Consider the following 56,415-nt stretch of genomic DNA (forward strand, 5'->3'; position numbering starts at 1 on the left):
CTTGTAGCCGACCACCGCCGAGGACATGCACAGCCGCGAGTTGCTGTCGATGTTGTTGGTGCCGACCAGGGCGCGGGCCAACTTGTTGAAGGCGTAGTAGTCCTCGGTCAGCAGCTGGCCGGAGATGTAGAAGGCCACGCTGTCCGGGCCGTGCTCGCGGATGGTCTCGGCGAATACCACGGCGGCATGATCCAGCGCGCTGTCCCAGTCGGTGCGCGCCCGGGCCAGGCCCTTGCCCAGGCGCAGCTCCGGATGGAGCGCGCGGGCGGCGAGGTCGCCGGTCAGGTGCAGGGTCGAGCCCTTGCTGCACAGCCGGCCGTAGTTGGCCGGGTGCTGCGGGTCGCCCTGCACGCCGCTGATGCGCTCGCCGTCGTGCTCGATCAGCACGCCGCAGCCGACGCCGCAATAGCAGCAGGTGGAGGCGGTGGTCTGGGTCGGCCGGGTCATGGCTGTCGCTCCGTGTCGTTCGGGGTCGTAGGCTGGACAATGCTGTGCTTGTCCAGCGGTTCAAGGGTGTCGTCGGTGGAAAAGCCTGCGGCGTTTTCCACCCTACGGGGTCAGGCGCAGTCTTTCAGGGACTTCAGGGCCAGCAGCACGCGGCCGCCCTCGATCTTGACCGGGTACTTGTGGGTGCAGCCCACGTCCGGCTCCAGGGCTTCGCCGCTCGCCAGGTCGATCTGCCAGTTGTGCAGCGGGCAGGCGACGCGCTTGCCGTAGATCAGCCCCTGGGACAGCGGCCCGCCCTTGTGCGGGCAGCGGTCGTCGAGGGCGAACACCTCGTCGCCTGCGGTGCGGAAGATGGCGATGTCGCCCTTGGGCCCGGCGACGATGCGTGCGCCGAGCACGTTGATCTCTTCCAAGGCGCAGATATCCAGCCAGTTCATCGGTATTCCTCGCTCAATTCGTTGGAGGTTGGCTGCAGGAGCGGATTCGGCTCGACCCACATCGTGGGTGAGTCCGCTCCTGCAAAGGGGCAGTGGTCGTCAGGCGGTTTCCACTTCCCTGACCGGGATGCGCTCGAATTCCTTCTTCAGCGCCGGCGTCTCGATCTGCTGCTGCCAGGGGTCCTGCTCGAAGGACAGGGCGAACAGCAGGCGCTGGTGCAGTTCCTTGCGCCGGGCCTCGTCCTCCAGCACCACCTGCTTGATGTGCTCCAGGCCGACGCGGTGCATGTAGTGCACAGTGCGCTCCAGGTAGAAGGCCTCCTCGCGGTAGAGCTGGAGGAAGGCCAGGCTGTATTCCATGACCTCCTCGGCGCTCCTGACCTTGACGAAGAACTCGCCGGCCTCGGTCTTGATGCCGCCGTTGCCGCCGATGTACAGCTCCCAGCCCGAATCCACGCCGATGATGCCGACGTCCTTGATGCCCGATTCGGCACAGTTGCGCGGGCAGCCGGAGACCGCCAGCTTGACCTTGTGCGGCGACCACATGCCGAACAGGGCGTGCTCCAGGTCGATGCCCATCTGCGTCGAGTTCTGGGTGCCGAAGCGGCAGAATTCGCTGCCGACGCAGGTCTTCACGGTGCGAATGGACTTGCCGTAGGCGTGGCCGGACGGCATGTCCAGGTCCTTCCACACGCCCGGCAGGTCTTCCTTCTTCACGCCGAGCAGGTCGATGCGCTGGCCGCCGGTGACCTTGACCATGGGGATCTGGTACTTGTCGGCCACGTCGGCGATGCGCCGCAGCTCGGAGGGGTTGGTCACGCCGCCCCACATGCGCGGCACCACCGAGTAGGTGCCGTCCTTCTGGATGTTGGCGTGGGCGCGCTCGTTGATCAGGCGCGACTGCGGATCGTCCTTGGCCTCGCCCGGCCAGGTGGAGATCAGGTAGTAGTTCAGTGCCGGGCGGCAGGTGGCGCAGCCATCGGGGGTGCGCCATTCCATGGCCTGCATGGCCTGGCTCAGGCTGGTCAGGTGCTGCGCGCGGATCGCCTGGCGCACCTGGCCGTGGTTGAGGTCGGTGCAGCCGCACACCGGCTTCTCGCTCTTGGGCTTGACGTCCGCGGCGCCGCCGACGGTGTTGATCAGGATCTGCTCGACCAGCCCGGCGCAGGAGCCGCAGGAGCTGGCCGCCTTGGTGTGTTTCTTCACCTCGTCCACGGAAAGCAGGCCGTTTTCCCGGATCGCCTTGACGATGGAGCCCTTGCACACGCCGTTGCAGCCGCAGACCTCCATCTCGTCGCTCATCGCCATGGCCTTGTCCTGGCCCTGGTGGCCGGCATCGCCGAGGGCGTTCTCGCCGAACATCAGGAGGTCGCGGATCTCGGCGACGTTGTGGCTCTCGCGGATCTGCCGGAAGTACCAGCCGCCGTCGGCGGTGTCGCCGTACAGGCAGGCGCCGACCAGCACGTCGTCCTTGACCACCAGCTTCTTGTAGACGCCGCCGATGGGGTCGGAGAGGGTGATGGTCTCGGTGCCTTCCGTGCCCATGAAGTCGCCGGCGGAGAACAGGTCGATGCCGGTGACTTTGAGCTTGGTGGAGGTCACCGAGCCCTCGTAGCGGGCGTTGCCGAGCCGGGCCAGGTGGTCGGCGCAGACCCGGGCCTGCTCGAACAGCGGTGCCACCAGACCGTAGGCGATGCCACGGTGGTTGGCGCATTCGCCGACGGCGTAGATGGCCGGGTCGGAGGTCTGCAGGCAGTCGTCGACCTGGATGCCGCGGTTGCAGGCCAGGCCCGCACGCTCGGCCAGCTCGGCGTTGGGACGGATGCCGGCGGCCATCACCACCAGATCGGCGGGGATCTCCTCGTCGTCGCTGAAGCGCGCGGTGGCAACCCGGCCCTCGCCGTCGTCGAGCAGGGCGGCGGTGTTGGTGTTGAGGCGGAACTGGATGCCGCGCGCCTCCAGGGCGCTCTGCAGCAGCTTGCCGGCGGTCTTGTCGAGCTGGCGCTCGAGCAGCCAGTCGCCGAGGTGCACCACGGTCACCTCCATGCCGCGCAGCTTGAGACCGTTGGCCGCTTCCAGGCCGAGCAGGCCGCCGCCGATCACCAGCGCGTGGCGGTGGGTCCTGGCGGTTTCCATCATCATCTCGGTGTCGGCGATGTCGCGGTAGCCGATCACGCCCTGCAGATCCTTGCCGGGGATCGGCAGGATGAAGGGGCTGGAGCCGGTGGCGACGAGCAGGCGGTCGTACTCGGCCACGCTGCCATCCTCGGCGATCACCCGGCGATTCTCGCGGTCGATGTCGACCACCTTGCAGCCGATGCGCAGGTCGATGTCGTTGTCCCGGTACCAGTCCAGATCGTTGAGGATGATCTCCTCGAAGGTCTGTTCGCCGGCCAGCACCGGAGAGAGCAGGATGCGGTTGTAGTTCGGGTGCGGTTCGGCGCCGAACACCGTGATCTCGTAGAGGTCCGGGGCGAGCTTGAGCAGTTCTTCCAGGGTGCGTACCCCGGCCATGCCGTTGCCGATCATCACCAGCTTGAGTTTTTCCATCGCTCTTCTCCGTTACGGAAAGCGAAAAACAAAAAAGGCGTCCCGCCGGTTACCCAGCGAGGACGCCTTTGTCCATTCCCGTTCTGTCGGGAAACACCACCCTCCACGTTGAAGGCAGTGTTTATGTGATCTGTCGGATTTTTTAATGCAGGGGCTGTGCCAACTCCGTGAGTGGCTGGTTTGAAAGGGATTTTCCGAGTGTGTGACTGGGTTGATCAGTCCTTCTGTGCGTTATTCTGGTGCTGGTTGCTCTGTTTTGGTGCGCTAAGGGTCAGCGGGTGGCGACCAGCACGGCGAACAGCACCAGGTTGAGCAGCAGGGAAAGCAGGGCGATACCGCGCCAGACCTTCAGCGGTTCGCGCTCCAGCCAGGGGCGGGGACGCAGCTCCTGGGGCCGGCGTTCGGCCTGCTCCAGTTCGAGCAGCCACTCCTCGGCGGTTTCGAAGCGTTGCCGGGGATCGGCGACCAGCGCCCGGCGCAGGTTTTCGTCGAGCCAGGCGGGCAGGTCCGGGCGGTAGCGGCTGGCTGGCGTCGGCGTGCCGAAGCGCGGATGCTGGAAGGCCTCGATCTCGCCATAGGGATAGTGGCCGGTGAGCAGGACATAGAGGGTGACGCCGGCGGCGTAGAGGTCCTGGCCAACGTCGGGTGCGGCGCCGGCGAAGGCTTCCGGGGCGATGTAGCTGGGCGTGCCGGGCAGGCTGTGGGCCTCGTCGCGGGACAGGCCCGGACAGTAGGCCAGGCCGAAATCGAGCAGGCGCAGCTCGCCGTCCTCGTCCCACAGCAGGTTTTCCGGCTTGATGTCGCGGTGCAGGATGTTGCGCCGGTGCAGCATGCCGAGGGCGCGCAGCAGGCGAGGGGCGAGGTCCAGCCACTGGGCCAGCGTCAGCGGGCCGTGCGCCTGCAGGTGTTCGGCCAGGGTGCGGCCGGGATATTCGCGCTGCACGTAATAGAGATGCTGGCGTTGCGGCAACGGCGCGACCTCGGGGAAATAGCGGCCCGCCACCCGGCGCAGGAACCATTCCTCCAGCAGCAGGGCCTGGCCGGCCTCGGCCTCGCTGTGCCGGGCGGGCGGCAGGGTCTTCAGCAGCCAGCGATGATCCTGGCCATCGCGCACCCGATAGACCAGGGACTGGCGCGACTCGGCCAGCAGGCCGTCGATCCGCCAGCCCTCGAACAGCTGGCCCTCGCGCAGTGCGGGCGGCGGCGGCCAGTGCTGCAGCTGCGCCAGGCTGTCGGCCAGCGAGCCTTCCGGCAGGCGCTCGACGCGCAGCAGCAGGGCGCTGGCGTTGTCCGGGCTGCCGGCCAGGTGGGCGGCGCGCACCAGCGCCTGGGCCGCGGCCGGCAGGTCCGGCTCGTCGGCGAGGATGCGACGGATGCCCGGATCGCCGAGGGTGACCCAGACGCCGTCGCTGACCAGCAGGAAGGCGTCGCCCTCCTGCAGGTCGCCGTCCAGATAGTCGACCAGCAGGTGCTGGTCCAGGCCCATCGCGCGCTTGAGCACGTGGCGCATCTCAGGCTGTTCCCAGACGTGCTCCTCGGTCAGGCGCTCGAGCTGCCCGTCGCGCCAGCGGTAGGCCCGGCAGTCGCCGACATGGGCGAGGGTGAAGCGCCGCCCGCGCAGGACCAGGGCGGTGAGGGTGGTGAGCAGCGGCTGGCCGCCGCCGTTGGCCTGCAGCCAGCGGTTCTGCGCCATCAGCAGGCGGTCCAGCGCCTGCGCCACGGCCCAGGTTTCCGGGGTGGCGTAGTAGTCCATGGCCAGGGCCTGCAGGGTGGCGCGCGCCGCCAGGCCGCCGTCGGCGCACTGGCTGACGCCGTCGGCGAGGGCGAACAGGCAGCCCTTGCTCGCCGCCAGGGCCGCTGCCGGGGTGACCACGCGCAGGGCGTCCTGGTTTTCCGGGCGGGGCCGGCGGCGCTGGCTTCGCCGATGCTGAGTTGCAGGGTCATGCGATCTCCGGGGGCGGTACTGGGCGGCTGGATGTGAAAAAGGCCCCCACGCGGGAGCGTGGGGGCCATCGGTTGGCGAGCGGCACCGCTGTGGGGTCAGACCCGCGCGGCGGTCACCGCGGCGCTGCCCCAGGTGGTGCGCCAGCGCTTCTTCACCCCGTGCAGGCCGATCCAGGCGACCACGCCGAGCGCGGCGAACAGCCACAGGCCGAGCTGGTAGTCGCCGGTGGACTGCTTGATGGCGCCGAGGCCGGCGGTCAGGGCGAAACCGCCAATGCCGCCGGCCATGCCGATCAGGCCGGTCATCACGCCGATCTCCTTGCGAAAGCGCTGCGGCACCAGCTGGAACACCGCGCCGTTGCCGGCGCCCAGGCTGAGCATGGCCACCACGAAGAGGGCCAGCGCGGCGGTCGAGCTGGGCAGGTTGAAGCCGACCACGGCGATGCACAGGGCGGCCAGGGTGTACATCACCAGCAGGGTGCGGATGCCGCCGATGCGGTCGGCCAGGGCGCCGCCGAGCGGGCGCAGCAGGCTGCCGGCGAACACGCAGGCAGCGGTGTAGTAGCCGGCCTTCACCGGGTCGAAGCCGTACTGGTCGTGGAAGTAGCCGGGCAGGGTGCTGGCCAGGCCGAGGAAGCCGCCGAAGGTCACGCTGTAGAACAGCATGAACCACCAGCTGTCACGGTCGGCGAGGGCCTTGAGGTAGTCGGAGACGGCCTTGGGTTGCGGGCGTTCCGGGGCGTTCCTGGCACAGGTGGCGAAGATGACCAGGGTCAGCACCAGCGGGATCAGCGCCAGGCCGAACACGTTGTTCCAGCCGAAGGCTGCAGCCAGGCCGGGGGCGAAGAGGGCGGCGAGCACGGTGCCGGAGTTGCCGGCGCCGGCGATGCCCATGGCCTTGCCCTGGTGCTGCGGCGGGTACCACTGCGAGGCCAGCGGCAGGGCCACGGCGAAGGAGGCGCCGGCAACGCCGAGGAACAGGCCGAGCAGCAGCGCCTGCTCGTAGCTGTGGATGCCCATGGTCCAGGCCACCGCCAGGGCGGCGATGACGATCGCCTGGCCGAGGATGCCGGCGCTCTTCGGCGAAGTGCGGTCGGCCAGCAGGCCCATCAGGAAGCGCAGCACGGCGCCGGAAAGGATCGGCGTGGCGACCATCATGGCGCGCTGCTGGGTGGTCAGCCCGAGGTCGGTGGCGATCTGCACGCCCAGCGGACCGAGCACGTACCAGACCATGAAGCTCAGGTCGAAATAGAGGAATGCGGCGAACAGCGTGGGGGTGTGGCCAGCCTTCCAGAAACTCGTATTCATCGAACACCTCATCGGTGGCAAGAAAACTCCGGTGGGTCGGCAGGCGATGCGCGTGCCTGGACCGGAGCCACAACAGGTTGAAAAGGGCGGGCCACGAGGGCCACCGTTCACCGCCCCGGACGCTGGGGCCGAAACGCAAAAGGCGCCACACCACGACTCGCCGGAGCGAGGGTGATGCGACGCCTTTGTCGTTCAACAGGCAACCGCCGTTGGCTGCCCTGTACAAAATACTTAGCAATACCTATGCCGAAATTGAAGCGGCCATTTACGGGGCTCCCGGGGTCTTTGCCAGGCGATCCTGAGCTAAAACGAGGCGGGTGATCGTTGTTTGCACACGGATGGGGCATGGCTGCACATGGCTCCGAGCTATCCGCCGCGCGCGGGAAGTGAAGCGGGCCTCGTCCCTGGCGCCGGTTGCCGCGCACGGCTCGTCCAGGCTCGCCGCGGCTTGTGCATGGCAAGCGCGCTGCTAGTGTTACAAATGGTTTACTTGAGCTTAGGCACCTCTATCCAAGATGTCGGCGCCGCGGCTGCAGCATCGTGGAGAGGACGCCATGGCAATTTACTTGAAGGAACTGCTGCTCGGCCTGTATCTGCTGAGTCACTCGGACTATTACCTCGAGCGTTTGGCCGCGCTGGGATTCGGTGTGCCGCTGCTGCTGTTTGCCGGCGTGTTCGCCGTACTGCTGGTGGCCCTGTGGCTGGTCGCCCATGTCCGCCTGGCGGCCGTCCGCTATCTGTTCGCCCTGCTGTTTTTCGCCAGTACGTTGTTCTTCGACGTCTATAACCGGGTCACTGCCGATTACCTGACCTACAGCACCTTCGTCTCGCTGATCTACTCCGGCGGTTTCATCGACGAAGCCTTCTATCAGTACCGGGAGAGCATCCTCCGCTCCAGTGTCGGAGCCCTGCTGTTGCTGTTCGGCATCGCGCTCGCGCCGCGGCGGCGCCTGCCGCTGCCGGAGTATGCACTGGTGGCGGCGCCGCTCTGCGGCGTGCTGCTGCTGACGACGATTCTGTTCGCGCGCAGCGGCGAGGGCGCCCGCGGCCTGCCGGCGATGTACACGCCGCTGACCTACCTGAACCTGTTCGCCTACGAGGCGGCGAGCAGCACCGTGGGGCCGCGGGAGACGGTGAGCCTGCCGCGCCATGCCCAGGCCGTCGGCCACGACATCGTGCTGATCGTCGACGAAAGCGTGTCCGGCAACTACCTGGACATCAACGCCGAACATGGCGTGCGCAGCAACCTCAGGCAGTCTCCTCCTGGCGCGACCGTCTACAACTACGGTTATGCCGCCGCCATTGCCAACTGCAGCGCCGATACCAACGTCACCCTGCGTTACGGTGGTACGCGCAGCGACTACCTGCGCATCAATTCGACCATGCCCTCGATCTGGCAATACGCCAGAAAGGCCGGGTTGCGCACGGTCTACATCGATGCACAGCGCGTCGGTGGTCGCCTGCAGAACCTGATGACCAGGAGCGAGCGGCGGGAGATCGACGAGTTCGTCCAGTTCGATCACATGCCGGTGCGCGACCGCGATATGGCCGCAGCGCAGAAGCTCATCGAGCTGCTTGGCAACGACACGGCGGAGCTGGTCTACATCAACAAGATTGGTGCGCACTTCCCGGTGCACGACAAGTACCCGGACGACTTCATGCACTATCGTCCGGCATTGCCACGGGGTCAGTACGCCGATATTTCGGACACCGGCGAGCGCGACGGCTTTGACGGGCAGGCCGACGACTGGGGGCGTTACCGCAACGCCTACAAAAATACCCTGCTGTGGAACGTCGGCGAGTTTTTTGCCCGCATCTTCGCCCAGGCCAGGCTCGACAACGCGGTGCTGATCTACACCTCCGACCATGGCCAGGACCTGCACGAGCGCGGCAACCCCGGGCTCGACACCCACTGCGGTGGCGATCCGGTGGTGGAGGAAGGCCTGGTGCCGCTGGTCGTGATCCAGGGTGGCGGCCTGCGTGACCTCGACTGGCAGCGCGAGCTGGCGGGCAACAAGGACCGCTCCAGCCACTACAACATCTTCCCCACGCTGCTGCAGCTGATGGGCTACGAGCTGACGGCGCTGCAGGCGGTCTATGGCAAGCCGCTGAGCCAGCACACCGAGGACGAGTTCACCTTCAACACCCGCTTCAATGCGCGTCTGGGGGAAAAGCCGAACTGGAAACGCATCGACCTGAAGGAGGTGGTGACGCCTGTGCTGCAGTGAGGCGCGCTGTTGGCCATCCGCGGTGCGGGGCGAGTCGGGCTATCGCGCATTTCGTCGCCCGCCAGCCGCTGAACGCGAACGCCGGACCTGTTTGCAGCTCAGTGGGGCGGACAGTCTGGCGTCCGCCATATTCCGTATTGCCACCCCGACCCCAAAGCTCTGGTTAAATATTCGCTCTGCCACATCCTGCTGGAGCGTTTCATGCCGCGCATCGCCACCCTGACCCTCAATCCCGCGATGGATGTCTCCACCGGCATCGCGCGCCTGGCGCCGACCAGCAAGTTGCGCTGCTCTCTGCCACGCTACGAGCCGGGAGGCGGCGGCATCAATGTGGCGCGGGTGATCCGGAACCTCGGCGGCGACAGCCTGGCGGTCTATCCGGCCGGTGGTCCGTTCGGCGCGATGCTGCAGCGCGCGCTGGAAGAGCTTGGCCTGCCCGCGCTGCGGGTGCCGATCGCCGGCGATACCCGGGAAAGCTTCACCGTGGACGAGGGCGATACCGGCCTGCAGTACCGCTTCGTCCTGCCCGGCCCGACCTTGACGCCGGACGAGCGGCAGGCTTGCCTGGAGGCCATCGCCGCGCTCGCCCCGGCGCCGTCCTGGCTGGTCGTCAGCGGCAGCTTTCCGACCGGCGTGGCGCTGGACTTCCATGACCAGATCGCGGCCCTGGCGCAACGGATCGGCGCGAAGCTGGTGCTCGATTACTCGGGAGAGGCCTTGCGTCATGCGGTGGAGCTGGGCGGCATCCATCTGCTGAAGCCGAGCCTGCACGAACTGTCCACGCTCACGGGCTGGGCACTGGAGAGCGAGGCCGATCAGGAGGCGGCAGTGCGTGCGCTGGTCGAGCGAGATGCCGTCGAGATCGTCGTCCTCTCGCTTGGCGCCGAAGGCGCGCTGCTGGCGAGCCGGGAGGGGGTGGAGCGCTTCCGCGCCTTCGACGTGCCGCTGCGCAGTGCGGTGGGAGCCGGCGACAGCGTGGTCGGCGCCACGGTGCTCGCCCTGAGCCGGGGCTGGAGCCTGCATGATGCGGTGCGCTATGGGATGGCCGCGGCCGCCGCGAGCCTGATGCGCCCGGGCACCGGACTGTGCCTGGCAGAGGACGTGGAGCGGCTGTTCCGCCAGGCCTGAGCCCGGTTCTCAGAGGGCGGCGAGACTGGCGCTCAGGGCGGCGAAGTCCGGTCGCTGGTCGATCTGCGCGGTCATGCACTGCTCCTGCAGATGGCGCAGGCGCTGCTGGCGCTTGGGCTGGTCATCCGGTTGACAATGCTCCAGCAGTTCCTCCAGCAGGCAGCCGAAGGCACGCGCCTCGATGCGCTGCAGGGCTTGGCCGGGGGCGCTGCCCGGATCGAAGAACGAGGCGGCGCCGAAGTCGCCGAGCAGGCAGTCGCCATTGCCGTTCACCAGGAGATTGTGGGCGTACAGGTCGCCATGCAGGATGCCGCGTCCATGCAGATGCGCCACCGCCGCAGCCACGCCGCGGACGATGCGCAGCGCCTCGTCGAAGGTGAAGCGCCGCTCCGGCGCGTAGCAGTCGCGGGTGCAGCTGACCAGCGACGGTGGCCCGGCGAGCGCGCGGAAGGCCGGGTCGATCAGCTCCAGCAGCAGGCCCGGTGGCGCTCCCGGTTGTTCGGCCAGCGGTCCGGCCACGCGGATCAGGTTGGCCTGCTCGCCGGCGGCGAGGCAGGCGGCCATTTCGCTGTGCGGCAGGCCGTCGCTGGTCACGTTGCCCTTGAACAACTTGGCCGCCATGGCTTGCGCCGGCTGCCCGGGGCGCTGCCAGTCGGCGCGGTGAATGATGCCGGAGGCCCCCTGGCCGAGGATCTCTCCAAGCTCGATGCTGCTGCGCGGAATCGGCGGCAGCGGATGCTGGCGCAGAATCTCCGCCTCGCTGGCGTCGCTGAAGGGATTGCCGGCGAAGGCCAGCCAGGACAGTCGCGGCAGCTCCGCCAGCCAGCCGGGCAGGGTTTCGAGGCGGTTGGCGGCGATGCGCAGCAGTTCCAGCCGGCTCAGCCCGGCCAGATGCCGCGGCAGCGACTGCAACTGGTTGCCGGCCAGCATCAGCTTCTGCAACCGGCTGCAGTCACCCAGCTCGGCGGGCAGGCGTTCCAGACGGTTGTCGGTCAGGATCAGCCAGCGCAACCGTGGCGGCAGGGCGGCGGCGGGCAGATGACGGATGCGGTTGGCCTTGAAGCCGACCATTTCCAGCTGCGGGCAGTCGCCGAGCACCTCCGGCAGCGTGGTGAACGGATTGTCCGAACAGAACAGGATGCGCAGCTTGCGCAGGCGCGGCAGGTCCGCCGGCAGGCTGGCCAGGCGATTGCCCGAGAGGTTGAGGATCTCCAGGCTGTCGGCCAGGGCGAAGATTTCCTCGGGAAATTCGTGCAGTTCGGCAGAGAGATCCAGACGCGTGCTGCCGGCCAGTCCGCCGCGGCGCAGTTGTTCGAGGGTAGACATAGGGGGAAGGTTTTCTGGGAGATTGCGGAGAGGTTGCCCCGTCGCGGGGACGGGGCAGCTCGGGCTCAGTGGCTGGCGTCGGCCTTGCGCGCCTTTTCCGGCACGCCCTCGAGCAGGCCGTCGGCGCGGAACATGGCCTTGATGCCACGGATCGCCTGGCGAGTACGGTCGAGGTTCTCGATCAGGGCGAAGCGCACATGGTCATCGCCGTAATCGCCGAAGCCCAGCCCCGGCGAGACGCAGACCTTGGCCTCGGCCAGCAGCTTCTTGGCGAACTCCAGCGAGCCGAGATGGGCGTAGGGCGCGGGGATCTTCGCCCAGATGTACATGGAAGCCTTGGGCTTATCCACCATCCAGCCGATCTCGTGCAGGCCCTTGACCAGCAGGTTGCGCCGCTCGCGGTACTGCTCGGCGATGTCGCGCACGCACTGCTGGTCGCCTTCCAGCGCGGCGATGGCGGCCACCTGCAGCGGGGTGAAGGTGCCGTAGTCGTGGTAGCTCTTGATCCGCGCCAGGGCGCCGACCAGCTCCTGGTTGCCGACCATGAAGCCGATGCGCCAGCCGGCCATGTTGTAGCTCTTCGACAGGGTGAAGAACTCCACGGCGATGTCCTTGGCGCCCGGCACCTGCATGATCGAGGGAGCCTTCCAGCCGTCGTAGACGATGTCGGCGTAGGCCAGGTCGTGCACCACGAGGATGTCGTACTGCTTGGCCAGGGCCACCACGCGCTCGAAGAAGTCCAGCTCCACGCACTGCGCGGTGGGGTTGGAGGGAAAGCCCAGGATCATCATCTTCGGCTTGGGAATCGTCTCGCGGATCGCCCGTTCCAGTTCGGCGAAGAAATCCATGCCGGGCACCAGCGGCACCGAGCGCACCTGGGCGCCGGCGATCACCGCGCCGTAGATGTGGATCGGGTAGCTGGGGTTGGGCACCAGCACGCTGTCGCCATGGTCGAGGGTGGCCAGCATCAGGTGCGCCAGGCCTTCCTTGGAGCCGATGGTGACGATGGCCTCGCTGTCCGGGTCGATCTCGACGGCGTAGCGATCCTGGTACCAGTGCGAGATGGCGCGGCGCAGGCGCGGAATGCCGCGGGAGGTGGAATAGCCGTGAGTGTCCTCGCGGCGGGCGACCTGCACCAGTTTCTCGACGATGTGCGGCGGGGTGGCGCCGTCGGGGTTGCCCATGCTGAAGTCGATGATGTCCTCGCCGCGGCGGCGGGCGGCCATCTTCAGTTCGGCGGTGATGTTGAAGACGTAGGGGGGGAGACGATCGATGCGCGCAAAGCGGCGCTTGCCGTGTTCGGCCATGATTTCCTCGAAAGACGTAGGCGCCCGGAACCGTCCGAGCGACGTTGGCCAGTGCGCTGGCCTGCCTGCCGAACATACGCGTGTGGTTGGGGGGCTGGCAAGTCAGACCTTGGGATGGGGAAATAACGGGCGCGACTGGCGGCTCGATGCACTCAAGGCTGGGTTTCGGCACGGACGTTTTGGTAGATTCCCCCGCATTCTCAACAGGGGTGAAATCATGAAACCAGTCAGCATCAGGTCGACCACGCAACGCTCGTCCGGCAGCGAATTTCTCGAAACCCGCTTCGGCGACAAGGTGCTCGGCGTCACGGTCACCATGAAGCCGGACCGGCTGGTGGCCGAGCAGATGATGCCCGAAGGCGACGAGGTACAGGTGGCGGTGCTGCAGAATCCGTTCGGGGTGACCCGCCAGCTGACCAACCTGCTGAGCGGGGCGAAGTCCGGCGACTCGCTGGTGATCGTCTGCGCCGGCGATAAGATCTACCGGGCGGCGCTGAAGTTTCTCGGCCTGGCCTGAGGCGCGAGAGCGAGGGGCCGGGGTCCCCTCAGCTGCCGAGCATGTCGTGCATGGCGATGACCTGTTCGGCGACCTGGATCAGCTTCTGCTGGCGGCTCATCGCCTGGCGGCGCATCAGGGTGTAGGCCTCCTCCTCGCTGCAGTTCTTCATCTTCATCAGCAGGCCCTTGGCCAGCTCGACGCGCTTGCGCTCGGCCAGCTGTGCCTCGCGGGCCTGCAACTGGGCGCGCAGGGCCTGGTCGCTCTCGAAGCGGGCCATGGCCACGTCGAGGATCGGCTGCAGGCGCTGGGTCTGGATGCCTTCGACGATGTAGGCGCTGACCCCGGCCTGGATGGCCTGGCGCATCACCTTCGGATCGTGCTCGTCGGTGAACATGACGATCGGCCGCGGCTGGTCGCGGCTGACCAGCACCACCTGCTCCATCACGTCGCGGCCGGGCGATTCGGTATCGATGAGGATCACGTCGGGGCGCACGGCCTCGACCCGCGCCGGCAGGTCGATGGTCAGGCCGGACTCGTCGATGACCTCGAAGCCGGCCTCGACCAGGGCGCTTCTCAGGCGGCCGACCTTCTTCGCTGTGTCGTTGATCAGGAGGATGCGCAGCATGGGGATGTTCCTTGGTCGTCGGCCGAGGAGGTCGCCTCGTTCAGGGCGTGCAGATCAAAGCTGCGGGCGTAGGCCGCAGGATCGGAGCCGTCCCAGTGCCTGCCATCCAGCAGGGTGGCGCTGCGCATGGGCGAGGCGGGTTGCGGGATGCCGAGAGCGCTGGCGGCGTCGCGGTACAGCGCGAGCTGCTGCACCTGGCTGGCGATGGCGAGGTAATCCGGATCTTCGCGCAACAGCCCCCAGCGGCGGAACTGGGTCATGAACCAGAGGCCGTCGGAGAGATAGGGCAGGTTGACCGCGCCGTCGCCATGAAAGCGCAGGGCATGGCCGTCCCGCCAGGCGTGGCCGTTGCCGTCCTCATAGTTGCCGAGAAAGTGCGGCTCGATCACCTGGCGTGGCGCGGCCACATACGCGTCGGCGCTGATCAACTGCGCGGTACTGATCTTGTTCTCTTCGCTGGCATCGATGAAGCGGCTAGCCTCCAGCACGGCCATGACCAGGGCGCGGGCGGTGTTGGGATACTGCTCGACGAAGGCGCGGGTGCAGCCGAGGACCTTCTCGGGGTGGTCCGGCCAGATCGACTGGCTGGTGGCGACGGTGAAGCCCATGCCTTGGTCGATGGCGTGGGCGCCCCAGGGCTCGCCGGCGCAGAAGCCGTCGATGCGCCCGGCGCGCAGGTGTTCGACCATCTGCGGCGGCGGCACCACCAGGGTGTTCACGTCCCGGAGCGGATGGATGCCCAGGCTGGCGAGCCAGTAGTAGAGCCAGAGGGCATGGGTTCCGGTGGGGAAGGTCTGGGCCAGGGTGAGCTTTGCACTGCTGCGGTGCACATGTTGGGCCAGTGTCTCGCCACTGCACACTCCGGCCTGCTGGAGCGGTGTCGACAGGTTGATGCTCTGACCGTTCTGGTTGAGGCCCATCAGCACCGCCATGTCGGTCGCCGCTGCGCCGCCGATGCCGAGCTGCATGCTGTAGACCAGTCCATACAGCCCCTGGGCGGCGTCCAGTTCGCCGCTGATCAGCTTGTCGCGCAGGCCCGACCAGGACACCTGGCGCTTGAGGTTGAGGCTCAGTCCGTAAGGTTCGGCGAAGCCCTGGGTGGCGGCGACGATCAGCGACGCGGAGTCGGTGAGCGGCATGAAGCCCAGATTGATCGAACTCTTCTCGGGGGCGTCGCTGCCCGCGACCCAGGCCTGGGCATCTGTTCTGGGGGGGGCTTGGTGGTCTGTCATGGTGTCTTCCGGCGCTGAACGAAAAGGCGTCGCCCGGCGGCTGCCTGGGGCAGGGCCGAAAGCGACGCCATTGTCGGTGAGTGGGGTCCCGCCGTTGGGACCGCCGAGGCTGCTGGATACGAAGCAAGCGATATGCCAGGGCCTGGGGCATCGGCCTTTCGACCTGTGGCCACTCTAGCGCAGGACTGCAGAAAAGAAGAAGCCCCGCACGGGGCGGGGCTTCTTCATTCAGCGGGAGTGTCGCTTAGACCTGCAGGACCGGGAGTTCGGCCTTGGCCGCCGCTTCCTTGTACTCGGCGATCTGGTCGAAGGACAGGTAGCGATAGATATCGGCAGCCATGGTGTCGATGTTCTTCGCGTATTCCATGTACTCCTCAACGGTCGGCAGCTTGCCAAGGATCGAGGCGACCGACGCCAGTTCGGCGGAAGCCAGGAACACGTTGGTCGCATCGCCCAGACGGTTCGGGAAGTTACGGGTCGAGGTGGAAACCACGGTCGAACCGGTCTGTACGCGGGCCTGGTTACCCATGCACAGCGAGCAGCCCGGCATTTCCATGCGCGCACCGGCCTTGCCGTAGATGCCGTAGTAGCCTTCCTCGGTCAACTGGTGGGCGTCCATCTTGGTCGGCGGAGCCAGCCACAGACGGGTCGGGATGCCGCCCTTGACCTTGTCGAGCAGCTTGCCGGCAGCGCGGAAGTGACCGATGTTGGTCATGCACGAGCCGATGAACACTTCGTCGATCTTCTGACCGGCAACGGTGGACAGCAGGCGGGCGTCGTCCGGGTCGTTCGGCGCGCAGAGAACCGGCTCCTTCACTTCGGACAGGTCGATCTCGATCACCGCGGCGTATTCGGCGTCCTTGTCGGCTTCCAGCAGCTTCGGATTGGCCAGCCAGGCTTCCATCGCCTGGGCGCGACGCTCCAGGGTTCGGGCATCGCCGTAGCCTTCGCCGATCATCCAGCGCAGCATGGTGATGTTCGAGCGCAGGTATTCGGCGATGGCCGCTTCCGGCAGCTTGATGGCGCAACCGGCAGCGGAACGCTCGGCGGAGGCGTCGGACAGCTCGAAGGCTTGCTCGACGGTCAGGCTGTCCAGACCTTCGATCTCGAGAATGCGGCCGGAGAAGATGTTCTTCTTGCCCTTCTTCTCGACGGTCAGCAGGCCGGCCTGGATCGCGTAGTAGGGGATGGCATGCACCAGGTCACGCAGGGTGATGCCGGGCTGCAGCTTGCCCTTGAAGCGCACCAGAACGGATTCCGGCATGTCCAGCGGCATGACGCCGGTGGCGGCGGCGAAGGCCACCAGGCCGGAGCCGGCCGGGAAGGAGATGCCGATCGGGAAGCGGGTGTGCGAGTCACCACCGGTACCGACGGTATCCGGCAGCAGCATGCGGTTCAGCCAGCTGTGGATGATGCCGTCGCCCGGACGCAGGGACACGCCGCTGCGGTTCATGATGAAGTCCGGCAGGGTGTGGTGGGTCTTGACGTCGATGGGCTTCGGATAGGCGGCGGTGTGGCAGAAGGACTGCATCACCAGGTCGGCGGAGAAGCCCAGGCAGGCCAGGTCCTTCAGCTCGTCGCGGGTCATCGGGCCGGTGGTGTCCTGGGAACCGACGGTGGTCATCTTCGGTTCGCAGTAGGTGCCCGGACGGACGCCCTTGCCTTCCGGCAGACCGCAGGCGCGGCCAACCATCTTCTGGGCGAGGGTGAAGCCCTTGCCGCTGTCGGCCGGCGCTTCCGGCTTCTTGAACAGGGTGGACGGAGCCAGACCCAGCTCGGCGCGGGCCTTCTCGGTCAGGCCGCGGCCGATGATCAGCGGGATACGGCCGCCGGCGCGGACTTCGTCGAGCAGCACGTCGGTCTTCAGCGAGAAGCTGGTGACCAGCTCGTCGCTGCCGTTGCGGCGCACTTCACCCTTGATCGGGTAGACGTCGATGACGTCGCCCATGGCCAGGTTGGTGCAGTCGAATTCGATCGGCAGGGCGCCGGCGTCTTCCATGGTGTTGTAGAAGATCGGGGCGATCTTGGTGCCGAAGCAGAAGCCGCCGGCGCGCTTGTTCGGCACGTAGGGGATGTCGTCGCCGAAGAACCACAGCACCGAGTTGGTGGCGGACTTGCGCGAGGAACCGGTACCGACCACGTCACCGACGTAGGCGACCGGGAAGCCCTTGGCCTTGACCGCTTCGATCTGCTTCAGCGGGCCGACGGAGCCCGGCTGAACCGGCTCGATGCCGTCGCGGGCCATCTTCAGCATGGCCAGCGCGTGCAGCGGGATGTCGGGGCGCGACCAGGCGTCCGGAGCGGGGGACAGGTCGTCGGTGTTGGTTTCGCCCGGGACCTTGAACACGGTCAGGGTGACTTTTTCCGGAACGGCCGGCTTGGCGGTGAACCACTCGCCGTCAGCCCAGGACTGCAGCACGGCCTTGGCGGCGGCGTTGCCCTTCTTGGCGCGCTCGGCGACGTCGTGGAAGGCGTCGAACATCAGCAGGGTGTGCTTGAGTTGCTCGGCGGCCACGGTGGCCAGCTCGGCGCTGTCCAGCAGCTCGACCAGGGTGGCGATGTTGTAGCCGCCCTGCATGGTGCCCAGCAGCTCGACGGCGCGGGTCTTGCTGATCAGCGGGGAAGTGGCTTCGCCCTTGGCGATGGCGGAGAGGAAACCGGCCTTGACGTAGGCTGCTTCGTCCACGCCCGGCGGAACACGGTTGGTGATCAGGTCAACCAGGAAGGCTTCTTCGCCGGCCGGCGGGTTCTTCAGCAGTTCGACCAGGCCTGCGGTCTGCTCGGCGTTCAGCGGCTGGGGCACGACGCCCTGGGCGGCACGCTCTTCTACGTGTTTGCGATAGGCTTCAAGCACAGTTTTACCCTCATCAGTGGTCCCAGGGGTTTCCGGGACACTCATCCTGGGAATCTCCGCACGCAAGCGCCTTCGCCGCTTTATGGGCGGCACGGCCAAGGTTGCGACGATCCCCCTCCAGAAGCTGTTTTCAAAGTTTTACGCCGAGGGAGGGGAGGCGTCGGCACCCTGTGGTGGGTGCCTGCGCCGTTCCATTCGGGTCAACTGTGCTCGTGACGCTTTGAAAACAGCTTCGACTGGACAGTGGTGCCAAAAAGGCGTTGGCAGTGTACTGGAAAGCGGGGGTCGAGTTAAAGCCGCCCGGGGCTTCATGCGGGTGACCGGGCCTAGACAAAGGGCTAAGATATCGCCCCGCTCCCCGCTTTTCCCTGGTTACCCCCTTCGCCCATGTCCCATCAGCGTATCAAGACGCCCTGTATCGGTCTCTGCTCAACAGTCTATGGTGATCTGGTCTGCCGGGGCTGCAAGCGTTTCCACCACGAGGTGGTGAACTGGAACCAGTACACCGAAGAGGAAAAGCGCGCCGTCTGGATGCGCCTGGAGGCTCTGCTGGTGCAGGTGGTGCAGGCCAAGCTGGAGGTGTTCGATGCGCAGCGGCTGCGCAGGCAGCTGGAGCAGCGGCAGATCCGCTTCGTGGCCGAGCAGTCGGCGTATTGCTGGGCTTATCAGCTGATCGTCCGCGGTGCCCGGGCGATCAACCAGCTCGAGGCCTATGGCATCGCCCTGTTGCCGGAGTTTCGCGGCTGGGAATTGCCGGCCTTGCGCGATGCCATCGACCGGGAGTTCTTCCTGCTCTCCGAGGCCCATTACGAACGCTACATCGCCCCGCGCTTCCTGCGCGAGGGCATGCAGATGCGCATCTAGAGAACGGGGCGGCCGACTCCTCCGCAGCAGGCGGGAACCGTATAATGCCGGGCCTTCCAAGACCAGTCAGATTGCCATGTCCCTGCTTCCCGAAATCGAAAGCTTCCTGCTCTGCCCGACCCCCCTGGCCTGGATCGAGCAGGCGTTGCAGCACCCCGAGATCCTGCTGATCGATCACGCCAACTGCGAGAAGAAGGCGGCCGGCACGGCGTTGACCCTGCTGTTCCGGCATGTCGACAAGGAGGATCTGCAGTACAAGCTGTCGCGCCTGGCCCGCGAGGAGTTGCGCCATTTCGAGCAGGTGGCCGAGCTGATGAAGAAGCGCGGTGTCGTCTACCGACCGCTCAGCGCCTCGCACTACGCCCAGCGCCTGCATGCGCATATCCGCAAGAACGAGCCGGGCCGGCTGGTGGATACACTGATCGTCGGCGCCTACATCGAGGCGCGTTCCTGCGAGCGTTTCCATCGCCTGGCGCCCTTTCTCGACGAGGAGCTGGGGCGCTTCTATATCTCGCTGCTCGCCTCGGAGGCGCGGCATTATCAGGATTATCTGGGCATGGCCCGCCAGTATGCCGGCGAGTCGATCGACGCGCGTGTGGCCTTCTTTGCCGAGGTCGAGCGCCAGGCGATCCTCACGCCGGATGCAGAGTTCCGCTTCCACAGCGGCGTGGCAGCCTGACGGCTGCCGCCTTCAATAGGTCAGGGCCAGTTCCGGCCCCAGGTAGGCATTGGCCTGATGGATATCGTCGTCGCCGAGCAGGCCGACTGCTTCGGCCAGTTGCAACCGTGCCTGCAGGTAGCGCAGCTTGGCCTCCAGCAGGTCGCGGCGGGCGATGAAAACCTGCTCTTCCGCGTTGAGGATGTCGAGGTTGGTGCTGGAGCCGGCGAGGAAGCCTTTCTTGGCCGAGTCCTGCGCCCGCTCGCTGGAGGCGACGGCCTTTTCCAGCGCCCTGATGCGCGCCTGGCCGCTCTGCACGCCACGAAACTGGCGGGTGGTGGCCGAGAGCACCTCCTCGCGGGTGGCATTCAGCTCCTCGATGCTCTGTTCGCGGCTGGCCACCGCCTGGCGCACCCTGGCACTGACGCCGCCGCCGGCGAAGAGCGGCATGTTGAGCTCCACCCCGGCGGTGGCGTAACGGTTTTGCTGGTCGAGCGTGGAAATCGAGTCGCTCTCGCTGTCGGTGTAGCCCAGCACCAGATCCAGGGTCGGCCAGTGCCCGCTCCGGACCCGCCTGACTTCCTCCTCCGCCTCCCGCTGCTTGTGGTGCTGCGCTCGCAGCGTCGGGTTGTTCGCCTGGGCCTGGCCCAGCCAGTCCTGCAGGCTGGCGGGCTGCAGGGCCGGCGTGGGGAACTCCCGGCGCAGGGAGGCGAGCCGTTCCGGCACGCCACCCAGCATTTCCTGCAACAGGCGCAGGGCGACGATCAGCCCGTCCTGGGCTTCGATCAGCTCGGCCTGGGCAAGGTCGCGCCGCGCGGTCGCCTGGTCGACGTCGGTGATGGTGCCGTCACCCAGATCGAAGCGCCGCTGGGCGGCGGCGACCTGCTGTTCGAAGGCCTTGAGCTTGGCGGCTGCCAGGTCGATGGTTTCGCGGGCCAGCAGCACGTCGAAATAGCGGCCGGCCAGGCGCACTGCTGCATTTTGCGTCTTGGCGTCGAAGATCGCCTCGCTGTACTCGGCACGCTGTTTGCCCTGACGGTATTCGGCAAGCTTCTGCAGGTTGAACAACGGCTGGCGCAGGCGAACCGCGGCATTTTCCGAGTCGTAGTCGAGATCGCTTTCCACCGTGCGGCCCAGGGCGTTGGGCTCTTCCCGGGTACCTTCCAGGCGGCTCTTGCTGGCGACAGCGTTGATCTGCGGCAGCAGGCCGGCGCGGCCGATGGCGCGATTCTCCAGTCCGGCATCGCGCTCGTGCAGCGCCGCACGATAGGTCGGCCCCTGCATCTGTAGCAGTTCCCAGGTGTCCTTGAGGTCCATGGCGCAGGCGGGCAGGCAGGCCATGCAGGCCAGGCCGGCCAAGGCGAGACGGGCGGCCATTCATTGCTCCTTGAAGGCACTGTCGATCCGGACGAGCATCGGCTTCAGCAGATAGCTCATCAGGTTGCGTTCCCCGGTCTTGATGGTCACGGTGGCCGGCATTCCGGCGCGGATATGGTTGCTGCCAAGCATGTCCATGCCCGCCTCGGTCACCTCGACCTGGGCCAGGTAGTAGGGCTCCTTGCTGACCTCGTCGACCAGCCGGTCGGCCGACACGGTGAGCACGCGCCCCGGAATGTTTGGGGTCTGCGCGTGGTTGAAGGCGGGGAAGGTGATGTCCACCGGCAATCCTGGAGCCATCTTGTCGATGGCCTGCACCGGGATCATGGCATCCACCTGCAGCGGTTCGTCCGCCGGCACCACGTTCATGATTTCCGAACCCGGCTGGATCACGCCGCCGATGGTGGTGACATTGAGGCCGAGCACCAGGCCGTCGATGGGCGAGCGGATCACCGTGTGGGCCACTTCGTAATCCAGGGCTCGCAGGCGGTCGGCCAGGGTGGCGGCCTCCTTCTGCACCTCGGTTAGCTGCGACTGCACTTCCTTCTGGTAGTCCTGTTCCAGCTGCAGGATGCGCAGCTTCAGTTCGGCGATCTGGTTGTGCGTGCGCCCGATGTCGGCGATGGTCTGCGCCCGCTGTGCGTTCAGCTCGGCGGCGTTGCGCTCCAGTTCGAGCAGGCGGTTGCGGGCGACGTAGCCTTCAGCGGCGAGGTGGCGCACGCCCTCCAGCTCCTGGTTGAGAAGCTGGATCTGCGCATTGCGCGCGGCCTGCACCTGGCGCAGTCCCTTGAGTTGTTCCTCGGCGCCACGAATGTTTTCCTTGAGGATGCCGGCCTCGCCTGTCAGTGCCGAGCGGCGGGTGGCGAACAGCCGCGTCTGCAGGCCGAGCGCATCCTGCAGGCGCGGATCGCCGGCGAAGCGCCTGAGCAGTTCGGGGTCGAAGTGCACCCTGTCCAGACCGTCGCGTTCGGCCTGCAGGCGGTTTTCCACGGTCCGCGCCACGATGTACTGGGCGCTGATCCCCCCCTGTTCGGCGATGGCACGGGTCGGATCGAGCTCGATCAGAGGCTGGTCGCGCCTCACCCGGTCGCCCTCGCGCACCAGAATGGCCTTGATCGAGCCGCCGGTCAGGTGCTGGATGGTCTTGCGATTGTCGGTCACGTTGACCGTGGCGTTGGCCACCACGCCGGCATCCAGGGGGGCCAGGCTGGCCCAGAGGAGGAATCCGCCAAAGCCGGCGGCCACCAGCCACAGGCCCCAGCGCCGGGGACGGCGATCGTCGATGTCGATCTCCGGCCGGTCCTGCGACAGTCCGCGAGTCGTGTGCTCATTTTCCTGGTCCACCATGGCTCGTCACTCCTTGGTCTTGACCGATGCCAGGGGGCCGCTGCCCGCCGCGCCGGCCTGGCGCAGGGCGGCGAGGACTTCGTCGCGGCTGCCGAACATGTGCACCGTTCCCTCGCGCAATACCAGCAGCTTGTCCACGATGTTCAGCACGGTCGGCCGGTGGGAAATCAGCACCAGGGTCTTGCCACGCCGCTTCAGGTCGCTCAGGGCGTGGATCAATGCCATCTCGCCCACGTCATCGAGGCTGGAATTCGGCTCGTCGAGAACAATCAGTGCCGGATCTCCGTAGAGGGCGCGGGCCAGGGCGACGCGCTGTTTCTGTCCGCCGGACAGCGAGCTGCCGTCGGTGCTCAGCTGGGTGTCGTAGCCCTGCGGAAGGCGCAGAATCATGTCGTGCACGCCTGCCTGCCTGGCAGCCTGGATCACCGCGTCGCCGTCCAGCGGACCGAAGCGGGCGATGTTCTCGGCGATACTGCCTTCGAACAGTTCGACATCCTGCGGCAAGTAGCCGAGCCAGGGGCCGAGCTCCTCCTTGTTCCACTGGAAGACATCGGCGCCGTCCAGGCGGACCTTGCCGGCCTGGACAGGCCAGATGCCGGCCAGCAGGCGGGCGAGGGTCGACTTGCCCGAGGCCGAGGGACCGATGACGCCCAGGGCTTCGCCGGGCGCCAGGCCGAAGGTGACGCCGCGCAGGATCGGCAGCGACGAGCCGGGTGCGCAGGCGAAGGCACCCTCCACGCTCAGTCGGCCTGACGGTCGGGGCAGCGACATGGCCGGCGGGCGGGCGGGAAACTCCTGCAGCAGGGCGGACAGGCGCTTCCAGGCCGCTCGACTGGAGAGCAGCTGTTTCCAGGTGGCGATAACCTGTTCGACCGGCGCGAGGGCGCGTCCGCTGAGGATGGAACAGGCGATCATCATGCCCGGCGTGATCTCGCCCTGGATCGCCAGCCATGCGCCGCCGCCCAGAATCAGCGACTGCAGGGTGATCCGGACGAAGCGCGTCAGGCCGTTGATGTAGGCGGCCCGGTCGGAGGCCAGGGTCTGCAGGTCGAGAATCCGCAGATGGTTGCTGAACCAGCGCTGCCGGAGAGCTGGCAGCATGCCCATGGCCTCGATGACTTCGGCGTTGCGCAGGCTGTTGTTGGCGAAGCTGCCGGAGGCCAGGGCGGCCTGGTTGGCTTCGGTCAGCGGTTTGCGGGTGCTGACTTCGGTCAGCCAGGCGAGACTCACCAGCAGCAGCGAGCCGATCAAGGTGACGATGCCGAGCAGTGGATGGATCAGGGCGATGACCAGCAGGTAGATCGGTGTCCAGGGCGCGTCGAAGAAGGCGAACAGGCCGCTGCCGGTGAGAAACTGCCGGACCTGGGAGAGATCCTGCAGGGCCTGCGCCGGGTTACCGCCGGCCCGCCTGAGGTTGCGTTCGAAGGCGGCGCTGAAGACCCGTTGATTGAGCATCATGTCGAGCCGATTGCCGACCCGGATCAGCACGCTCGAGCGCACCACCTCCAGCAGGGCGAGTAGCACGTACAGCCCCACGGTCAGCAGGGTCAGCATCAGCAGGGTGGTGGCGTTGCTGCTGACCAGGGCCCGATCGTACACCTGCAGCATGTAGATCGCCGGCGTCAGCATCAGCAGGTTGATCACCCCGCTGAAGACGGCAAGAGCGTAGAAGGTTCGGCGCAGGCGAAACAGTGTTTCAGCCAGCTCGGAACGGGACTGCGGCATATCCATACCTATCCTCGGTGCTGGAGACTGCAGGGTTGTTGGACGTGTCCAAGGTTTCCCCACTGCCTCAAGCGTCCCGGGTATTGGCAGAGGCCCACCGGTCGGATGAAAGAGGAATCTACCGCTAAGTTATAGATCAGAATTATGGCGTTGCAGTGGCCAAATGATTCTGAAATGCCTTATGGCGGCGCAAGTCTGCGTAAGGGGATGAATACGGGCTGGAGCGAGCCGGGAGCGTGGCCGCGCATGCTCGAGCGATAGGGCGGGCCCCTGGTTCGGGTCTCAGGCGATGGGAAATGAGTCCAGATGGTAGCCGCGGTCATCGACCTGCAGTACCCAGCCCTGGCGATTCCAGTCGCCGAGGACGATGCGCCGGGCGTCCCGGCCGTCGATCTGCAATTCATGCACGGCGGGGCGATGGGTGTGGCCGTGGATCAGGGTCAGCACGCCATGGGAAGCCATGGTTCGCGGCACTTCATCGGGAGTGACATCGACGATTTCGGTGGCTTTCTGGCGGACTTGCAGGCGGCTGGCGTCGCGCCACTTGCGGGCCAGCTGCTGGCGCCTGGAAAGGGGCAGGTGGCGCAGAAGCCACGTCGACACCGGATTGCGCAGGCGCCGGCGAAAGCGCATGTAGGCGATGTCGCGAGTGCACAGGGTGTCGCCATGCATCAGCAGCACGGGCGCGCCGTTCAGCTCGATGCGGCTGGGATCGCGCAGCAGGGTGCACCCGGCCAGGCGGCAGAAGGCACGGCCGACGAGGAAGTCGCGGTTGCCATGCATCATGAAGATTCGCGTGCCCTGATTCGCCACTTCACGCAGGGCTTCGGCGATGGAGCGCTGGAAGGGCGTCATGGCATCGTCGCCGATCCAGACCTCGAAGAAGTCGCCGAGGATGTACAGCGCTTCGGCCTGGCTGGCACGCTCCTTCAAAAAGCGCAGGAACGCCCGGGCAATGTCCGGGCGTTCCTCGTCGAGATGCAGATCCGAGATCAGCAGCGTGGTCATCGGATTATTCGACGATCTCGGCCTTCTCGATAATCACGTCGTCTACTGGCACGTCGCCATGACCGGCACGGCTGCCAGTGGCCACGGTCTTGATCTTGTCGATCACGTCCATGCCTTCGACCACTTCGCCGAACACGGCGTAGCCCCAGCCGTGCGGGGTCGGCGCGGTGTGGTCGAGGAAGGCGTTGTCCTTGACGTTGATGAAGAACTGCGCGCTGGCCGAGTGCGGGTCCGGCGTGCGGGCCATGGCAACGGTGTATTTCTTGTTGGTCAGGCCATTGTTGGCCTCGTTCTTGATCGGCGCGCGGGTCGGCTTCTGCTTCATGCCCGGCTCGAAACCGCCGCCCTGAATCATGAAACCATCGATCACGCGGTGGAAGATGGTGCCGTCGTAATGGCCTTCCTTCACGTACTGCTCGAAGTTGGCTGCGGTTTCCGGCGCCTTGTCGGCGAACAGTTTCAGGGTGATGGTGCCGTGGTTGGTGTGCAGCTTGATCATGGCTGAGTTCCACTGGGTGGGTGAGGGATGCCCGGACCGTGCCGGCTGATGGTCGTTGCTGCCGGGTCTCTGTCAGGGGCATGACGGGTCCGCTATGATAAGCCCTTTGCATTGGCCGGCCTACCCTAGCCGGCGCCGACATGTTTCAAGGATCCCATGAGCAAGCCCGAGACTCCCGCCGCTGCCGCGAACTTCCTCCGCCCGATCGTCCAGGCCGACCTGGAGTCGGGCAAGCACGCCAAGATCGTCACCCGCTTCCCGCCGGAGCCCAACGGCTACCTGCACATCGGCCACGCCAAGTCGATCTGCCTGAACTTCGGCCTGGCCCAGGAGTTCGGCGGCGAGTGCAACCTGCGCTTCGACGACACCAACCCGGCCAAGGAAGACCAGGAATACATCGACGCGATCAAGGCGGATGTCGAGTGGCTGGGCTTCCAGTGGGCTGGCGAGGAGCGTTACGCCTCCAACTACTTCGACCAGCTCTATGCCTGGGCCGTGCACCTGATCGAAAACGGCAAGGCCTACGTCTGCGACCTGTCGCCTGAGGAAGCGCGCGCCTACCGCGGCAGCCTGACCGAGCCGGGCAGGAACAGCCCGTTCCGCGAGCGTTCGGTGGAGGAGAACCTCGATCTGTTCGCCCGCATGAAGGCCGGCGAGTTCCCCGACGGCGCCCGTGCGCTGCGCGCGAAGATCGACATGGCCTCGCCGAACATGAACCTGCGCGACCCGATCCTCTATCGCATCCGCCACGCCCATCACCACCAGACCGGCGACAAGTGGTGCATCTACCCGAGCTACGACTTCACCCACGGTCAGTCGGACGCCATCGAGGGTATCACTCACTCGATCTGCACCCTGGAGTTCGAGGATCATCGTCCGCTGTACGAGTGGTTCCTGGCCAACCTGCCGGTGCCGGCCCAGCCGCGCCAGTACGAGTTCGCCCGCCTCAACCTGAACTACACCATCACCAGCAAGCGCAAGCTCAAGCAACTGGTCGATGAAGGTCACGTCAACGGCTGGGACGACCCGCGCATGTCGACCCTGTCCGGTTATCGTCGCCGCGGCTACACCCCGGCCTCGATCCGCCACTTCTGCGACCTGATCGGCGTCAACCGCGCCGGCGGCCTGGTCGACATCGGCATGCTGGAATTCGCCATCCGCGAGGATCTCGACGCCAATGCTTCGCGTGCCATGTGCGTGCTCAAGCCGCTGAAAGTGGTCATCACCAACTACCCGGAAGGCCAGGTCGAGAATCTCGAGCTGCCGCGCCATCCCAAGCAGGATATGGGCGTGCGCGTGCTGCCGTTCTCCCGCGAGATCTACATCGATGCCAGCGACTTCGAGGAAGTTCCGCCGGCCGGCTACAAGCGTCTGATCCCCGGCGGCGAAGTGCGCCTGCGCGGCAGCTACGTGATCCGTGCCGACGAGGCGATCAAGGACGAAGCCGGCAATATCGTCGAGCTGCGCTGCTCCTTTGATCCGAACACCCTCGGCAAGAACCCGGAAGGCCGCAAGGTCAAGGGCGTGATCCACTGGGTGCCGGCCGCCGAGAGCGTCGAGTGCGAAGTGCGCCTGTACGACCGCCTGTTCAAGGCCGCCAACCCGGAGAAGACCGACGAGGAGGGCGGCAGCTTCCTCGACAACATCAATCCGGAGTCGCTGGTGGTGCTCAAGGGCTGCCGCGCCGAGCCGTCGCTGGCCCAGGCGGTGCCGGAAGAGCGCTTCCAGTTCGAGCGTGAAGGCTACTTCTGCGCCGACCTGAAGGACTCGAAGCCGGGTGCCCCGGTGTTCAACCGCACCGTCACCCTGCGCGATTCCTGGGGGCAGTAAATGACGCTTTCCATCTACAGCACCCTGTCCAAGAGCAAGGACGAGTTCAAGCCGCTGGAAGGCAACAAGGTGCGCATGTATGTGTGCGGCATGACCGTCTACGACTTCTGCCACATCGGCCATGCGCGGGTGATGGTGGCGTTCGACGTGGTCGCCCGCTGGCTGCGCCATCGCGGCTATGAGCTGACCTACGTGCGCAACATCACCGACATCGACGACAAGATCATCCGTCGCGCCAACGAGAACGGCGAGCCGTTCCAGGCGCTGGTCGCACGGATGATCGATGCCATGCATGAGGACGAGGCACGCCTCAACGTGCTGCGCCCGGACCTCGAGCCGCGCGCCACCGACCACATCGCCGGCATGCACGCGATGATCCAGACCCTGATCGACAAGGGCTTCGCCTACGCCCCGGGCAATGGCGACGTCTATTACCGGGTCGGCAAGTTCGAGGGCTACGGCAAGCTGTCGCGGCGCAAGATCGAGGACCTGAAGATCGGTGCGCGCATCGAGGTCGACGAAGCCAAGCAAGATCCGCTCGACTTCGTGCTGTGGAAGGGTGCCAAGCCGGGCGAGCCGAGCTGGGAATCGCCGTGGGGCCCCGGTCGTCCGGGCTGGCACATCGAGTGCTCGGTGATGTCCACCTGCTGCCTGGGCGAGACCTTCGACATCCACGGCGGCGGCCCGGATCTGGTGTTCCCGCACCACGAGAACGAGATCGCGCAGAGCGAGGCGGCCACCGGCAAGCTGTACGCCAACGCCTGGATGCACGCCGGCGCGGTGCGCGTCGACGGCGAGAAGATGTCCAAGAGCCTCGGCAACTTCTTCACCATTCGTGAGGTGCTGGAGAAGTACCACCCCGAGGTGGTGCGCTACCTGCTGGTGTCCAGCCACTACCGCAGCCCGATCAACTACTCCGAGGACAGCCTACGCGAGGCCAAGGGCGCGCTGGAGCGCTTCTACAACGCGCTCAAGGGCCTGCCGGCTGCGGTGCCGGCCGGTGGCGAGGAGCATGTTGCGCGGTTTGCCGCGGCGATGGACGACGACTTCAACACCCCGGAGGCTTGCGCCGTGCTGTTCGAGCTGGCCCGCGAGGTCAACCGCCTGCGCGAGTCGGATCTTGCCTCCGCGGCCGCTCTGGCGGCGCGTCTGAAGGAGCTGGCCGGCCTGCTTGGCGTGTTGCAGCTGGAGCCGGAAACCTTCCTGCAGGCCGGTGCGGAGGGCAAGGTGAACGCCGACGAGGTCGAGGCACTGATCGCCGCACGCCTGCAGGCCCGCGCTGAGAAGAATTGGGCCGAGTCCGACCGCATTCGTGACCAGCTCACCGCCATGGGCGTGGTGCTGGAAGACGGCAAGGGCAGCACGACCTGGCGTCTGGCCGACTGAGGGGCGGCAGGAAAGGTGGGCCGCTTGAGGGTGGCCGCGGATGAAAATGGTACCCTTGGGGTTAATGCCAGTCAGTTAAGCTGACTGGCATTTTTATTTCTAGATTGATACTTGGATGGCTTTGGTCTGACCGCGCGAGGGTAGCAACGATCTTCCCGCCGATGCGGCAGTACGTAGTGCATGGCTGACGCATGTAGCTCTGCCAAGTATTTGGGGATATTGCCCGGATGCCGCAGGGAAAGGCCATTCAGTAACCCCAAGATCGCCCAGGTATAGGCGGTGAAGCTCATCTCGCAGGGGTAGATCCCCGGGCAGTGGCGACTCATCTCCAGCATCTGGTAGCGCAGCAGGTTGTAGCCCAGCAGTACTCCCCATAGCTCCTGCTCGATCATCTCCGGCGTCTTGCTACGCAGCGTGTAGCGGCTGTCCAGCATGCTCTGCTTCATCTCCCGGTAGCTCAGCTCGATTTCCCAGCGCTGACTGTACAAATCGACGATCTCATCTGGAGGGAAGCGCAGGGGATCGGTCATCGAGGTCAGGATCTGGCACACCTTGCCCTTGACCGTCTTGCTCAGGAGGCGCGCCTGCAGGGTTTCCGGCAGGCCCGGCCATTGCTTTCGCGCTTGCGGCGAGGTCGGCAGACTGACGATGGCATCCTGGCGCCCCAGTCGGTGAATGACTTCATGGCGGGCCCCCTTGCGCAGCGGAATCAGCCAGTGACGCTGGGTGCCGGCCTGCTGCCAATGGTGCAACAAGCCCAGTGAGTAGAAGCCACGGTCGAACAGGGTCAGCGAGTGATCGGGCGTAGTGACAACCAGTTGCTCGGCCAGTTTCATCTCATTGCTGTGGTAACCGGCGAAGCTGCTGCTGACCAATAGGTGACTGGTCAGCTCCATCTGGCACACCATGCGTACCTGTGGAAAACCGGTATCGCCATGCTGGTTGATGGAGCTGCCGTAGTGCTCACGGTTCTCCTGCGTATCGGGCGTGCGCCAGACCACCCCATCGACACTGAGCAGGCGTAGCCCCATCCAGGTCGGATGGTTGGCCGAGGCATGCCAGCGCTGCTGCGTCAGCGCGAAGACTTCACGTACAGCCTGGCTACCCAAGCGCTGACGCCCTTGAACCACAGCGCTGGGGGCCACCAAGGGGCGCTGCCCGGGCAGCATGATGTCCATCTGGTTGACGACATCCCAGGCCGACATTCGGCGAAACAGCGCCATGCCGATCACGCACCAGATCATGGACTCCAGAGGCAAGCGGCGCTTGCGCAGGGTAGCTACACCAGCGGTCTCGAAGGCAGATTTGACCAGGTCGGGGTCAAGCAACTCGCCCAGCCCATCGAGTGCATGGGACGTAGCAGCAATATCGTGAGTGATGGCCAGTGCACGCGAGAGACGCATAAAAAATCCGATGCCTAAAACAGGCATCGGATTTTGCTTTCAGCCCACCAAAGGTCAAGACGGCGGCCTTAACTGACTGGCATTAACCCTTGGGGTGCCATTTTCATTTGGAGCGCCAGCTCACTGATGCAGCTGTTCGGCTGCGTACAGCGTGTTTTCCAGAAGGCAGGCGCGGGTCATCGGGCCGACTCCGCCCGGGACGGGGGTAATCCATCCTGCGCGCTCGGCCGCAGCGGAAAACTCCACATCACCGACCAGCCTGCCGTCGTCCAGGCGGTTGATGCCGACATCTATGACGATGGCGCCAGGTTTGATCCATTCGCCCTTGACCAGGCCTGGCTTTCCGGCGGCGACCACCACCAGGTCGGAGCGGCTGGCATGCTCGGCCAGATTGCGGGTGAATCGGTGGGTGACGGTCACGGTGCAGCCGGCCAGCAGCAGTTCCAGTGCCATCGGACGACCGACGATATTGGAGGCGCCGACTACCGTGGCGTCCAAACCATATAGGTCTACACCGGTACTCTGCAGGAGCGTGATGATGCCTTTGGGGGTGCAAGGCCGCAGCAATGGCATGCGTTGAGCGAGGCGGCCGATGTTGTAGGGATGGAAGCCATCCACGTCCTTGTCCGGGCGGATGCGCTCAAGCAGCAGGGAGGCGTCAAGGTGCTGCGGAAGCGGCAGCTGTACCAGGATGCCGTCGATCTCTGGATCTTCGTTCAATCGCTCGATCAGGGACAGGAGTTCGTCCTGGCTGGTGCTGGCGGGAAGGTCATAGGCTTGGGAGTGAAAGCCCACTTCTTCGCAGTCCTTGCGCTTGTGGGATACATAGACTTGAGAGGCAGGGTCTGTTCCCACCAGGATGACTGCCAGGCCGGGGGCGCGCAGACCCTGCTGGCGTCGTTCGGCGACACGTTGGGCGATCTGCTGACGCAGACTGGCGGCGATCGCTTTGCCGTCGATTAGTTTTGCGGTCATGACGCTTGCTTAACCATGAGGTTGATAAGATGAAAAAAACATTCTCGCATGGCGAGGCTGGTGGGCCAATGCGGACAGCTGGATGCTGCTGTCGCTCCTTACATCTTGCTGATTTATTTAAAAAATATTGTTGACAGAAAATTATCTGCTCTATAAGATTCGCCCCGCTTGTCAAGCACGACCTGTTGCTGGGTAGGAAAGCAAGGCCAAACTGAAAATGTTAGGTTTTGCGGAAGGCTTCGAATTTGCGCTCTGCTGCAGAATGCAGATGAAAAAGCGCCCGTAGCTCAGCTGGATAGAGCATCCGCCTTCTAAGCGGATGGTCGCAGGTTCGAGTCCTGCCGGGTGCGCCATGAGGCAGTTCGGTGGCAAGCAGGCAAAATATGGTGGGCGTAGCTCAGTTGGTAGAGCACAGGATTGTGGCTCCTGGTGTCGTGGGTTCGATTCCCATCGTCCACCCCATATTCCAAAGCGCCAGGCGTAAAGCCTGGCGTTTTCGTTTCTCAAGGGTTACTGGCCACGCGGATGTGGTGGAATTGGTAGACACACTGGATTTAGGTTCCAGCGCCGAAAGGCGTAAGAGTTCGAGTCTCTTCATCCGCACCATTCCCTAATCTCCCTGCTCCCTCTCGTATGCCGTCTGCTCTCTGTAGGGTGACTTCTGCAATTCGACCCACTAGAATGCATGCCCTTGATTTGGGGCCGTCAATGGCCGGCTAACGTCTGTGCAACGAGGAATATCCATGCAAGTTTCTGTTGAAAGCACCTCCGCTCTTGAGCGCCGCCTGACGATCGGCGTGCCGGCCGAGCGCATCGAGACCGAAGTCAACAAGCGTCTGCAGCAGACGGCTCGTCGTGCCAAGGTCCCTGGCTTCCGTCCTGGCAAGGTGCCAATGAGCGTGATTCGCCAGCGTTATGAAGAGTCGGCCCGTCAGGAGGCTCTGGGCGATCTGATTCAGGCCAGCTTCTATGAGGCGGTGCTCGAGCAGAAGCTGAAGCCGGCCGGTGCTCCCTCCGTTGAGCCGAAGGTTTTCGAGAAGGGCAAGGATCTGGAATACGTTGCCACTTTCGAGGTCTATCCCGAGTTCGAGGTTGTGGGTCTGGAGGGGATTGCCGTCGAGCGTCTGCAGGCGGAAGTCGCCGAATCCGATGTCGACAATATGCTGGAAATCCTGCGCAAGCAGAACACTCGCTACAAGCAGGTCGAGCGTGAAGCGCAGAATGGCGACCAGCTGAATATCGATTTTGTCGGCAAGATCGATGGCGAAGCCTTTGCTGGTGGTTCTGCCAAGGGTACGTCGCTGGCGCTGGGCTCCGGACGGATGATTGAAGGCTTCGAGGCAGGCTTGGTCGGCGTGAAGGCCGGTGAGGAGCGCGTTCTGTCTCTAACCTTCCCCGAGGACTATCAAAATCTGGATCTGGCGGGCAAGGCTGCCGAGTTCGCGGTAACCGTCAATACAGTGTCCGAGGCCGAGTTGCCCGAGCTGAACGCAGAGTTTTTTGCCTTGTTCGGTATCGCCGAGCCAAATCTTGAGGCCTTTCGTGCCGAAGTCGGCAAGAACATGGACCGTGAGCTGCGTCAGGCGATCAAGTCCAAGGTGAAGGCTCAGGTGATGGATGGCCTGCTGGCAGTCAATCCGATCGAAGTGCCCAAGGCATTGATTGAGAATGAAGTAAATCGCCTGCGTGTTCAGGCGGTGCAGCAGTTCGGCGGCAATATCAAGCCGGAGCAACTGCCGGCTAACCTGTTCCAGGAGCAGGCCAGGCGTCGTGTTGCGCTGGGGTTGATTGTTGCCGAGATGGTCAAGCAGTTCGAGATCAAGCCGGATGAGTCGAAGGTGAAGGCTATGATCGAGGAAATTGCTTCTGCCTATCAGGAGCCGGAGCAAGTTGTTGCTTGGTACTACGGTAATGAGCAGCAGCTTGGTGAGGTTCGTTCGGTTGTGCTGGAGGAGCAAGTTGTAGATACTGTCCTTCAGAAGGCCAGCGTAACCGACAAAACGGTCTCTTACGAAGAAGCTGTCAAGCCAGCGGAAGCTCCGCAAGCTGCCTGATTCTTCCCTCGTGTGAGTACATCCATAAGCCAGCCTTCGTGCTGGCTTATTTGCATTTTAAGACCTGACCATTAGGGAGCGATCGGGATATGACCAATCATTTCATGCAAATGCCGGAGATCCAGGCCGCGGGCGGCTTGGTGCCGATGGTGATCGAGCAGTCTGCCCGCGGTGAGCGTGCGTACGACATCTATTCGCGCCTCCTGAAGGAGCGGGTGATATTCATGGTTGGCCAGGTAGAGGACTACATGGCGAACTTGATCGTGGCCCAGCTGTTGTTCCTCGAGGCGGAGAATCCTGACAAGGACATCCATCTCTACATCAACTCGCCTGGTGGCTCCGTGACGGCTGGCATGTCCATTTATGACACCATGCAGTTCATCAAGCCTGACGTTTCCACCATCTGCATCGGTCAGGCCTGCAGCATGGGGGCTCTGTTGCTGGCCGGTGGGGCAGCCGGCAAGAGGTACTGCCTGCCGCATTCGCGGATGATGATCCATCAGCCTCTGGGCGGCTTCCAGGGGCAGGCTTCGGACATCGAGATCCATGCCAGGGAGATTCTCACCATCCGTGAGCGCTTGAACAAGATCTTGGCACACCACACCGGCCAGCCTATCGATGTGATTGCCCGTGACACGGATCGTGACAATTTCATGAGTGGCGAAGAGGCGGTCAAATATCGCCTCATCGATCAGGTTCTCATGCATCGCCAGCTGGTGGGCTGAGCCTGTCATCTTGGGGCGGTTTGAAATTGTGACCGCTCCCGGGCTTGAAAATGCCCGCATTTGCCTTCATCTTGTGTTGCAAGCCTACCGGATTGGATTGATCGAATGACTGACACCCGTAACGGCGAGGACAATGGCAAACTGCTTTATTGCTCCTTCTGCGGCAAGAGCCAGCATGAGGTGCGCAAGCTGATTGCTGGACCCTCGGTCTTTATTTGTGACGAGTGCGTTGACCTGTGCAACGACATTATCCGAGAGGAAGTGCAAGAAGCTCAGGCCGAAAGTAGTGCGCACAAGCTGCCCGCACCCAAGGAAATCAGCACCATTCTCGACCAGTATGTCATTGGTCAGGAGCGCGCCAAGAAGGTCTTGGCTGTGGCGGTATACAACCACTACAAACGTCTGAATCAGCGTGACAAGAAAGATGATGTCGAGCTGGGTAAGAGCAATATTCTGTTGATCGGCCCGACAGGGTCCGGCAAGACTCTACTGGCTGAAACCTTGGCGCGTCTGTTGAACGTTCCCTTCACGATCGCCGATGCCACTACCCTGACTGAGGCAGGGTACGTTGGTGAGGATGTCGAGAACATCATTCAGAAGCTGCTGCAAAAGTGCGACTATGATGTCGAAAAGGCCCAGATGGGTATCGTCTATATTGATGAAATCGACAAAATTTCGCGCAAGTCCGACAACCCGTCGATTACGCGGGATGTATCGGGAGAGGGGGTCCAGCAGGCCCTGCTCAAGCTGATCGAGGGAACCGTGGCTTCCGTTCCACCCCAGGGTGGGCGCAAGCATCCGCAGCAGGAATTTCTGCAGGTAGATACCCGCAATATCCTCTTTATTTGCGGCGGTGCTTTTTCAGGCTTGGAAAAGGTGATCCAAAATCGCTCGACGAAGGGGGGGATTGGCTTTAATGCCGAAGTGCGAAGCCCAGATGCAGGCAAGAAAATCGGCGAGGCACTTCGGGATGTGGAGCCAGACGATCTGGTCAAGTTCGGGTTGATTCCGGAGTTTGTGGGGCGTCTACCTGTCATTGCTACGCTTGATGAATTGGATGAAGCGGCTTTAGTGCAAATCCTCACAGAGCCAAGGAATGCATTGACCAAGCAGTATGGCAAGCTGTTCGAGATGGAAGGGGTGGAGCTTGAATTCCGTCAGGATGCCTTGCGGGCCGTGGCCCTGCGGGCTCTTGAGCGAAAGACGGGAGCTCGCGGACTGCGCTCTATCCTCGAAGGCATCCTGCTGGATACCATGTACGAGATTCCCTCGCAGCCGGGTGTCAGCAAGGTGGTTATTGATGAAAGCGTCATTGCGGGGGCTTCCAGGCCTCTACTGATCTACGAAAACGTGGAGCCGCCTGCCAAAGCTGCACCTGATGCTTGATCCGGAAAGGGGGCCTGCGGGCCCCTTTGCATTTCCGCTGCAGTGCTTGTTTTTTTCCAAGGCTACCCCCATCTTAGAAATCAGGATGTGCCCGCCACTTTCCGGTCCTGAGCCCACGTAGAGCCTAAATCATGAATATGATCGAATTACCTCTTCTTCCGCTGCGTGATGTTGTCGTATATCCGCACATGGTAATCCCGCTGTTCGTGGGGCGCGAAAAGTCCATCGAAGCCCTTGAGTCCGCAATGAGTGGGGATAAGCAAATCCTCCTGTTGGCGCAGAAGAACCCGGCAGATGATGACCCGGGCGAAGAGTCTCTCTATCGAGTTGGCACCGTTGCAACAGTCCTGCAACTGCTGAAGCTTCCCGATGGTACGGTCAAGGTCCTTGTCGAGGGAGAGCAGCGTGGGATCATTGAGCGCTTCATTGAGGCCGATGGACACACCCGGGCAGAGCTGTCTCTGGTCGAGGAGGTGCCGGTCGCCGAGCGGGAAGGGGAAGTGTTCATTCGTAGCTTGCTCAGCCAGTTCGAGCAATATGTTCAGTTAGGCAAAAAGGTACCTGCCGAGGTTCTGTCATCGCTGAACAGCATCGATGAGCCGGGTCGACTGGTCGATACTATGGCTGCACATATGGCGCTTAAGCTTGAACAGAAGCAGGAGATTCTGGAGATCGCCGATCTGTCGGCCCGCGTCGAGCACGTTTTGGCGCTTCTGGATGCCGAAATCGATCTGTTGCAGGTTGAAAAACGGATCCGTGGTCGGGTGAAAAAGCAGATGGAGCGTAGTCAGCGCGAGTACTATCTAAATGAGCAGATGAAGGCCATTCAGAAGGAACTCGGTGATATCGATGAGGGGCATAGCGAGATTGACGATCTAAAGCAGCGTATCGAGTCTGCTGGATTGACAAAAGAGGCCTTGGCCAAGGCGCATGCTGAGCTGAACAAGCTCAAACAGATGTCTCCAATGTCTGCAGAGGCCACTGTTGTACGCTCCTATATTGACTGGTTGGTCAATGTGCCTTGGAAGGCTGAGAGCAAAGTTCGGCTGGATCTGTCCAAGGCCGAGGCTATTCTCGATACGGATCATTACGGTTTGGAGGAAGTCAAGGAGCGTATCCTTGAATATCTCGCTGTGCAGAAGCGAGTGAAGAAGCTTAAGGGGCCTGTACTCTGTCTGGTCGGGCCGCCTGGTGTTGGCAAAACCTCCCTGGCTGAATCCATAGCGCGGGCCACCAATCGTAAGTTCGTGCGTATGGCTCTGGGTGGTGTACGTGATGAGGCCGAAATCCGCGGGCATCGCCGTACCTATATCGGTTCGATGCCAGGGCGGCTAATTCAGAAGATGGCCAAGGTCGGGGTGCGCAATCCCTTGTTCCTTCTCGATGAAATCGACAAGATGGGCAGCGATATGCGGGGCGATCCTGCTTCTGCGCTACTGGAAGTGCTCGATCCGGAGCAGAACCATAATTTTAACGACCATTACCTAGAAGTCGATTATGATCTTTCGGATGTGATGTTCGTTTGTACTGCCAACTCTATGAACATTCCAGCTCCCCTGCTGGATCGCATGGAGGTGATACGTCTTCCTGGTTACACCGAGGATGAGAAGGTCAATATCGTAGTCAAATACCTGTCGCCCAAGCAAACTCAAGCTAACGGTCTCAAGAAGGGAGAGCTGGAGTTCGAAGAGGCGGCCATTCGCGATATGATCCGTTACTATACCCGCGAGGCAGGTGTTCGCAGCCTCGAGCGGCAGATTGCCAAGGTCTGTCGCAAAGTGGTCAAAGAAAATGCTAAAGAAAAGCATTTCAAGGTCATGGTGACAGCTGACTCGCTGGAGCATTTCCTGGGGGTTCGCAAATACCGCTATGGTTTGGCAGAGCAGCAGGATCAGATCGGCCAGGTTACGGGTCTGGCTTGGACCCAGGTCGGTGGCGAATTGTTGACCATCGAAGCTGCGGTTGTGCCGGGCAAGGGGCAGTTGATCAAGACCGGATCACTTGGTGATGTCATGGTCGAGTCCATTACTGCGGCGTTGACTGTGGTACGTAGCCGAGCGAAGAGCCTTGGTATTCCACTGGATTTTCATGAGAAACGGGACATTCATATTCACATGCCCGAGGGTGCGACGCCCAAGGATGGCCCTAGCGCCGGGGTGGGAATGTGCACTGCCTTGGTTTCTGCGTTAACGCAAATTCCTGTGAGGGCCGACGTGGCAATGACCGGCGAAATAACATTGCGTGGTCAAGTATTGGCCATTGGCGGATTAAAGGAGAAACTTCTGGCAGCTCATCGGGGGGGGATCAAGATTGTTATCATTCCTGAAGAGAACGTCCGTGATTTAAAAGATATTCCTGAAAATATCAAACAGGACTTGCAGATCAAGCCGGTCAAATGGATTGACGAGGTCCTGCAGATTGCGTTGCAATACGCGCCGGAGCCCTTGCCTGACGCTGCTCCTGAGATGGTCGCAAAAGATGAGAAGCGCGAGACCGATCCCAAGGAGAGGATCAGTACGCATTAGTCAAGAGGCTTTCCTTGACATCTTTTTCGAGCGCTTGATATAAAGCGCCTCTTTTCGTGTCGGCAAACCATCCAGCACCTGCTTTGCCTGCACAAAGATCAAGAAATAACCCAAATAGAAATAAGGGGACCTAGAGTGAACAAGTCGGAATTGATTGATGCGATTGCTGCATCTGCTGATATCCCGAAAGCTGTCGCTGGCCGAGCGCTGGACGCAGTGATTGAGTCTGTCACTGGCGCCCTGAAGGCTGGTGATTCTGTGGTGCTGGTTGGTTTTGGTACTTTTGCTGTCAAGGAGCGTGCCGCCCGTACTGGCCGCAATCCGCAGACGGGCAAGCCGATCAGTATTGAAGCTGCCAAGATCCCAGGCTTCAAGGCTGGCAAGGCCTTGAAAGACGCAGTCAACTAAGCGTCTTGCGAGCTTAAGGCTCGTCCGGACTAGGGAGTGCTTAGTCTGGTTACGGAGTGGGGGTGATTAGCGTACAGACCTGTCAGGTTGGGAATTGCGGGTTTGAATCCCACCTGCTCCGCCCGTTACGAAAAGGCGCATCCAGAAAGATGCGCCTTTTTTCTATTCAGGCTCTACCAGTGTCAAATAGCTGTCTCACAGCCGTTTCTGGGGGGATGCATGCTGCAAAACATTAGGGACAATTCACAGGGCTGGATTGCCAAAACCATCATCGGTGTCATTATCGTGCTGCTGGCTTTGACCGGCTTCGATGCCATTCTCAGTAGCACTAGCAACAGCCAGAATGCGGCTGAGGTCAATGGCGAGAAAATCAGCCTGACTGAGCTGAGTCGGGCGGTGGAGATGCAGCGTCGCCAACTGCTTCAGCAGCTTGGTAGGGATTTTGACGCTTCGCAATTGAGCGAGGGGCTGCTGCGTAACGCTGCACTCAGTGGCCTGATAGAGCGCAAACTGCTGCTGCAAGGGGCCGAAGCAGCGGGATTTGCCTTTTCCCAGAATGCCTTGGATCAGTTGATTCTGCAGACCCCAGAGTTTCAGGACGATAGCAAATTCGATCCTAACCGATTCGATCAAGTTATTGCACAGATGGGATACAGCCGCTCGCAGTTTAGGCAGATGCTGGAGCAGGAAATGTTGATCGGTCAGTTACGTGCTGGTCTGGCAGGCAGTGGCTTCGTAACAGATCGCGAGGTTGAGGCTTTTGCTCGTCTAGAGCAGCAAACACGTGACTTTGCCACCATGATATTGCCTTTGGACTCGGCAAGCGTGGCAGTTGAGAGCGATGCAGTGCGAGCCTATTACGAGGAGCATGCTAGTCGTTACATGACCCCCGAACAGGTTATGGTGGAATATGTCGAGTTGAAGCGGGATGCCTTCTTCGACCAGATAGAGGTCAAGGACGAGGACTTACAGGCACTTTATCAGCGAGAAATCGCCAATCTTGCCGAACAGCGTCAGGCTGCGCATATTCTCATCGAGGTAAATGACAAATTGAACGATGAGGAGGCGAGGGCTAAGCTAGAGGACCTCAAGGCTCGTCTCGATAAGGGCGAAGACTTTGCTCCTCTGGCCAAGGAGTTCTCCCAAGATTCTGGTTCAGCTGATAAAGGCGGTGATCTAGGCTATGCAGGGCCTGGCGTTTATGATCCGGCATTCGAGCAAGTACTCTATGCCTTGAAAAAAGGGGAGGTGAGTTCTCCTATCCGCAGTGAGTTCGGCTGGCATCTGGTCAAGCTGCTTGATGTGCAGCCACCTGAGGTTCCCAGTTTCGATAGCCTGAAGGAAAAATTGGTACGTAACCTCAAGTCCGATCAGGTTGAACAAGCTTTCGTTGAGGCGTCCCGTGAACTGGAGAATGCCGCCTTCGAGGCATCGGATCTTGCCCAGCCAGCTCAAGAACTCGGTCTTCAGATAAAAATCAGCTCCCTTTTTGGTCGTGAAGGGGGAGATGGGGTAGCTGCTAATCGACAGGTCATTCAGGCTGCATTCAGTCCCGAAGTGCTTGAGCAAGGGAGCAATAGCGGAGTTATCGAACTGGACCCGGATACAGTTGTCGTTCTTCGTGTTAAAGAGCACAAAAAACCCGAACAACTTCCATTCGAGCAAGTGGCCGATAGTATTCGAGAGCACTTGCTAAAGCAGCGTGCAGCTGATGATGCCAAAAGCAGGGGAGAAACTCTCCTCAGCAAGCTTCGCCAAGGACATACTCCAGTTGAACAGTCTCAACAGACTGAGGGATGGCAGGTAGTGGAGGCGGCAGCCCGTAATCAAGATGGAATTGCTCCCTCTATCCTGCAGGCGGTTTTTCGCATGCCTAAGCCTGCTGCTGCGGATAAACCGAGCTTTGCGGGAGTGACGTTGCCCAATGGTAACTACGTGCTGATCCGTCTGACGGGGGTCAGTGAGCCGGAGGATGGCTTGTCGGAAGAGGAAAAGGGCATGTACCGGCGCTTTCTAGCCTCGCGTAGCGGTCAGCAGGATTTTGCAGCCTTCCGCCGGCAGCTTCAGTCCGGAGCCGAAATTGAGCGCTTCTGAGAGTGTTGAAACCATCCAATGAGCCTCCAACTCTAGGCGATGGCATATTTAAAATGCCCATATCATCTGATATGGGCATTTGTTTGGGATCTAATAGTCGCCTCTTGAGCCGCTGTTCTTCTGAGGTTTCTCTTGGTCAGCGGATTCCTCGCTTAAGCAAGAGCTCCTCAACCCTTTACGTAGCGTCCTGGTGCCGCTTCTAAAATCGGATATTCACTATTGCCGCTCTGTCCAACGGCTGGGCGTTGCTCTCCAGCATGTTGGGTAAGCCAAGCAAACCAGTCATTCCACCAGCTACCGGGTTTTTTCTCGGCAGACTCCATCCAAATATCTGGATCGACTGGTGTCTGTTCATTAGTCCAGTAGTGACGTTTGTTTTGTGTCGGTGGATTGATGACCCCGGCGATATGACCTGAGGCACCGAGAACAAAGCGAACCTTTCCGGAAAGCAGCTTGCTAGTGCTGTAGGCGCTGCGCCACGGGACGATATGGTCGTCTTGGGTGCCAAGCAGGTAGGTGGGTATTTTGATGCTGCTCAGATCCAGCGTGACCCCACAACATTCTAGCTCTCCGGATTTAAGATCGTTCTGCAGATAGGTATGCCGCAGATACCAGCAGTACATTGGCCCAGGAAGGTTTGTGCTGTCGTTGTTCCAGAACAGCATGTCTAGGGTCCTGGGCTTCTGTCCCTTCAGGTACTTGTCCACGGTGTAATTCCACCATAATTCGTTGGGACGTAGCAGGGAAAAAGTGTTGCCCATGTCTTGGCCTCGGAATAGACCGACCGGGCCATCCTTTCCGCCAATAGTGCGCTCCCGCTGAGTGACGAGATGCTCATCGACGAAAACGTCAATAACTCCAGTATCTGAATAGTCGAGGAAGGTAGCCAGAAGACTAAGGCTACTGATGCAGTCCTTTTCTCCTTGGGCCTCAAGTACTGCAAGGGCAGTGCTCAATAGGGTTCCGCCAATGCAGAAACCGACGCAGTTGAGCTGCTGCCCGCCGCTGATGGCCTGAGTAACCTTGATAGCCTGGATTACGGCACTTTGAATGAAGTCATCCCAAGTCTTGCCCGCGCAACTTTCATCAAAATTACGCCAGGAGATCAGAAAGACTTGGTGGCCTTGCTCGAGGGCATAGCGAACCAAGGAGTTTTCTGGGCGCAGGTCAAGGATGTAATACTTGTTGATCGATGGGGGCACAATGAGTAGTGGGCGTTGATATTGCTTTTCGCTCTGTGGCCGATATTGGATGAGTTGGAACAGATCATTCTCGAACACAACGTCACCTGGCGTCGTCGCCACGTCACGTCCTACTTGGAAGTCGCCGCTGTCGCATTGGCGTAGTTTGCCTTCCTTTAAATCACTGGCCAAGTGCAGCATGCCGTTGAATAGGCTGACGCCGTTGCTTTTCACTAGGGCTTCCAGTGCATCCGGGTTGCTAGCAAAGAAGTTGCTCGGTGCACTGGCGGCAATGGCCTGCTCTACCAGATAGTAGAGGCGTTGTCTGGGTTTCTCGTCGTCTATTTTCAGCTCTTCGAGAAGCTCCATCATGTAATGAGAATTAAGCAAATAATACGAAGCTAGGGAGCCGAAAAGTGGAGAGCTCCAATTATCACTGGCAAAACGTTTATCCGTGAAGCTGAATGGTTTCCTAGAAAGAAGCTGCAGGCCAAGTTGGTACCATTCGCGTTGATAGTCGGCCTGCATCTGACGCAGGCGTTCTGCCGGAACGTCAAACCATTTAGCATTATCCGTATCGGCAAACCAAGGCGAGCTGTTCACCCAAAGACGCAGTTGTTGCAGGGCAAAATTGGCCACGAAGGGCGTCTGGGCTGACCAGAAACTTGCGAAGGAGGTGGCTTGATCCATGACATTGATCCTGAAAAGCGTACAAATTTACGGACTGGAAAGGATCCTAGTCCGTTGCCGATGGCTGGCTGGAATCCTGAAGAGGACGTCGACTTCTTCAGTCCAGTCGCTCGTTGCCGTAACCATTTGTTTGTTCTTTCGGAGCGAATCATCAATTCAGGATGCCAGTTGGTTGCGCACGAATACGGATGACCCCGTAAGGGCTCATCCGTATCCGTGCCGCTAGTCGAGCAGGTTTAGGTTGTCAGGACTTCAACGCTCCACTGCGAGGGCTACACCCTGCCCGCCACCGATGCAGAGAGTTGCCAAGCCTTTCTTGAGGTCGCGTCTAATCATTTCGTGCACCAGCGTGACCAGAATGCGACAGCCAGAGGCTCCGATGGGATGGCCGATGGCAATGGCACCGCCATTCACATTGACCTTGCTGGCGTCCCACCCCAACTCCTTGCCAACACTCAGGGATTGGGCTGCGAAGGCCTCATTGGCTTCGATCAGGTCGAGATCATCCAGACTCCAGCCTGCCTTTTCCAAGCAGCGGCGGGTGGCTGAAACCGGGCCAATGCCCATGATGGCCGGATCGACAGCCGCATTGGCATAGGCCTTGATTCGTGCCAGAACCGGCAAGCCGAGCGACTGGGCTTTCTCGGCACTCATCAGTAGCACAGCAGCAGCGCCGTCATTGAGGCTGGAGGCATTGCCTGCAGTGACGCTACCGTCTTTCTTGAAGGCCGGCTTGAGTTTGCTCAGAGCTTCGAGAGTGGTCTCGGCACGCGGCTGTTCGTCGGTGTCGAAAACAATCGGATCTCCCTTGCGCTGGGGAATTGATATAGGGGTGATCTGGCTGCGGAAATGACCGGCTTCGATGGCTGCTACTGCCTTTTGCTGAGAGGCAGCGGCAAGCGCATCCTGTTCCTCCCGGGAAATACCGAACTTCTCGACGAGATTCTCTGCGGTGATACCCATATGATAATTATTGAAGGCATCCCACAGGCCGTCTTGGATCATGCTGTCGAGCAGGTTGGCATGACCCATGCGTAGACCGGTGCGGGCACCAGGAAGGACATACGGCGAAAGGCTCATGTTTTCCTGGCCGCCCGCAATGATCACGTCGGCATCACCGCAGCGGATGGCTTGAGTGGCCAAGTGCAAAGCCTTGAGTCCAGAACCGCAGACCTTGTTTAGGGTCATGGCGGGAACTGTGTGGGGGAGGCCTGCCTTGATCACGGCCTGACGGGCCGGATTCTGTCCTACACCAGCAGTGAGCACTTGGCCCAAAATTACCTCATCGACCTGAGCGGCATCCAGCTTGGTCTGTTCAAGCAGATGACGGATCACAGCTGCGCCCAGTTCTGCCGCGGGAATATTGGCCAAGGACCCTTGGAAGCTGCCTACTGCAGTCCGGGTTGCAGCGACGATTACAACCTCTTTCATGAAGAAGCTACCTCATATGAATAGGGAAGTCTGATCGGAAAGCCTAGCAGCTTCCCGGCAGGCGTCATTGCATGTTCAGACCGCCGTTGATGGAGAAGTCGGCGCCAGTGGCATAGGCAGCCTCATCAGAGGCCAGCCAGGCAACCATGCTGGCGATTTCCTCGGGCTGTCCAAGGCGACCGACCGGAATGCCGGCAGCGATCTGTTCGAGAACTTCTGGGCGCATGGCTCCAGTCATTTCGGTGAGGATGTAGCCAGGGGAAATCGTGTTGACGGTCACGCCCTTGCTGGCCACTTCACGGGCCAGGGCCATCGTGAAGCCATGAATACCGGCTTTGGCCGCGGAGTAGTTGGTCTGGCCGAACTGGCCGCGCTGGCCGTTGATGGAGGAGATGTTGATGATGCGGCCCCAGCCCTTGCCGAGCATGTCTTCAATGACCTGTTTGGTGGTGTTGAACATGCCGTTGAGGTTGGTGTTGATCACTGCACTCCAGTTTTCCGGAGTGAGCTTGCGGAAGCTGGCGTCGCGGGTAATGCCAGCATTGTTTACTAGCACATCGATTGTGCCGACGCGTTCGCGCAGTTCGGCGAAGGCACGCTGGGTGCTTTCCCAATCGGTGACGTCATGTTCACAGGCTTCGAAGCTGAAACCGCTATCGCGCTGGGCGGAGAGCCAGCCATCTTTGCGTTTGGATTGTGGGGTGCATCCGACGATGACTTTGAAATTTTCCTTGTAAAGGCGCTGACTGATTGAGGTCCCGATTCCACCCATGCCGCCCGTTACGAATGCAATTCGTTGATTGCTCATAGATTTCCCTTCCTTTTTTTGTCGGAGACCCTGGCGACTCACGACTGCAAGAAGCAGCACGTAAGCTGCACAGCGTCATTGGTGTTGTGGCTCACGGGGATTGATTCTCGGGGAGGCGGAGATTTTAGGGTAGTGCCCTGCGGTGACATCGTGCTGGCTATCGGTGACACCCTTGCAGGATTTTCCGGGTGACTTTTTGGCTGCGATATGACACATCTTGTGTCGTCTATATAGGAGATCTAGCGGTTTCTGTAGTCGATAGAGGGCTTGCGTGCAGTGGACGTGGCTGTGGAGGTGATGAGTCGGATGCGGATGGAGACTGGAGAGGATGGCGATGAATGGTCATCCAGTCGTCGGAGCCATGTGTTTTGATGGTGTCACTTTCTCAGGCATGTGATGCATGGGGGCTCTCAGCCTGCCTTGGCGGGGTGGGGCGAAATTTGCTGTAGGAACTAGAATGCTCTATGCATTGGTTTCTCCACATGCGTTTGGTTTCTTGGCCCATGGAAGAGAGCGCGGAAAGGGATATGTTTACAGTCAGTGTGAGTTATGCACGGCTCGTCGAGGAGACTCTTAGGGCGGCGGGGTTGGAAATTGAAAGCCTACTTAGGGAGTCGGATTTAAACCCTCAAATTTTCAATGACATGGGCAGTTGTCGGGTCAAGGATCTTTCGAGAATCCTGAGCAGGGCGGTGCTGCAGAGCGGCAACCCGGACATAGGGCTCAAGGCCTATGGGCTGGTCAAGCCCGGCATTTACGACGTGGTGGGCTATGTGATGATGTCGAGCCCTGATTTGAAGTGCGCCTTGCAGCATCTTGTTCGTTACTGCTCGTTGATCGACAATGGCGCCGATTTTTCCCTGCATCGGGAGGGCAGTGTCTATCGCCTGAACAGTAACCGTCACGGTGGCAGCAAAGGCATACCGCGGCAGTTCCATGATATTGGGATGGCAGCCTTGATTTCCTACCTGCGTTGGTTGTGTGGGAGTTCGCAGTTCACCCCGTTGTGTGTCGAGTTTATGCATCCCGAGCCGGTTGATACGGCAGAGTACTATCGTATTCTGCGATGCCCCATGCAATTCAACTCCTCTAATTATTCCATTTTATTCGATGCAGCTCAGTTGGACTCTCCCCTGAGCACGGCAGATGCTGCCCTGGCAAGTATGCATGAGCGCTTCGCCGAGCAGCGCCTGCATGAGCAGGTCTCTCAATTGAGCACTTGGCGTGTCCAGCAGCTGATTATGGAGCGTCTGGCCAGTGGCGAACCAACCATCGAAGATATTGCGGCAGCGCTTTGCATCAGCAAGCGCACCCTGCAGCGCTGCCTGAAGAAGGAGGGCACCCAGTATAAGGACCTGCTGAATGAAACTCGTCGTGAGCAGGCCCATCTGTATCTGCGTCTTTGGCGGCTGCATGGCGTAGTACCGCCCGGGCGCCGTGGACCAACAGCTTGCGTACATAGCTGTCGCCGCGTTTGCTGATGCCCAGCAGTCGGTCTCGCCCTCCAGTGCTGTGCTGCCTTGGCGTCAGCCCCAGGGATGCCGCGAAATCACGCCCTCGGCGGAAGGCCCGGCCATCGCCCAGTGCGCCGGACAGGGCACTGGCGGTGAGCGGCCCGATGCCCCGCAAGGCCAGCAGCCGCTGGGCCACCGGATCGTCCTTGACGCTCCTGGCAATACGCTCGTCGAGGATGGCGATGCGCTCATCCAGGTAGCGGAGATCCTCGGCCAGCCCGGCGAGTAGCGCACGGAAAGCATCGGACAAGCCGTTTTCGGCATCCTCCAGCCAGCGTGGCAAAGCGCATCGCAGCCGCTGGACGCCGGTTGGGGCAACGAGGCCGTACTCGCCGATCAGGCCACGGATCTGGTTGGCCTTCGCGGTACGCTGGCCAACCAGTTCCTCGCGGATACGATGCGCGGCCTGGATATCCTGCTGGGTGGCGGTCTTGACCGCCACGAAGCGCATGCTGGGGCGGCTCATCGCTTCGCAGATCGCCTCGGCATCGACTCGGTCGTTCTTGTTGCTCTTCACGTAGGGCTTCACGAACTGAGCGGCAACGAGCTTGACGCGATAGCCACGCTGCTGGAGCTCCCGGGCCCAGTGATGCGAGGACGCACAGGCTTCCATGCCGATTTCAGCCCCGGTGGGGACCCGCTTCGATAGGGCTTCCAGCCACGTCTCGCGGGAGTATTTACCCTGCCAGTGGACCTGGTCGTGGCGGTCCACGCCATGCACATGGAACACTGACTTGGCGATATCGACACCGACCCGGGTAATGTTCATTGGGCTTCTCCTCAACCTGAAGATGGCTGGCGACTCACACCTGCCATCTTGGCGCATCGGCGCCGAGTGGGATGAGGAGGAGTCCATCCCATTGCTTTCATCCTGATTGGCCGTAGCCACAATGGCGCACACTAACGTTCGCGCTCGGCGGGCGTGAAGCGCTTGAGCAGCGTGCCGATCGCCGACCACAGAGCATCGGTCGTACGGGCGGCGGCCTTGCGCAGCAACGCCTTCAGCTTCGCGAACACCTGCTCGATGGGGTTTTGTAGGGTGGCAAATAGCGCAGCTTGGCATCTCGCACCTTAATGGCCTATCGCACGCCAGCAACCTTGTGCGAGCCGAGGTTGTGCATCACCACGATGTCTCCGGCGCCAGCGCTTGCTCGACCCGGGCGCGAAACGCTCGCCCGTTGATCGGTCCATCGAGGACCAGCGGGGCGAACAGGCCTTCGCTGCGCAGCGCACAGACGAAGGTGAGTCGAGGGAGCACGTGGTTGCACTGTAACCGTCCGGCCAAGTCATCTGGCTTGAACCCGCCAGGCTAAGAGAGGGTGTCCACCTATTTATCGTGGACACCATTTCAAGGCTTTCAAGCGGGGAATCATGCAGCGACGTTCTTATTCCAAGGCCTTCAAGGCGCAGGTCGTGCAGGAGTGCAGCCTGCCCGGCAACTCGGTTGCCAGCGTGGCCCTGAGCCACGGCAGTAAGCGGCTGGGGATTACACCTTGCTGGCAGGCATCCAGTTGTGCGGCAGCAGCTCGGTGAGCCCACTGGCCTTCTGCGTCGGCAGCCGGGTCAGCACATCTTTCAGATAGGCATACGGATCATGGCCGTTCAACCGCGCTGACTGAGTCAGTGTCATGAGCGCAGCCGCACGTTTGCCGCTGCGCAGCGAGCCGGCGAACAGCCAGTTCGCACGGCCGATGGCCCACGGGCGGATCTGGTTTTCACACCCGTTGTTGTCGATGGCGACCATGCCGTCATCGAGATAGCGCACCAGGGCCGTCCAGCGCTTGAGGCTGTAGTCGAGTGCCTTGGCGATGGCCGTGCCTTCATGCACCAACCGGCGCTGGGCGAGCATCCAGCCGTGCAGGGCATCGGCGATGGGCTTGGCTTTTTCCTGGCGTATTCGCTGTCGCTCATCGGGCAGCAAGTCGTGTACCTCGCGCTCGACGTCATACAGCCGACCGATGTGGCGCAGGGCCTGTTCAGCCAGTTGGCTCTGGTTCGCGACATGCAGGTCGTAGAACTTGCGCCGGGCATGGGCCATGCAGGCGATCTCGGTCACGCCCTGCTCGAAGCAGGCCTTGTAACCGGCGAAGTCGTCGCAGACCAGCTTGCCTTTCCAGTCGCCCAGGAAGGTGCGGACATGCTCGCCGGCACGGCTGGGGCTGAAGTCGTAGACGGCTGCGCGCAGCCCGGCGAACGGGCTGGGAACGTAGGCCCAGACGTAGGCGCGCTGGGTTTTCTTCATGCCCGGCGCGAGCATCTGCACCGGGGTCTCGTCGGCATGGCCGACGTTCTGCTCCAGGACCCTGTCCCGCAGCGCATCGACCAGCGGTTGCAGCTGTACGCCGCAGCGGCCGACCCACTGCGCCAGGGTCGAGCGCGGGATGGCCAGGCCGGCCCGGGCGAAGATCCTTTCCTGCCGGTACAGGGGCAGATGATCGGCGAACTTGGCCACCATGACCTGGGCCAGCAGCCCGGCGGTCGGGATGCCCTTGTCGATCACCTGGGCCGGAACCGGCGCCTGGATCAGGGTTTCGCACCGCTCGCAGACCCATTTGCCGCGGATATGCCGCTCCACCGTGAAGACGCCCGGGGTGTAGTCGAGCTTTTCGCTGACATCTTCACCGATGCGCTTGAGCTGGCAGCCGCAGGAGCACTGCGTGTTGTCCGGCTCGTGATGGATCAGCGTGCGGGGGAACTGCGGCGGCAAGGCCGTGCGCCTGGGCTGCCGGCGTGGCTCGGCAGCGGCGGGAGCCGGAGCCAGTTCCTCGAGCTCGGCTTCGATGGCTGCGATATCGGTATCGAGCAGATCGTCCAGCAGGCTGAGCTGGGCAGCACCGAGCTGCTCGCTGCGCCGGGCAAACCGATGCCGCTTGAGGACGGCAATTTCGTGAGCCAGCTGATCGCCGCGGGTCTTGTGATAGTGGACTTGCTGGTCGAGGCGTGGCGACACGCTGCGTCAACTGCGCCGCCAGTTCGCGCAGTTGCTCGGGCGTCAGATGATCGAAGCAGGCAGAAGTCATGGCGCCGAGTGTGCCTGCCTTGACCGCTATCGACGATAGGCCGTTCGGTCAATTGCGCGGCAGGCACCACCTGACGGCCAACCATAAAAGGCGGATTTCGGCCCCCGATCCGACCCGCTGCCAGGGCAGCCCGACCACCAGGGCCTGAAGCTGCTCGGCGCTCAGTTCAAGCTGGGCCCCCTGCCAGCTGCCTGGCCAGACGAAGCGGCCCCGGCTCAGCCGGCGCGAGGCCAGCCAGACACCGAAACCATCGTGAACCAGCATTTTCATGCGGTTGGCTCGTTTGTTGGCGAACAGGTAGGCGTTGTGCGGCTTCGCCGCACCGAAGACCGCCACCACCCTGGCCAGGGCCGTTTCCGTTCCGGCCCGCATGTCCAGCGGTTCGGTGGCGAGCCAGATGGCATCGATGCGGATCATTGCAGGAGCTCGCGCACGAACCGGGCACAGCCTTCGGCATCGCCCGCCGGCCAGTGCACGGTCAGGCTTGTACGGCGATGGGGAATCTCGATGCGGATCTCCGCCTGGTCGGAAGTCGCCGACTGAACCAGCGGCTCCAGCGCCACCGGGAGAAAGGCGGGCACTGCTTCGGGCGGCGGAGGGCAGGCTGCCAGTCTTCTCCAGCGATGAACCACATGGGTATTGATGCCGTGGCTCAGGGCCACGCTGGCAACCGAGTTGCCGGGCAGGCTGCACTCCTGCACGACCTGCGCCTTGAAGGCCTTGGAATAAGAACGTCGCTGCATGATTCCCCGCTTGAAAGCCTTGAAATGGTATCCACGATAAACAGGTGGACACCCTCTCTTAGCCTGGCGGGTTCAAGCCAGATGACTTGGCCGGACGGTTACGTTGCACTGGACTCCAGCGCTGATCAGGCCCAGCCGCTGTCGCGCCCAAGCCCGCAACACGTAGGACTCGCTCACCGCAAGGCGTTCGGCCACCTCGGAGATCGAGCCGTTGGCCGCCAGCACCCGATCGCTGATCCTGCCCGTAAGCTCAGTTGATCAGGCTGAGAAATTCGCTGCGAGTAGCTGCATTGCTGCGGAAGTGGCCAAGCATGACCGAGGTGACCATAGTGGAGTTCTGTTTCTCCACGCCGCGCATCATCATGCACATATGTTGCGCTTCGATCACCACTCCAACGCCCGAAGCTCCAGTGACCTGCTCCACGGCTTCGGCAATCTGGCGGGTAAGGTTCTCCTGAATCTGCAGGCGTCGTGCATACATGTCGACGATGCGGGCGACCTTCGACAAGCCTAGAACCTTGCCATTGGGTAGATAGGCTACGTGTGCCTTGCCGATGAACGGCAGCATGTGATGCTCGCAGAGCGAGTACAGCTCGATGTTTTTCACCATCACCATTTCGCTGTTGTCCGAGCTGAACAGGGCGCCGTTGACAACTTCCTCGAGAGTCTGTTGATAGCCGCGGCAGAGGTACTGCATGGCTTTGGCTGCGCGCTTGGGCGTGTCGACCAGGCCTTCACGGGAAATGTCCTCGCCGAGGTGGGCGAGAATCGCGGTGTACTGCTGTTCCAGGGACATGGATATTCCTGCGAGAGCTTTTAGATAAGATACACGAGCGTGCAGGTTAGGGGGGGGCGACGAGGCTTGCAAGCACGCTGGCGGGCTCCTGCTATTCGTCGCGTCCGTCAAGCATGGTGCGTTTGAGCAGTACATAGACAGCGCCGGTGCCGCCATGGCGGGGCAGGCAGGAGGCAAAGCCGAGCACCTGCGGATGCTGGCGCAGCCAAGTGTTGACGTGACTCTTGACCATAGGTCGCCTGCCGTCCAGGCGGGCAGCCTTGCCATGGGTGACACGCACGCAGCGCACTTCCAGCCTGGTAGCTTCAGCGAGAAAGCCCCAAAGTGTTTCGCGGGCTTTCTCCACCGTCATGCCATGCAGATCTAGGCTACCCTCGAAGGTGATCTGTCCAGCCCGGAGCTTGCGCATCTGGCCCTCCTGAACGCCGTCACGTGCCCAATGGAGGTCATCTTCGGCAGCCACATCGATGACGAACTGATCGGACAGGCCGTCGACTTTCTGCACTTCGACCTGTTGCATGGCGGCTTGGCGGCGACTGGCGATTTGCCGATGGTCGCGCTGGGGAGCGCCGGTATCGGCGCGATCATCCTGGCGCAGCGGCTTGACGCCATGAAGGGCAGATTGGAACAGAGAAAAATCGTCATCGGACATGGGCTGGCCTCCGCGAAGGACACCTAGTGTAACCAATGGATGCCCTCTGGCGTCAGCCGTGCTTTTTTCGTGCGCCAGTGGAAGGACTGGGGTGTCGCGCGGATCGCAGGCCGCGGCGGCAAATGCGCCAGGCTCGGATGCCCGCCCAGAGCAGCAGAAGGCCGAGGGCCAGGAGGAGAGCGGCAAGGCCGAAGGATAGGGCAGGGTCGTCGATGTCTGGTCCGGGAGCTGGGGCCCGGCCAAGCAGGGAGGCGGTGCCAGCCATGGCGAGCATTATGCCCAATGAGGCAAGCAGTGCCGCAAGCGCAGCGCCAAGGTGCCAGCGACCAATCCGTAGTCTGTTCGCGCTTGTCTGAGGGGGGGTGGATTCGTCGGGCGACTTCATTGAGAACTCCTCCGCTGAGGTCTTGGCCCGAGGCCTGCTCGACAACCGGCAGTACAGTTTGTCGCCGAGCATGGAATGCCTGCCGCCGGTGCTCTGCTCTGGTTGAGCGGTTGAACTAGAGCAGTGCCTTCGTATTGGGTACTACGGCCGCAAAGTTGTCGGCGAGACTGGCGATCTCGATACGGTGGACCTGCTCGGCACTGATGGTTCCGCTCGGGCTTGGCAGGTCACGGGTGGCGCAGGCCTGGTCCACCAGGGTGCAACGATACCCGTAGTCCTTGGTAGCGCGCACCGTGCTGCTGATGCTGGAGTGGGTCATGAAACCGCAGACGATCAGGTCCAGGCGACCGATTGCTTGCAGCCGATCGTGCAGGTCGGTACCGGAGAAGGCGTTCGGCAAGCGCTTCTCTACGACGATTTCCCCTGGCAGCGGGGCGACTTCCGGGATGGGCTGGCCACGCGTGCCCTGTGGATCGAGAAAGCCTCCGGGAATGCCGAGGTGCTTCACATGCACCACCGGAGTGCCTGCGGCACGGGCGGCAGCCAGCAGGCTGGCGATTTCTGCAACCGCAGATTCGAGCCCGGGCAGGCGCAGGACGCCACTGCGATACTCTTCCTGCGCATCAATGATGAGCAGGGTGGCATTCTTCAGATGGGCCGGTGCAAAGCTGCGGCCCGTGATCTGCATCAGGGTTTGTGGTTGGGGCATGGTGGCTCCTCCATGGAAAACGGCGCAGATTGTCTCCTTCCTGCCGGCAGAAGTGAATCAATATCACCTTAAGTCTACGAGATGGGGGTGAGGGCTGGGCTCCGGGTACCGATTGAGCCGGCACTGGCTATAGATGCTTCAGGCTCGTCGCAGCAAGCCTGGCTGAGCCCCTGGAGTTTCGGTCTGCCGCAGCGGAGTCAATCAGCCAACCGCCACGGATCTCTATGCGGGCATGGCCTGATCCTGCCGTGGCAAGTCCTGCCGCCTGCTAACATGCCCGCTTTTGGGCTTGGAGATCCCCCATGTCAGCTATTCCGACCCGCCTGCGCACCCTGCGCGATTATATTCGCTGGGCGGTCAGCCGTTTTCATGCCGAAGAGCTGTATTTTGGCCACGGCACCGACAATGCCTGGGACGAGGCGCGCCAACTGGTGCTCGGTGCCCTGCATCTGCCGTGGGAAATGGCCGATGGCTATCTGGACTGTCGCCTCGAGGAGGATGAGTGCATGCATCTCGGCACTCTGCTCCAGCGTCGCATCGAGGAACGTATCCCGGCCGCTTATCTGCTCGGCGAGGCCTGGTTCTGCGGTCTTCCGTTCCTGGTTGACGAGCGGGTGCTGGTACCGCGCTCGCCCATCGCCGAACTGATCGGCCAGCGCTTCGCGCCCTGGTTGCCGCACGAGCCGGCAAGGATTCTCGACCTCTGCACCGGTTCCGGCTGCATCGGCATCGCCTGTGCCTACGAATTTCCCGAGGCCGAAGTGGTGCTGGCCGACCTGTCCTTCGATGCGCTCGAGGTGGCCAATCGGAACATTGAGCGCCATGGCCTCGACGAGCGTGTCTATACCGTACAGGGCGATGGTTTCGCCGGTCTGCCGGGGCAGCGCTTCGACCTGATCGTCTCCAACCCCCCCTATGTGGATGCCGAGGACTTTGCCGACATGCCGAAGGAATACCATCACGAGCCGGCCATGGGGCTGGCCTGTGGCGAGGATGGCCTGGACCTGGTGCGGCGCATGCTGGCCGAGGCGGCCGACCACCTGACCGAGCGGGGCGTGCTGATCGTCGAGGTGGGCAACAGCCAGGTGCATGTGGAGGCGCTCTATCCGGAGGTGGATTTCACCTGGCTGGAGTTCAACCAGGGCGGGCATGGCGTTTTCCTGCTGGCTGCCGCCCAGTGCCGCGAATATCAGGAGCTGTTCCGCGCACGGCTTCAGGCCTAGTTGTTTGATCCCTGGTGTCCGGGTGCACTCGGCTGCTCGTCCCGCAGGATGAAGTCGCCGATTGCCTGGCCCAGGGCGCTGGCCAGCGGCAGTTCCGGCTTGTCGTAGGAGGGCAGCTGGCGTTGCGCATCCGCCGGGACGATGCGCAACACATGGTTCATGCCGTCGATCGCCAGCAACTCGGCGTCGGGCTTGGCGGTCTTGAGAGCCTCGGCATCCTTCATGCCGACCTGGATATCGTGGCGTCCCTGGACGATCAGCGCCGGGATGCGCAGCCGGGCGAAGGCCGCCGCCGGGTCCTGGCGAAACAGCGAGATCAGGTAGGGTTGCACGCTGGGGCGAAACAGCACTACGAGCGGCTCGGGAATCCGCTCGTGGGTGCGTCCCGCCTTGAGCTCCTCGATCAGCGCCGCACTGAAGGCCAGCAGGGGCGGCGGCAGGCGTGTGCTCAGCTGTTCCATCAGCACCTGGTCGATCGGCCGGCCGCTGCCGGCGATGGAAACCAGCGCGGCGGCGCCGGCCTGTTCGGCAGCCAGGCTGGCGATCAGCGCGCCTTCGCTGTGACCGATCACTACCAGCCGGGAAAAACGCGGGTCGGCGCCCAGCTTGCGCCCCCAGGCAGCGGCATCGGCAACGTAGCCTTCCACGCTCAGCATCCGCTCGTCCGGTGCGGCGGGCAGGCTGGCGGCGACGCCGCGCTTGTCGTAGCGCACGCTGGCGATGCCGCGCTGGGCCAGGGCCTCGGCCAGGCGCTTGAGGCTGTCGTTGCGTCCGGCCGGATTGTTGCCGTTGCGGTCGGTGGGGCCGGAGCCGGCGATCAGCAGAGCCACCGGGACGGGCTTGTCGCTTTGCGGCAGTAGCAGCGAGCCGTACAGTACGCCGCTCGGAGTCGCCAGCTCGATGGGCCGGTGCAGGATGGTCCGGGCGTGGGCGGAGCCCGTCGCAAGGAGCAGAAACAGCAGGAATACTCGCAGCATGCTGGACCGCTATGGCGGCGCGCCGGCTGGCGCGGGGTGCGGAGGATGAACTGGCAGGGCCCCCTAGGTATACTCGCACACCTTCGATCTGGCTGATTGTTCGCGGAGCCCTGCATGTCCGGCAATACCTACGGCAAGCTGTTCACTGTCACCACTGCCGGCGAGAGCCACGGCCCGGCCCTGGTCGCCATCGTCGACGGCTGCCCGCCCGGGTTCGAGCTTTCGGCTGCCGACCTGCAGCGCGACCTCGACCGGCGCAAGCCCGGCACCAGCCGCCACACCACCCAGCGCCAGGAGGACGACGCGGTGGAAATCCTCTCCGGCGTGTTCGAGGGCAAGACCACCGGCTGTCCGATCGGCCTGTTGATCCGCAACACCGACCAGAAGTCCAAGGACTACTCGGCGATCAAGGACCTGTTCCGTCCGGCCCACGCCGACTACACCTATCATCACAAGTACGGCATCCGCGACTATCGCGGCGGCGGGCGCAGCTCGGCGCGCGAAACCGCCATGCGCGTGGCGGCCGGCGCCATCGCCAAGAAGTACCTGGCGACCCAGGGGGTAGTGGTGCGCGGCTACATGAGCCAGCTCGGCCCGATCGAGATTCCCTTCAAGAGCTGGGAGTCGGTGGAAGAGAACGCCTTCTTCAGTCCCGATCCGGACAAGGTGCCGGAGCTGGAAGCCTACATGGATCAGCTGCGTCGTGACGAGGATTCGGTAGGCGCCAAGATCACCGTGGTCGCTGAAGGCGTGCCGCCGGGTCTGGGCGAGCCGATTTTCGACCGTCTGGATGCCGAGCTGGCCCATGCGCTGATGAGCATCAACGCGGTCAAGGGTGTGGAGATCGGCGCCGGCTTCGCTTGTATCGCCCAGCGCGGCACCGAGCACCGCGACGAGCTGACCCCGGACGGCTTTCTGTCCAACAATGCCGGCGGCATCCTCGGCGGCATTTCCTCGGGCCAGCCGATCGTCGCCCACCTGGCGCTCAAGCCGACCTCCAGCATCACCACCCCCGGCCGTTCCATCGACATCCACGGCAATCCCGTGGAAGTGATCACCAAGGGCCGCCACGACCCCTGCGTCGGCATCCGCGCCACGCCGATCGCCGAGGCGATGATGGCCATGGTGCTGATGGACCACCTGCTGCGCCACCGTGCGCAGAACGCCGGGGTCAGCGTCAACACGCCGGTGCTGCCACAACTGTGAAGCGAACGGTCGGTTGGAGTGAGTGCAGCGATAGCCAACGCTCGAGGCCCTGGGTATCGCTGCGCTCAACCCGGGCTACTGTCAGACCATGACCCCCGCGTTGCCCTACTGGCGCCTCTCCGGCTTCTATTTCTTCTACTTCGCCCTGCTCGGCGCGACGGCGCCGTTTTTCTCGCTGTATTTCGACCACCTGGGCTTTTCCGCCGCGCGCATTGGCGAGTTGCTGGCGATTCCCATGCTGATGCGCTGCCTGGCGCCGAACCTGTGGGGCTGGCTGGGCGATGCGAGCGGCCGGCGGCTGGCCATCGTGCGCTTGGGCGCGGTCTGCACGCTGGGCTCCTTCGCGCTGATCTTTGTCGGCCAGAGCTACGCCTGGCTGGCGCTGGTGATGGCCCTGCACGCCTTCTTCTGGCATGCCGTGCTGCCGCAGTTCGAGGTGATCACCCTGGCCCATCTGCGCGAACAGTCGGCGCGCTACAGCCAGCTGCGCCTGTGGGGCAGCATCGGTTTCATCGTTGCCGTGGTCGGGCTCGGCCAGCTGTTCGAATGGGTCGGCTTGGCCATCTTCCCCTGGGTGATCGTGCTGATCATGGGCGGCATCGTCCTCGGCAGTTGCTGGGTGCCCAATGCCCAGCCGGAGCTTCGGGCGGGCCTGGAGGGGCAGGGCGGTTTTCTCGCCCAGCTGCGCCGCCCGGGGGTGCTGGCCTTTTATGCCTGCGTGGCGCTGATGCAGCTGAGCCACGGCCCCTACTACACCTTCCTCAGCCTCCATCTGGAGAACCTGGGCTACGGCCGCGGGCTGATCGGCCAGCTCTGGGCCCTCGGTGTGCTGGCGGAGATCCTGCTGTTCCTGGCGATGGCTGCACTGCTGCGACGCTTCTCCCTGCGCCAGCTGCTGCTGGCCAGCTTCCTGCTGGCCGCGCTGCGCTGG

General features: G+C 62.7%; 44 protein-coding genes, 3 tRNA genes and 4 pseudogenes (2 of these 51 only partly in view). 21 read left to right on the forward strand and 30 right to left on the reverse strand.

All coding sequences use genetic code 11. From position 1 onward, the window contains the following. The 5 genes and pseudogenes from ACG10_RS08960 to ACG10_RS08980 form a co-directional block, all read right to left on the reverse strand. Positions 1-447, reverse strand: partial view of a nitrate reductase gene (locus tag ACG10_RS08960; protein WP_089167954.1) — the 5' portion only. 2,265 nt of this gene lie to the left of the window's left edge; only the first 447 of its 2,712 coding nucleotides appear in the window; its start codon is at positions 445-447; its stop codon lies beyond the left edge, outside the window. Positions 448-557: 110 nt separating this feature from the next. Beyond that, positions 558-884, reverse strand: coding sequence for a nitrite reductase small subunit NirD (nirD, locus tag ACG10_RS08965; RefSeq protein ID WP_089167955.1), 327 nt, complete (start codon positions 882-884; stop codon positions 558-560). Positions 885-983: 99 nt separating this feature from the next. Then, the gene (nirB, locus tag ACG10_RS08970) at positions 984-3,434 is read right to left on the reverse strand and encodes a nitrite reductase large subunit NirB (RefSeq protein WP_089167956.1); all 2,451 of its coding nucleotides are present in this window, start codon (positions 3,432-3,434) and stop codon (positions 984-986) included. A gap of 271 nt (positions 3,435-3,705) precedes the next feature. Next, positions 3,706-5,378: pseudogene (locus ACG10_RS08975) on the reverse strand (protein kinase domain-containing protein). Between the two features lie 96 nt (positions 5,379-5,474). After that, a complete protein-coding gene (locus tag ACG10_RS08980; protein ID WP_039804489.1) occupies positions 5,475-6,686 on the reverse strand; it encodes an MFS transporter in 1,212 nt (403 codons plus the stop codon). Between the two features lie 554 nt (positions 6,687-7,240). On the opposite strand from ACG10_RS08980, the gene ACG10_RS08985 reads away from it, so the two are divergent. Both ACG10_RS08985 and ACG10_RS08990 read left to right on the forward strand, forming a co-directional pair. Beyond that, positions 7,241-8,914, forward strand: a complete 1,674-nt coding sequence (locus tag ACG10_RS08985) for a sulfatase-like hydrolase/transferase (RefSeq protein ID WP_039804488.1) — start codon at positions 7,241-7,243, stop codon at positions 8,912-8,914. 201 nt (positions 8,915-9,115) lie between these two features. After that, positions 9,116-10,042 carry a 1-phosphofructokinase family hexose kinase gene (locus ACG10_RS08990; protein WP_039804487.1) on the forward strand — a complete coding sequence of 309 codons (927 nt, stop codon included), beginning with the start codon at positions 9,116-9,118 and terminating at the stop codon, positions 10,040-10,042. Between the two features lie 9 nt (positions 10,043-10,051). On the opposite strand, the gene ACG10_RS08995 is transcribed toward ACG10_RS08990, so the two are convergent. Together ACG10_RS08995 and alaC are read right to left on the reverse strand one after the other, a co-directional pair. Next, a complete protein-coding gene (locus tag ACG10_RS08995; protein WP_089167957.1) occupies positions 10,052-11,368 on the reverse strand; it encodes a leucine-rich repeat-containing protein kinase family protein in 1,317 nt (438 codons plus the stop codon). Between the two features lie 65 nt (positions 11,369-11,433). Then, on the reverse strand, positions 11,434-12,675 hold the full coding sequence (gene alaC / locus ACG10_RS09000) for an alanine transaminase (RefSeq protein WP_198319039.1): 1,242 nt from the start codon (positions 12,673-12,675) through the stop codon (positions 11,434-11,436). Positions 12,676-12,892: 217 nt separating this feature from the next. On the opposite strand from alaC, the gene ACG10_RS09005 reads away from it, so the two are divergent. Further along, a complete protein-coding gene (locus ACG10_RS09005; RefSeq protein WP_089167959.1) occupies positions 12,893-13,192 on the forward strand; it encodes a hypothetical protein in 300 nt (99 codons plus the stop codon). A gap of 28 nt (positions 13,193-13,220) precedes the next feature. On the opposite strand, the gene ACG10_RS09010 is transcribed toward ACG10_RS09005, so the two are convergent. The 3 genes from ACG10_RS09010 to acnB form a co-directional block, all read right to left on the reverse strand. Continuing rightward, complete coding sequence (locus ACG10_RS09010; protein WP_039804482.1) at positions 13,221-13,799, reverse strand: ANTAR domain-containing response regulator; 579 nt, start codon at positions 13,797-13,799, stop codon at positions 13,221-13,223. Further along, positions 13,781-15,031, reverse strand: a complete 1,251-nt coding sequence (locus ACG10_RS09015) for a CmpA/NrtA family ABC transporter substrate-binding protein (protein ID WP_089167960.1) — start codon at positions 15,029-15,031, stop codon at positions 13,781-13,783. Before ACG10_RS09015 ends, ACG10_RS09010 begins: the two co-directional genes overlap by 19 nt. 244 nt (positions 15,032-15,275) lie before the next feature. After that, positions 15,276-17,885, reverse strand: a complete 2,610-nt coding sequence (gene acnB, locus ACG10_RS09020; RefSeq protein ID WP_089167961.1) for a bifunctional aconitate hydratase 2/2-methylisocitrate dehydratase — start codon at positions 17,883-17,885, stop codon at positions 15,276-15,278. 387 nt (positions 17,886-18,272) lie between these two features. Here acnB and ACG10_RS09025 point away from each other — a divergent pair, with 387 nt between their 5' ends. Then, a complete protein-coding gene (locus tag ACG10_RS09025; RefSeq protein ID WP_089167962.1) occupies positions 18,273-18,749 on the forward strand; it encodes a DUF1289 domain-containing protein in 477 nt (158 codons plus the stop codon). Positions 18,750-18,825: 76 nt separating this feature from the next. Then, positions 18,826-19,428: a tRNA-(ms[2]io[6]A)-hydroxylase gene (gene miaE, locus ACG10_RS09030; protein WP_089167963.1), complete on the forward strand. Its 603-nt coding sequence runs from the start codon at positions 18,826-18,828 to the stop codon at positions 19,426-19,428. Positions 19,429-19,440: 12 nt separating this feature from the next. On the opposite strand, the gene ACG10_RS09035 is transcribed toward miaE, so the two are convergent. The 5 genes from ACG10_RS09035 to ACG10_RS09055 form a co-directional block, all read right to left on the reverse strand. Further along, positions 19,441-20,784 carry a TolC family outer membrane protein gene (locus tag ACG10_RS09035; protein ID WP_089167964.1) on the reverse strand — a complete coding sequence of 448 codons (1,344 nt, stop codon included), beginning with the start codon at positions 20,782-20,784 and terminating at the stop codon, positions 19,441-19,443. Beyond that, entirely contained in the window at positions 20,785-22,131 is a 1,347-nt protein-coding gene (locus ACG10_RS09040) for an HlyD family type I secretion periplasmic adaptor subunit (protein ID WP_089167965.1), read from the reverse strand. Between the two features lie 6 nt (positions 22,132-22,137). After that, a complete protein-coding gene (locus ACG10_RS09045) occupies positions 22,138-23,862 on the reverse strand; it encodes a type I secretion system permease/ATPase (protein ID WP_089167966.1) in 1,725 nt (574 codons plus the stop codon). A gap of 276 nt (positions 23,863-24,138) precedes the next feature. After that, positions 24,139-24,864 (reverse strand): UDP-2,3-diacylglucosamine diphosphatase, encoded by a 726-nt coding sequence (lpxH, locus tag ACG10_RS09050; RefSeq protein ID WP_089167967.1) that lies wholly within the window; start codon positions 24,862-24,864, stop codon positions 24,139-24,141. Between the two features lie 4 nt (positions 24,865-24,868). Continuing rightward, positions 24,869-25,363, reverse strand: a complete 495-nt coding sequence (locus ACG10_RS09055; RefSeq protein WP_089167968.1) for a peptidylprolyl isomerase — start codon at positions 25,361-25,363, stop codon at positions 24,869-24,871. Positions 25,364-25,519: 156 nt separating this feature from the next. Here ACG10_RS09055 and ACG10_RS09060 point away from each other — a divergent pair, with 156 nt between their 5' ends. Continuing rightward, positions 25,520-27,193: a glutamine--tRNA ligase/YqeY domain fusion protein gene (locus ACG10_RS09060; RefSeq protein WP_089167969.1), complete on the forward strand. Its 1,674-nt coding sequence runs from the start codon at positions 25,520-25,522 to the stop codon at positions 27,191-27,193. Further along, on the forward strand, positions 27,194-28,579 hold the full coding sequence (gene cysS, locus ACG10_RS09065) for a cysteine--tRNA ligase (protein WP_089167970.1): 1,386 nt from the start codon (positions 27,194-27,196) through the stop codon (positions 28,577-28,579). A gap of 71 nt (positions 28,580-28,650) precedes the next feature. On the opposite strand, the gene ACG10_RS09070 is transcribed toward cysS, so the two are convergent. Both ACG10_RS09070 and folD read right to left on the reverse strand, forming a co-directional pair. Further along, the gene (locus ACG10_RS09070) at positions 28,651-29,982 is read right to left on the reverse strand and encodes an IS4 family transposase (RefSeq protein WP_089169832.1); all 1,332 of its coding nucleotides are present in this window, start codon (positions 29,980-29,982) and stop codon (positions 28,651-28,653) included. 120 nt (positions 29,983-30,102) lie between these two features. After that, entirely contained in the window at positions 30,103-30,957 is an 855-nt protein-coding gene (gene folD / locus ACG10_RS09075; protein ID WP_089167971.1) for a bifunctional methylenetetrahydrofolate dehydrogenase/methenyltetrahydrofolate cyclohydrolase FolD, read from the reverse strand. A 276-nt stretch (positions 30,958-31,233) separates the two neighbouring features. Here folD and ACG10_RS09080 point away from each other — a divergent pair. The 9 genes from ACG10_RS09080 to ACG10_RS09120 all read left to right on the forward strand — a co-directional run bounded on the left by ACG10_RS09080 (position 31,234) and on the right by ACG10_RS09120 (position 40,149). Next, positions 31,234-31,310: transfer RNA gene (locus ACG10_RS09080), tRNA-Arg, on the forward strand. Between the two features lie 33 nt (positions 31,311-31,343). Then, positions 31,344-31,419 (forward strand) — tRNA-His (locus ACG10_RS09085). Between the two features lie 59 nt (positions 31,420-31,478). Then, positions 31,479-31,563, forward strand: a tRNA-Leu gene (locus ACG10_RS09090). A 137-nt stretch (positions 31,564-31,700) separates the two neighbouring features. Continuing rightward, on the forward strand, positions 31,701-33,011 hold the full coding sequence (gene tig / locus ACG10_RS09095; RefSeq protein WP_089167972.1) for a trigger factor: 1,311 nt from the start codon (positions 31,701-31,703) through the stop codon (positions 33,009-33,011). A gap of 104 nt (positions 33,012-33,115) precedes the next feature. Beyond that, on the forward strand, positions 33,116-33,736 hold the full coding sequence (gene clpP / locus ACG10_RS09100) for an ATP-dependent Clp endopeptidase proteolytic subunit ClpP (RefSeq protein WP_039807838.1): 621 nt from the start codon (positions 33,116-33,118) through the stop codon (positions 33,734-33,736). 105 nt (positions 33,737-33,841) lie between these two features. Next, the gene (gene clpX, locus ACG10_RS09105) at positions 33,842-35,122 is read left to right on the forward strand and encodes an ATP-dependent Clp protease ATP-binding subunit ClpX (protein ID WP_039804456.1); all 1,281 of its coding nucleotides are present in this window, start codon (positions 33,842-33,844) and stop codon (positions 35,120-35,122) included. A gap of 131 nt (positions 35,123-35,253) precedes the next feature. Then, positions 35,254-37,647 carry an endopeptidase La gene (lon, locus tag ACG10_RS09110; protein WP_408608436.1) on the forward strand — a complete coding sequence of 798 codons (2,394 nt, stop codon included), beginning with the start codon at positions 35,254-35,256 and terminating at the stop codon, positions 37,645-37,647. Between the two features lie 135 nt (positions 37,648-37,782). Then, complete coding sequence (hupB, locus tag ACG10_RS09115; RefSeq protein ID WP_028237830.1) at positions 37,783-38,055, forward strand: nucleoid-associated protein HU-beta; 273 nt, start codon at positions 37,783-37,785, stop codon at positions 38,053-38,055. Positions 38,056-38,274: 219 nt separating this feature from the next. Further along, positions 38,275-40,149, forward strand: a complete 1,875-nt coding sequence (locus ACG10_RS09120) for a SurA N-terminal domain-containing protein (RefSeq protein WP_089167974.1) — start codon at positions 38,275-38,277, stop codon at positions 40,147-40,149. Between the two features lie 167 nt (positions 40,150-40,316). Here the strand turns inward: ACG10_RS09120 and phaC are convergent, their stop codons facing one another. The 3 genes from phaC to phbB all read right to left on the reverse strand — a co-directional run bounded on the left by phaC (position 40,317) and on the right by phbB (position 44,259). Further along, positions 40,317-42,020, reverse strand: coding sequence for a class I poly(R)-hydroxyalkanoic acid synthase (gene phaC / locus ACG10_RS09125; protein ID WP_089167975.1), 1,704 nt, complete (start codon positions 42,018-42,020; stop codon positions 40,317-40,319). 252 nt (positions 42,021-42,272) lie between these two features. Then, positions 42,273-43,451 (reverse strand): acetyl-CoA C-acetyltransferase, encoded by a 1,179-nt coding sequence (locus ACG10_RS09130; protein ID WP_039804446.1) that lies wholly within the window; start codon positions 43,449-43,451, stop codon positions 42,273-42,275. Positions 43,452-43,515: 64 nt separating this feature from the next. Next, positions 43,516-44,259, reverse strand: a complete 744-nt coding sequence (gene phbB / locus ACG10_RS09135; protein WP_082045437.1) for an acetoacetyl-CoA reductase — start codon at positions 44,257-44,259, stop codon at positions 43,516-43,518. A 644-nt stretch (positions 44,260-44,903) separates the two neighbouring features. On the opposite strand from phbB, the pseudogene ACG10_RS24885 reads away from it, so the two are divergent. After that, positions 44,904-45,335 (forward strand): annotated as a pseudogene (locus ACG10_RS24885) (AraC family transcriptional regulator ligand-binding domain-containing protein); the annotation flags it as partial. 223 nt (positions 45,336-45,558) lie between these two features. On the opposite strand, the gene ACG10_RS24345 reads toward ACG10_RS24885, so the two are convergent. Further along, entirely contained in the window at positions 45,559-46,542 is a 984-nt protein-coding gene (locus tag ACG10_RS24345; RefSeq protein ID WP_408608437.1) for an IS110 family RNA-guided transposase, read from the reverse strand. 131 nt (positions 46,543-46,673) lie between these two features. Next, positions 46,674-47,016, reverse strand: a pseudogene (locus tag ACG10_RS24350) (transposase); the annotation flags it as partial. Positions 47,017-47,144: 128 nt separating this feature from the next. On the opposite strand from ACG10_RS24350, the gene ACG10_RS24890 reads away from it, so the two are divergent. Further along, positions 47,145-47,306 carry a transposase gene (locus ACG10_RS24890; protein ID WP_157731426.1) on the forward strand — a complete coding sequence of 54 codons (162 nt, stop codon included), beginning with the start codon at positions 47,145-47,147 and terminating at the stop codon, positions 47,304-47,306. On the opposite strand, the pseudogene tnpC reads toward ACG10_RS24890, so the two are convergent. The 7 genes and pseudogenes from tnpC to ACG10_RS09180 all read right to left on the reverse strand — a co-directional run bounded on the left by tnpC (position 47,260) and on the right by ACG10_RS09180 (position 52,078). Next, a pseudogene (gene tnpC / locus ACG10_RS09150) lies at positions 47,260-48,793 on the reverse strand (IS66 family transposase). The gene ACG10_RS24890 and the pseudogene tnpC sit on opposite strands and share 47 nt — an antisense overlap. A gap of 48 nt (positions 48,794-48,841) precedes the next feature. Continuing rightward, the gene (tnpB, locus tag ACG10_RS09155; protein ID WP_157731427.1) at positions 48,842-49,210 is read right to left on the reverse strand and encodes an IS66 family insertion sequence element accessory protein TnpB; all 369 of its coding nucleotides are present in this window, start codon (positions 49,208-49,210) and stop codon (positions 48,842-48,844) included. Next, positions 49,207-49,536 (reverse strand): IS66-like element accessory protein TnpA, encoded by a 330-nt coding sequence (gene tnpA / locus ACG10_RS09160; RefSeq protein WP_089167976.1) that lies wholly within the window; start codon positions 49,534-49,536, stop codon positions 49,207-49,209. The genes tnpB and tnpA overlap by 4 nt, the downstream gene beginning before the upstream one ends. Positions 49,537-49,786: 250 nt before the next feature. Continuing rightward, positions 49,787-50,332, reverse strand: a complete 546-nt coding sequence (gene folE, locus ACG10_RS09165) for a GTP cyclohydrolase I FolE (protein ID WP_039804438.1) — start codon at positions 50,330-50,332, stop codon at positions 49,787-49,789. A 91-nt stretch (positions 50,333-50,423) separates the two neighbouring features. Beyond that, positions 50,424-50,984: a Smr/MutS family protein gene (locus ACG10_RS09170; RefSeq protein WP_089167977.1), complete on the reverse strand. Its 561-nt coding sequence runs from the start codon at positions 50,982-50,984 to the stop codon at positions 50,424-50,426. Positions 50,985-51,036: 52 nt separating this feature from the next. Continuing rightward, a complete protein-coding gene (locus ACG10_RS24355) occupies positions 51,037-51,369 on the reverse strand; it encodes a hypothetical protein (RefSeq protein WP_232487220.1) in 333 nt (110 codons plus the stop codon). Between the two features lie 115 nt (positions 51,370-51,484). Continuing rightward, positions 51,485-52,078 carry a cysteine hydrolase family protein gene (locus ACG10_RS09180; protein ID WP_039804433.1) on the reverse strand — a complete coding sequence of 198 codons (594 nt, stop codon included), beginning with the start codon at positions 52,076-52,078 and terminating at the stop codon, positions 51,485-51,487. A 302-nt stretch (positions 52,079-52,380) separates the two neighbouring features. Here ACG10_RS09180 and prmB point away from each other — a divergent pair, with 302 nt between their 5' ends. Beyond that, on the forward strand, positions 52,381-53,301 hold the full coding sequence (gene prmB, locus ACG10_RS09185; protein WP_089167978.1) for a 50S ribosomal protein L3 N(5)-glutamine methyltransferase: 921 nt from the start codon (positions 52,381-52,383) through the stop codon (positions 53,299-53,301). Here the strand turns inward: prmB and ACG10_RS09190 are convergent. Next, entirely contained in the window at positions 53,298-54,278 is a 981-nt protein-coding gene (locus ACG10_RS09190) for an alpha/beta hydrolase (protein ID WP_039804429.1), read from the reverse strand. The two genes, prmB and ACG10_RS09190, sit on opposite strands and share 4 nt — an antisense overlap. A 114-nt stretch (positions 54,279-54,392) precedes the next feature. On the opposite strand from ACG10_RS09190, the gene aroC reads away from it, so the two are divergent. Together aroC and ACG10_RS09200 are read left to right on the forward strand one after the other, a co-directional pair. Continuing rightward, positions 54,393-55,484, forward strand: coding sequence for a chorismate synthase (gene aroC, locus ACG10_RS09195; RefSeq protein ID WP_039804427.1), 1,092 nt, complete (start codon positions 54,393-54,395; stop codon positions 55,482-55,484). 88 nt (positions 55,485-55,572) lie between these two features. Then, positions 55,573-56,415, forward strand: the 5' portion of a protein-coding gene (locus ACG10_RS09200) for an MFS transporter (protein WP_089167979.1). It continues 309 nt past the right edge of the window; 843 of the gene's 1,152 nt are visible here — the first part of the coding sequence; it begins with the start codon at positions 55,573-55,575; its stop codon lies beyond the right edge, outside the window.

Source organism: Azotobacter chroococcum (assembly GCF_002220155.1).
GTDB classification, from domain to species: domain Bacteria; phylum Pseudomonadota; class Gammaproteobacteria; order Pseudomonadales; family Pseudomonadaceae; genus Azotobacter; species Azotobacter chroococcum.

Excerpts from the sequence above, each read along its gene's own strand:
- nirD (WP_089167955.1), bottom strand. The coding sequence starts at position 884 with ATGAACTGGCTGGATATCTGCGCCTTGGAAGAGATCAACGTGCTCGGC.
- nirB (WP_089167956.1), bottom strand. The coding sequence starts at position 3,434 with ATGGAAAAACTCAAGCTGGTGATGATCGGCAACGGCATGGCCGGGGTA.
- ACG10_RS08980 (WP_039804489.1), bottom strand. The coding sequence starts at position 6,686 with ATGAATACGAGTTTCTGGAAGGCTGGCCACACCCCCACGCTGTTCGCC.
- ACG10_RS08985 (WP_039804488.1), top strand. The coding sequence starts at position 7,241 with ATGGCAATTTACTTGAAGGAACTGCTGCTCGGCCTGTATCTGCTGAGT.
- ACG10_RS08990 (WP_039804487.1), top strand. The coding sequence starts at position 9,116 with ATGCCGCGCATCGCCACCCTGACCCTCAATCCCGCGATGGATGTCTCC.
- ACG10_RS08995 (WP_089167957.1), bottom strand. The coding sequence starts at position 11,368 with ATGTCTACCCTCGAACAACTGCGCCGCGGCGGACTGGCCGGCAGCACG.
- alaC (WP_198319039.1), bottom strand. The coding sequence starts at position 12,675 with ATGGCCGAACACGGCAAGCGCCGCTTTGCGCGCATCGATCGTCTCCCC.
- ACG10_RS09005 (WP_089167959.1), top strand. The coding sequence starts at position 12,893 with ATGAAACCAGTCAGCATCAGGTCGACCACGCAACGCTCGTCCGGCAGC.
- ACG10_RS09010 (WP_039804482.1), bottom strand. The coding sequence starts at position 13,799 with ATGCTGCGCATCCTCCTGATCAACGACACAGCGAAGAAGGTCGGCCGC.
- ACG10_RS09015 (WP_089167960.1), bottom strand. The coding sequence starts at position 15,031 with ATGACAGACCACCAAGCCCCCCCCAGAACAGATGCCCAGGCCTGGGTC.
- ACG10_RS09025 (WP_089167962.1), top strand. The coding sequence starts at position 18,273 with ATGTCCCATCAGCGTATCAAGACGCCCTGTATCGGTCTCTGCTCAACA.
- miaE (WP_089167963.1), top strand. The coding sequence starts at position 18,826 with ATGTCCCTGCTTCCCGAAATCGAAAGCTTCCTGCTCTGCCCGACCCCC.
- ACG10_RS09035 (WP_089167964.1), bottom strand. The coding sequence starts at position 20,784 with ATGGCCGCCCGTCTCGCCTTGGCCGGCCTGGCCTGCATGGCCTGCCTG.
- ACG10_RS09040 (WP_089167965.1), bottom strand. The coding sequence starts at position 22,131 with ATGGTGGACCAGGAAAATGAGCACACGACTCGCGGACTGTCGCAGGAC.
- ACG10_RS09045 (WP_089167966.1), bottom strand. The coding sequence starts at position 23,862 with ATGGATATGCCGCAGTCCCGTTCCGAGCTGGCTGAAACACTGTTTCGC.
- lpxH (WP_089167967.1), bottom strand. The coding sequence starts at position 24,864 with ATGACCACGCTGCTGATCTCGGATCTGCATCTCGACGAGGAACGCCCG.
- ACG10_RS09055 (WP_089167968.1), bottom strand. The coding sequence starts at position 25,363 with ATGATCAAGCTGCACACCAACCACGGCACCATCACCCTGAAACTGTTC.
- ACG10_RS09060 (WP_089167969.1), top strand. The coding sequence starts at position 25,520 with ATGAGCAAGCCCGAGACTCCCGCCGCTGCCGCGAACTTCCTCCGCCCG.
- cysS (WP_089167970.1), top strand. The coding sequence starts at position 27,194 with ATGACGCTTTCCATCTACAGCACCCTGTCCAAGAGCAAGGACGAGTTC.
- ACG10_RS09070 (WP_089169832.1), bottom strand. The coding sequence starts at position 29,982 with ATGCGTCTCTCGCGTGCACTGGCCATCACTCACGATATTGCTGCTACG.
- folD (WP_089167971.1), bottom strand. The coding sequence starts at position 30,957 with ATGACCGCAAAACTAATCGACGGCAAAGCGATCGCCGCCAGTCTGCGT.
- tig (WP_089167972.1), top strand. The coding sequence starts at position 31,701 with ATGCAAGTTTCTGTTGAAAGCACCTCCGCTCTTGAGCGCCGCCTGACG.
- clpP (WP_039807838.1), top strand. The coding sequence starts at position 33,116 with ATGCAAATGCCGGAGATCCAGGCCGCGGGCGGCTTGGTGCCGATGGTG.
- clpX (WP_039804456.1), top strand. The coding sequence starts at position 33,842 with ATGACTGACACCCGTAACGGCGAGGACAATGGCAAACTGCTTTATTGC.
- lon (WP_408608436.1), top strand. The coding sequence starts at position 35,254 with ATGAATATGATCGAATTACCTCTTCTTCCGCTGCGTGATGTTGTCGTA.
- ACG10_RS09120 (WP_089167974.1), top strand. The coding sequence starts at position 38,275 with ATGCTGCAAAACATTAGGGACAATTCACAGGGCTGGATTGCCAAAACC.
- phaC (WP_089167975.1), bottom strand. The coding sequence starts at position 42,020 with ATGGATCAAGCCACCTCCTTCGCAAGTTTCTGGTCAGCCCAGACGCCC.
- ACG10_RS09130 (WP_039804446.1), bottom strand. The coding sequence starts at position 43,451 with ATGAAAGAGGTTGTAATCGTCGCTGCAACCCGGACTGCAGTAGGCAGC.
- phbB (WP_082045437.1), bottom strand. The coding sequence starts at position 44,259 with ATGAGCAATCAACGAATTGCATTCGTAACGGGCGGCATGGGTGGAATC.
- ACG10_RS24345 (WP_408608437.1), bottom strand. The coding sequence starts at position 46,542 with ATGAACATTACCCGGGTCGGTGTCGATATCGCCAAGTCAGTGTTCCAT.
- ACG10_RS24890 (WP_157731426.1), top strand. The coding sequence starts at position 47,145 with ATGCAGCGACGTTCTTATTCCAAGGCCTTCAAGGCGCAGGTCGTGCAG.
- tnpB (WP_157731427.1), bottom strand. The coding sequence starts at position 49,210 with ATGATCCGCATCGATGCCATCTGGCTCGCCACCGAACCGCTGGACATG.
- tnpA (WP_089167976.1), bottom strand. The coding sequence starts at position 49,536 with ATGCAGCGACGTTCTTATTCCAAGGCCTTCAAGGCGCAGGTCGTGCAG.
- folE (WP_039804438.1), bottom strand. The coding sequence starts at position 50,332 with ATGTCCCTGGAACAGCAGTACACCGCGATTCTCGCCCACCTCGGCGAG.
- ACG10_RS09170 (WP_089167977.1), bottom strand. The coding sequence starts at position 50,984 with ATGTCCGATGACGATTTTTCTCTGTTCCAATCTGCCCTTCATGGCGTC.
- ACG10_RS24355 (WP_232487220.1), bottom strand. The coding sequence starts at position 51,369 with ATGAAGTCGCCCGACGAATCCACCCCCCCTCAGACAAGCGCGAACAGA.
- ACG10_RS09180 (WP_039804433.1), bottom strand. The coding sequence starts at position 52,078 with ATGCCCCAACCACAAACCCTGATGCAGATCACGGGCCGCAGCTTTGCA.
- prmB (WP_089167978.1), top strand. The coding sequence starts at position 52,381 with ATGTCAGCTATTCCGACCCGCCTGCGCACCCTGCGCGATTATATTCGC.
- ACG10_RS09190 (WP_039804429.1), bottom strand. The coding sequence starts at position 54,278 with ATGCTGCGAGTATTCCTGCTGTTTCTGCTCCTTGCGACGGGCTCCGCC.
- aroC (WP_039804427.1), top strand. The coding sequence starts at position 54,393 with ATGTCCGGCAATACCTACGGCAAGCTGTTCACTGTCACCACTGCCGGC.